Source organism: Collinsella sp. AF25-2LB (genome assembly GCF_003458415.1).
Taxonomy (GTDB): Bacteria; Actinomycetota; Coriobacteriia; order Coriobacteriales; family Coriobacteriaceae; genus Collinsella.
Genome location: NZ_QRUF01000017.1, coordinates 1 through 43,038, shown reverse-complemented (window position 1 = coordinate 43,038; position 43,038 = coordinate 1). Strand labels below are relative to the sequence as shown.

Below are 43,038 nucleotides of genomic sequence, written 5' to 3'. Positions count from 1 at the left end.
GCATTCCCCGCCTCTTACACCACATCTCTGCGCGCTACCCTCCTTAGAGGACCGTGTTCAAAAAATGGCAAATATGAGTACTGCTACTTGTTTAGTAACAGCGATTTTAATCATTTCAGGGATCATTCAACGCCCCAAGCGCCCGCAGACGGCGTTATTCCTCCCCATATGTTCAATAAAAGAGACGCCTAATGGTATTAAATCTCATCAGGGACCTCATTTTTGAAAAAAATAAATGCAACCATAATGGCAACAGTACTCATATTTGCCCTTTTTTGCACACAGCCCTCCAGAATAGTCGTTAGGGACGACTCAAAATGGCAATTCTGGCACTTAGACACTCTTTTCTTGAATGACTAGTTGTTAAAGAACACTCAGCGACTACTCCAATTCGCGACACACTGTGTCGCGAATTGAGCTGTTCTCACCACCGAAGACCGGTGAAAGCTCCTGACCAGAATCTCGATAGTTTGTTAAAGTGCCCCCTCTGCAGGTTCAATGAGCGCTCATGTTCCAGACTGGAAAGCGAAGAAATATCGAAGCCATCGATGCTCATTTCCTATCGAAAAAACTAGTCAATACACGCTAATTAGCTTGATAAACTGCTTGTATTTTTGTCTACAAAACTGTATACAAAAAGAGATTCCGAGAACCAGCGCTCGACATTATGTCAATCGATAGGGGGCGCTATGGACGCTAAGCAGCTCGAAAAGATGATGGGGTTTGCCCCCCGGAGAGTTGGAGAAAGCCGCGGAGGCATACGAAAAAGATAAGTGGCCGAAGGGTCGCACCATCAAGCTGGGAAGACCGCCGATCTCTGATGAGCCAAGCATTGTTTTATCGGCACGTGTGGGTGAGTCGGTTCTTGATGCGTTTGACGCAAAAGCAAAGCGCCATGGGCAGACACGCACAGAGCGACTCAGGGAGCTCATCACGATCGATGCAATGATTGCCTAGTTATCCACCGAGCCCAAAGACGTACGCCAGCATCCAAAGTCGACATTTTTCGACATCTTTGGATGCTGGCGTACGGTATTTTGCAACATAGTCATTCGGGACGTTCTTTTAAATGACTAGTCGTTAAAGTGCGTCCCCAACGACTAACTAGCCGTGGAAGCGTGCTATGGGCGCAAGTGGCTGTTCGCGAAAGACGCGCTCGACGGCGGCGCGGTATTCGTCGACCTTTTTGGTCTTGCGTACGAGCTTGTGAACGGTAGCGGGGTCGGCGAAGGCGCATTTGGCGTAGAACCACCACTCCTTCATGCGAAAGACCGCATTGCCGCCAATCTCTTCTGCATAGGCCGCAAACAGCGTGTCGTGGAAGCGCTGCAGCTCAGCAGCCGTTGCAGCAGGGCCACCCTTGACCATGCGAGCGAGCGCGGGATTCGCAAGCAAGCCACGCCCCAGCATTACATGGCGCGTGCCGGGATAGGCCTCCACCAGCGCGTCCATATCCTCAAGATCGAAAATGTCACCGTTATAGGCCACGGGGAACGGCGCGCGTTCCAGCGTCTCGCCGTAAAACTCCTTGCGCGGCGATCCCGTATAGCGGTCCTTTTGCACGCGCGGGTGCACGATCAGCTCTGCCAACGGCATGCGGCAATACAGATCGAGCACACGCTCGTATTCGTCGTCGCTCTCAAGCCCCAGCCTGGTCTTGACCGATACCGGCAACGGTGACCGCTCGCACACATCGCTCAAGAACACCTCGAGCTCGTCGAGGTTGCGCAGAAAGCCCGATCCTTTACCCTTGGCAACAACCGTACCCGAGGGGCAGCCAAGGTTGAGATTGACCTCGCGGTAGCCCATGTCGGCGAGCACCTGTGCCGCCCATACAAACTCGTCCGCGTTCTTAGACATCAGCTGAGGCACTACGTTGAGCCCCTGGTTATTGGCAGGATCGATCTCCTTAAACGCCTTGCCGCCAAAGCGGTTTCCCACCCGCGGCGGCGGCAAAAACGGCGTATAGTAGCAGTCGAGCGCACCAAAGCACTCCGCATGCACGCGGCGGAACACATGCCCAGTAATCCCCTCCATAGGGGCCAACGATAGAATCATCAACATCTACTCTCAGATCAATGCGGTAAAGGGACTGCCCCCTTGTCACATGCATTATGCCTTGTGCTTCAGATGATTCACAAGGCAGAGGTAGCTACTTGACGATAATCACCCTTCCATCCGTCGCCTCACGCAACGAAGGTGAATGCTTTTCCGCGAAGTGAACGAGTAAAATCGGACCCCCGAAGCATCGACACTTTTGGAAGACCAATTCCTGCGGTTTTATCACTCAAATCCTGCGGTTTTTGCATCCAAAAGTGCGAATGCTTCAGAGGTCCAGAATAGGTCGTTCACTTCTCGGGAAACCATTCACCTTCGATTTGCTGGCGCTCACAAACAGCGAGAGGCTGTCCCGCGACAGCCCCCTTGCGCGTCATTCGCCCCATGACAGCGGCTCCATGCTCCAAAAACGACGTTCATGATCACGACGACCGCCAACAGCACGCTGTTGACCGCTATGTCTGAACAACAGACACCCTCCACTCATCTATACTCAAGAGCATGTGCGCATCGCCCAAAAACGATGAGAGTCGAGGCCCCATGCAGCAGCTCACCGAACAAGAAAAGAAACGCATCCAGCGGTACTGCACATACCCCAAGATCGCAGCGACCGCACTCGTCATGTCGTTCGTGGCATGCCTGTTGATGTTGCCGCTCCAAATGATCAACGATATCGCGTTCCACCAAAAGGAATTCCAACCCGCGGGCATATGTACCGCCATCGCACTCACCGCAATCGAACTCGCCATCTTTTGCTATTGCGCTCTTGCGCCGCGCTTTGGAATGCAGGGCAAACAGTGGAAGGAGCTGCAGAGCAGGCTTGCGGTAGCCCAGACTAACAAGGACCGTTCCGCGGAGGTCGCCGGCGTGCTTTCCGCGCAAGCTGCCGGCCGCATGCTCAAGAACAGCGATAACGATCTCGCGCGCGACCTGGGCGGTGCCGCCGAGGTCGCCGGCGCCGTAGGGGCAGTCGCCACGGCGGCAGACGTGCTAGCCGAAACCTCGAGCAATGCCGAGGCCATGGCAAACGCATACGGCGTGACGATTCCAAGCGTCAAGAAGCAGGTCATAGCTCTCGCAGTGGTGCCCGTCATTGTGCTGCTTGGCGTCTACATCCCGCAGTTTATCCAGGGAAATAACGAGCTTCAGGCAAGAAAGGCTGCAGCCGCCGAGCAGCTCGCCATCGCGCAAGATGCCTTGGAGCCCGTGTGCGAACGCGTCGCAGCAGACGACCCATACGTGTCATATCACGACTACGGCTACCGCATAATCGGCTATCTACGCGATAATGACCTCGGCGCTCAAGCAGCCTATGTCTACCTTTCTTTTGATGCAGACAGCATGCTCACGGACGTCGATTACACCAGTCAGATCGACCCCGAGGAAAGCCTTGCAGACAACCTCGCCCGCGCCGAGCAGGATATCGCGACGCTCTGCGCCCCGCTCAACGGGTTGGACATTTCCGTTGCCACACCGGGCCTCCTCACGCCATGCAGCCTGTCGGATGAATTTAAACAGGCATTTTTAGCCGGATCCCTATATGAAGAAATCAGCATCAAGACGGAGGACGAATCTATCAAGTCGTACTACACCTTTGACACCGAGCCCAAGGAAGAGTTCGACGAATACACCCATCCGGAAATTAGACTCATGCTCTCTGCAAAGAAGAACTAAAAGCTTACGCTCTAATTGCCGCTCGCAAACATCATCTATATCTCGAGGTCTAATACTTTTCCGAGAAGTGAACGGCTGTATTTGGACCCCCGAAGCATCGACATTTTTAGACGTCAAAACCGCAGGATTTGACTGGCAAAACCGCAGGAAATTGCATCTCAAAAGTGTCGACGCTTCGGGGGTCCATTTTGACTCGTTCACTTCTCGGAAAAGTATTAGACCCCGATTTACATGCCACTCAATGTGACAAAGTGGCTGCCCCTTTGTCACATTCGATGAAAAAGGGCACCGATGTTAGTCGATGCCCCAAAGCGGCTGTAGGTTAAGCCCTACAGCGTATGTCTAAGACGAATCGAACTATTCGTCCCAGGAGAGGTTCTTACCAGTCTTTTTTGCCAGCAGCAAGAACAGGCCGATAATAACGTTGCATGCGATGCAGAAGATGAAGACGCCCTGGAAGGAGCCGACAAGCTCATAGACCTTCATCATAACGGGCATGCCAAAGGCGCCGACGATATAGCCCACGGAGCAGATCAGCGCGAAGATGCGACCGAAATCGCGGGAGCCAAAGACGTCCATAACCAAAACGGTCAGGGCAGTGCCAGCGATGACGTACATTACGTCGTTCACGCCTGCTGCGAGGATGCTGAGCGTCGAGTTGCCGCTGCTCATCATGAGCATGACAAAGGAGAGGATGGAGACAGCGAGCCAGCCCAGAATAGCCTTCGTGCTGCCAAACTTATCGCAAGTGGTGCCGACGATCGGATTGAGGAACAGATCGAAGAGCGATGCAGCGGATACCATGAAGCCGCCCACCATGGGGCTAAAACCAACCTCGGAAGCATACGTCGGGAAGAGCTGGTTCATGCAGCAAGTGAGCTGAACGAGGCAGAGGAAGCCGATGCAGAAGAAGAAGGCAGGCGACTTAATGGCGCGCGCATAGCTAACGCCACGCGTGCTATCCTCGGTCGTCTCCTCGGTCTCGGCGTCCGGCTCGCCCTCGACGTAGCCATAGGGCAGCATGCCCTTGTCCTGAGGCTTATAGCGGATAATCAGGACGGAAGCGGGGAGAATGAGCACGGCGGAGACGCCAGCGAGCACCAGATAACCAGTCCTCCAGCCAGCGGCCTCGATGACAGAGGTGATGACGGGGCTCATGATGAGCATGTAAATCGAGTTCACTGCCCAGGCGAGACCAATTGCCAGGCCACCAGATTTTTTGAACCACTGGTCAATAACGTCGGACATGGCGACGCCGGTGGTGAAGGCGAAGCAAATGCCAATCAGGGCGCCAGCGGCGATGAACATCCAAACTTCGGTGTAGAAGGCCATGCCTGCGCCGGCGGCGAGCAGAATAAGCTCGACGACGGGGAGCCAAACCTTGCCAACAACCTTGGGGATAAGTTTTCCGACAAACGGAAGCGCCGCCGCAAGACCGATGAGCGTCGCGGTGAAGTAATACGAGAAGATTGAATAGTCAAACCCGAACTCCTCGCACACGGGCGCGACGAAGGAGCCGGCGATTACGCTATAGGATCCGGTCGTACCAGCAGACATGAGGCCAAGCGCGATTACGAGAACCCATGCGTAGACCTTGCTGCTCTTTAACTTTGCATTTTCCATTGATACAGCTCCTAGAGACCCAGAAGGGCACACATAACGGCCTTGATGGTGTGCTGACGGTTCTCTGCCTCACGGAAGATGACCGAAGCGTTGGCCTCAAAGCACTCGTCGGCAATCTCGAAGCCCTCGGTGATGATCTCGCGATGAAGGTCGTTCTTGCACTGGTCGAGGAGCATTTTGCCAACACGGTGATCTGCGTTATGGACAGAGGGAAGCTCATGCATGCAGAAGATGTCGGGATTGTTGGTGCGCTTGCACAGCTCGCTGGTGACGCGATAGGGGTACAAAGACTCGGCATCGCCCAGCCAGGAGTTGTAGTCGTCGGGATCCAGAACCTCTTCGCCGCACTCGGGGTTGATGTAGCGCCACTCCTCGGTAACGATAACGTCAACGCCATCCAGGGCATCGAGGTCAGAGGTGATGGTAAAGGTCCTATTGGGAGCGTACTTGGCGTAGCAGGCCTCCACCTCTTCGATCATTTCCTTGCACATCTGATGACGGAGGTCGTCGGGGCCGATGGCAAGGAAGTCCATGTCGAGCATAGCGCACAGACGGCCATACCACACCGGGGCGCCGGCGCAGTTGCCAACGAAAGCCATCTTCTTGCCGCGGCTCGTACGCAGACCGCCCCATTGCTCTTCCATCGTAAGAGCGTCAGCGAGCATCTGAGTCGGGTGATCGCCGAGAGTAAGGGCATTGATGACCGGGATGTCAACCAGGTCGGCGACGTCATAGAGGAACTGCTCGTCCTTCTGTGCGCGGTAGACGATGAGATCGTACATGCCGTTAAAGACGCGCATGGCATCCTTGACGGTCTCGCAGTCACCCATGTGGGAGTTGGTCAGATAAGTGAAGCCCATGCCCAAATCATTGCAGGAGGTCTCGAATGCGCAACGAGTACGGGTCGAACCCCACTCAAAGTTGGCGAGGACGTTTTTACCGGGGAAGTAGCGCTGGTCGACACCAGACTTCTTCTGAGCCTTAAGGTTCCAGGCAAGATCAATGAGATAGCGGAAATCCTCGGAGGAGAGATCATGGATGTTGATGTAGTCGCGACCGCGGAGGCTGTTGTTCATGCCTATTTCCTTTCCATTTAGTAATAGATGAATGTCGAATGTGTCCCCGAGGGAAACACGGATATCCCTCGGGGAGCAGTAAGTGTGGCGCCTAAATCAGACAGTGCAGGCTCAAAGGCTCGCTAGCAGCTGGCTGCCACGTCCTTGGTCCAGCAGTGCACGCCGCCGCCGGACAGGTTAAGCGCGAGAGAGTCAATCATGATGACTTTGCGATCGGGGAAGCAGCTCTCAAGAACGGCTTTGGCCTGCTCGTCCTTCTCCTTCACGACTTCGTTCATGCCCTCGTGGTAATAACGCTGACCAAGAACGACGCCATTGCAGATGAGGAAGTTGCAGTAGCTCGCTGCTGCGTAGAAGTGAACGGGACCCTCGGGCCAGGGAGTGCCATCCATAAACTTGCCGCCCATTTCGTCGATGAAGCCCTTATAGAGCTCGTAATCCTCATCGCCAGGGGCGATAACGACTTCAATCGGCTCGGCGGTGGGCATACGAACGATCTCGAAGGGCTTGCCCTCCCAGTCCGTTTCGTTGCTCAGGATCTCGTAGGCCGCCTCAATGCGGCGACGAGACTCTGCGCCAGCCTTGCTCGAAGCTGCCTCTTCATCGGACACCTCGGCAAGAAGAATCTTGTTCGGAGTGATAAAGCGACACATCTCATCAATGTGAGCCGCAAAGCTCATGCCAAAGACGGGAGTTCCGTCTTCCTTCTCGTCGAGGATGCCCAGTCGATAGTCGTCGTCCTCGAGCATAGGCTGCGGAAGCCAGATAACCTTGTTGAGGTTGTAGATGCGCTTATACTCGGCCTCAACTTCCTCTTTCGTGAACTCGGGGTTACGCTTGCGGCATTCCGTGTCCTCGATGGCGATCAGAGTGCCGTGACCGTCAAACTCGCGGTCGCCGCCCTCCGAAACCATTTCGGAATTGACGATATCGAAGCAACCGAGCGCAACCGCCATGTGAACGGCTGCCTTACGTGCGGACTGGCACTCCGGGGAGTTCTTGTCCCACACGCCGTAATAAGTCCAAGCAGGGTTGACCATATAAGAATGGCCCTTGTCGTCGACCATGATGCTGGGACCGTTGTCGCGGACATAGAAGTTGGAGTCTTCGAACTGCGTGATCTCGATGCGATCGAGATCAACCCCCTCCTCCTTCAGGCGCGAGCAAGCCTCCTCATAGGAGCCGGGGGTGCCGCAATTGAGGTTGACCGTAACGTCGCCATACTCGAGCAGAGCCTTGATCACGTCAACGCAGGGCTGGCGGTTATCGTAACCCTCTGCACGGATGTAATCGGGAAGCCATGTCACATAGACGTTGGAGCGCTTCTCGAACTCGCCCGGCATACGATAGTTCTCGTACATGGTTGGTCCTTCCGTCGGGTTTCCCGCGATGCTGTCCGGCCGCGACAATAGCGGGGTTTCACCTGCTATAGTACTACTATACCTACCGTTCGGTAGATAGTTTTGAATAATTTCCGCTCGCCTACTGATACATACCGTTCACCGTATATAGTGGTCATGTTTGGACACGAATTGATGTTCCGTTGCCATCCTTAATAATGTTGGTAGTGCGGAAATGATTTGCAATGGAGAAATGCAGCGTGAGCACAAGAAAAAAAATATTGGACGCAATGTACGATCTTGTGGCAGAAGTCGGTTATGACAAAGCGTCTATCGGAAAGATTTGCGACTTTGTCGGTATATCCAAGCCGTCGGTGTACTACTACTTTCCCTCTAAAGAGGAGATTTTCACTACGCTCTTGGACAGCATGTTTCCGACCATCGACTATCAGCGCGACTACTCGCTAATAGTCGATAGGGACGGGTTCAAGGCCGCGCTTATCGAGCTCGGCAATTCAGTTATAGGTGGTTATCGAAGCGATGAAAAGCGCCGGCGCGTGCTGGCCGAGGTTAGCGTTCAAGCAAATCGAATTCCTGCAGTTCAGGAACGTCAAGCGACGGCGACCAAACGAACCATGGATGCGCTTAAAGACATCCTTCTTCATGGTGCAGAGATTGGCGCGTTTTCCGATAGTGCCGACGTGATGCTCTACGTACAAATTCTTTATACCGTTCTGGAGGGAGCGAGCAATACGGTCGCTCAAGGTGAGGATATTGATGAAAAAGCGGTTTGGGCGGGAATAGTCGAGCTTATGTTCAAATAGGCCAGCCAAGCTGAAGCGCATGTTGGCACCCATGGTGCCTGCGGGCAACCTTTAAAACGAAAACAGGGGTTGACTCCAGTCTGGCTTGGAGTCGACCCCTGTTGCATGGCAATCTATGCCGATGCAATCGGCGCTTATTACTTTTCAGCAGCCTTACTGAGAAAGCCGGAAACGATAGCAAACGCAGCAATCATAAGGTTGCAGGCAATGCAGAAGATAAATACTCCCTGGAATGACCCTGCCATGCCGTAAACCTTCATCATGACCGGCATTCCAAAAGCACCGACGACATAGCCCGCTGAGCAAACGATTGAATAGATCCTTCCAAAATCGCGTGATCCAAAGAGCGAGAGGAGAAGCATCGGCATTGCGGTTCCAACAATGGCGAACATGACATCGTTTACGCCAGCTGCAATGATGGAAACGGTCTCATTGCTTCCGCCAATGATGAGAAGTAGGAATGAAAAAATGCTGACACCTGTCCACGCGACCGTTGCTTTAATAGCGCCGAGTTTGTCACATGTTTTGCCTACGAAGGGATTTAGGAAGATGTCGGAGAACGAAGCTGCCGAGACCATTAAGCTTCCTACGATGGGATTGAAACCGACCTCGCTTGCATAGGTTGGAAACAACTGGTTCATGCAGCAGGTGAGCTGCGCCACGCAAAGCAGGAGGACACAGAGAATAAAAGACGGCGTTTTCGTGGCATCACGGAGTGCCATGCCCGAGAGGGTATCTTCCCGCTCATCGACGCTGTGGCTCTCATGGGTTTCAGAGGTGGTCTCTCCGTACGGAAGCATGTTGCGATCAGAGGGTTTAAGGCGAATGATAAATGCACTCGCAGGTAAAATCATAGCTGCAGAAACGGCCGCAAGTACGATGTATCCCGTACGCCAGCCTTGTTGCTCGATGACCAGCGTAATGACAGGGCTCAACAACAGCGTACAGAGAGAATTAACGCCCCAAGCAAGGCCGATGGCAAGACCGGACGATTTACTGAACCATTGGTCAATAACATCGGACATGCAGACGCCCGTTGTGAACGAAAAGCAGATGCCGATCACCGCAGCGGAGACGATGAACATCCAGACTTCGGTGTAGAACGCCATTGCGGCGCCGGCGGCAATAAGGACAAGTTCAACGCAAATATGCCACGGTTTGCCTATTACTTTTGGAATGAAACGACTCAAAAGTGGAAGTCCAAGTGCAAGGCCAAGAAGAATCGCAGTGAAATAGAAAGAGAAAGAGGTGTACTCAAAGCCCAGGTCTTCACATACTGGAGCAACGAATGAGCCGGCAATAATGCTATATGTGCCAGTCGTTCCGGCGGACATTAAGCCGAGCGCAATAACGACAATCCAAGCAAATACGCTGCTCTCGCGAGGACGGTCTTTTTCGGCTGGTGCGGTGAGAGCCATGGTCACTCCATTTCTATCGGCATTACATCCTATATGCCTACCGATAGGTATATAAACCAGGGGACTCTCCGTCAAGCATTAAGCGGAGAAAGGGAGTTCTTAACGTGCCGAACGGTAATTGGGCCCTTGCAAAATCGAGGTCTAATACTTTTCCAAGAAGTGAACGACCGTTTTTGGACCCCCGAACCATCGACATTTTTAGACGACAAACCCGCAGGATTTGGCTGGCAAAACCGCAAGAAATTGCATCTCGAAAGTGCCGATACTTCGGGGGTCCGTTTTCACTCGTTCACTTCTCGGGAAAAGTATTAGACCTCGATTTACAAGCCACTCAATGTGACAAAGGGACTGTCCCTTTGTCACATTATTCGGAGCGCAGGGCTTCCACGGGGTCCTTTTTGGATGCGCTGCGGGCTGGCAGCAGGCCAGCGACAACCGTCAGCAGCACCGAAATCGCGATGAGCACCAGCGCATCCTGCACGGGCAGGCTCATCAAATTGGGGACCTGTTTGGCAGCAAGCGCCCAGGCATTAACCGGGAAGCTCACGAGCACCACAACGACAATGGCAAAGATGCCGGCAATGAGGCCCTCGATAAAGGTCTCGGCGTTGAACACGTTTGCCACGTTGCGCTTCGACGCACCGATTGCGCGCAGGATGCCGATCTCCTTCTTGCGCTCCAGTACGCTGATGTAGGTGATGATGCCGATCATGATGGAGCTCACGACCAGGCTGATGCTCACGAACGCGATGAGCACCAAGCTGATGGTATTCACGATATCGGTCACCGAGCCCATGATGATGCCCATGTAGTCGGTGTACGAGATTGCCTGCTCGTCGTGGCCGGCGGCTTTGACCTGTTTGTTGTACGCATCGATATGGTCGAGTACGCGTTCCTTGGCCTCAAAGTCACGCGGGAAAATCTTAACCGAGATGGGGTCGGCCTCATCCGCATAGCCCAACGTGGTCAGATTGTTGTCGTAGGTGAGCTTCGACGCCTTCGCATAGCTCATCATGAGCGAGCTCAGGTCCTCGGCGTCCATGTTGAAATGGATAGCACGAGCAAAGGCACTCGCATCCACCTGCATGGCGCTCGCTAGGTTGGCAAAGCTCGACGACATCTGCGTGGCCATCTGGCCCATAAGTCCTGCTGCACCCGCCTTGAGCTGGGACGATACCGTCGTCGCAATCTGGTCGCTGATTGTCTTGGTCACCTGATCCATAGCCTGCTGCAGATACGGAGCCAGTTGCTTTTGCACATAGTCGGTCATCGCCTGCTGCAGGCGCTCGACCAGGGCATCGCCGCCGAGCGCTTTGAGCTGGGCTAGGATTTGCTGGGCCGCGGTATCACTCTCAAGATACGTCGAGAACGCGGCGGCGAGCTTCGACGCGTCCTTAAGATCCTCGGGCGACAACGCCTTAAACTGCTCCGACTGCAAAAATCCCTCAAACAGCTGGTTGGCAAGCGTTCCCACCTGCTGCATTTGCTCGGGTGTGAGTTCCAGGCCGTCAAAGATGCCCGAGAAATCTGGTGCCGGCGCTTTGGCCATAATGTCGCTGAAATCGATGTCCTTCCCAACGCCCGAAAGGTCAATGTCCAGCCCGGATAAGTCGATACCAGAAAGGTCCATACCGCCGGCAACACCCGAGAGCGCAGACGCATCGAACGAGAACGCGCTCTTCAGCGCTGCCTCGTCCACACTGAACATGCTGCCTAGATCAACTCCTTGTTTGGCCTCGCCCTGCAGTTCATCGAAAGACTTGCCCGTAAAGACATCCGTCTCGGGGTGGGCGAGCTGCTCCTGCACAATCTGCGAATCGGCGGCGCGCTCCATAAGCTGGCGAGTCAGCGCATGCGTGTAGGCAATGCCCGGGGACAACGCGCTCGCATTGGCTGTCTCGTTAGGTCGCACCACGCCCACAATGTGCACGTCGATACCGTCGGCAACCTTGGCTGCCATAAAGTCGGCGTCGCCAGACATGTCAGTCCACATGCCAGTCTCTTCGTTTTTGCGATAGGCATCGGCCGGCGACAACACCTTAAACGTGGTAGACAGCGCATCGTCGTAGGTAAAGTCGGCGCCGGTCTCGGGCGCTTCGACCCCACCGTCAGCCGCCATGGCGCTGTTAACCAGATCGTTGAGCTCATCGATATCCAGCGCACCGATGCTGTAGAGCGTGTAATCGCCCACCGTGCCGCGGCTCGAAAGCACCATTACGGCTTCGTTGGCAGACGTGGGCCAATGACCGGCGACAACATCGTACTGGCTGTCGAGCAGACTCTGGTCGTCAATCATCTCGTTAAAGACCGAGGTTCCCATGGATTCCATGCTCACCGTAGCCGCCGAGCTCGCGCCTCCGCTCATGGCCTCGGTCATGGCGTTGGGCACCAGCCGGACAGGCTTCTCATCGCCCTTGCCGGCACGATAGACAACCGGCGATATACCGTAGCCGTACTGAATGGCGTTGACCTCTTTGTCGATACCATCGCCGCCGTCGTCAAGCCATGCCTTAAAGCTCGTCATATCGTTGGACTTAACGCTTGCAAACATATCCTTTACAGCCGTGACCACGGGAATCTTATCGGTTCCCTGAGCCTTGCCGCCGGCACTGTCGTCGGACGAGTCCTCGCTCTTGGACATATCGTCATCCGCGGCCCCCTGCCCGCCCATCATGGACGACAGGTCGTAATCCTGCTTGGAGATCGTAAGCGGGTAACTCGAGAGCGTATCCTCCTCGACCTTTTTGATGTAATTGTTCACGCCATTGGAGAGCGCCAGGATTGCCGCAATACCGATAATTCCAATCGAACCTGCAAAGGCCGTCATGGCCGTACGGCCCTTTTTGGTCATAAGGTTTCGGGCAGAAAGCCCCAACGCCGTCACAAAGCTCATCGAGGTTTTGCGCGTAGGCTTGGCCTCACGGCGCGTGGCCTTGGCAACATCAAAAGGGTCGGAATCGTCGGTGATCTTGCCGTCCGCCAGGTTGACGATGCGCGTAGCGTACTGGTACGCCAGCTCGGGATTGTGCGTGACCATGATAACCAGGCGGTCGCGTGCCACGTCCTTGAGCAGATCCATGACCTGCACGGACGTTGTGGAATCCAAGGCACCGGTCGGCTCGTCTGCCAGCACGATCTCGGGGTCGTTGATCAGGGCACGGGCAATCGCCACGCGCTGCATCTGTCCACCCGAAAGCTGGCTCGGGCGCTTGTTAACGTGCTCGCCCAGGCCAACCGCCTCGAGCGCCTCGCGCGCACGCTGGCGGCGCTCGGCATGCCCCACACCCGTGAGCGTGAGCGCCAGCTCCACGTTTTCCAAAATGGTCTGATGCGGAATGAGGTTATAGCTTTGGAACACAAAGCCGATGCGGTTGTTGCGGTAGGCATCCCAATCGCGATCGTGAAAGTCCTTGGTCGAGATGCCGTCGATGAGCAGGTCGCCGGAATCGAAATGATCGAGTCCACCGATTACGTTGAGCATTGTGGTTTTGCCCGAGCCCGAGGGACCCAGAATGGCCACGAACTCGTTATCGCGAAAAGCCAGGCTCACGTTATCGAGCGCCACCTGCGTAAACGACTGTGTGACGTACCTTTTGCAAATACCTTTGAGCTCCAACATGGACGGCAACCTCTCCCACGCGGACGCACTTGCCCGCTCTCCCCCGCCGTTCGTATTCGACGCGTTTGTCCTACTCTATCCCCATTTTTTGCCGGAGCCAGTGAGGAATGTAACGAAGCACGCCAAAAAACGAACGGGACGACGCCCAAAAGAAGAGGTCCCGAGCGGGACCTCTGTATGGTGGAGATTATCTTGAAAGGCAGCGGACTACTCCGCACAGCGGCGCGCGATCCTCGCCATGCTTTACGCGTTTTCTGCTGCTCGCTATTCGCAATCGCCTGGTCGATAAGCTTGTCGAGCGCTGCGCGCTGCTCAGCGGAGCTGATGGCTCCCACGATTGGATCCCCTACGATGTTGCCATTCTGATCGATGACATACGTTGTCGGGAACGAGAACAAATTTGACGTAAACTTACCGGCCTCGCTATCCGACTTGAACCAGATGTTCTTATATGTCACGCCCTTCTTGCTCAGCACGTCCTTGGCATCTGCGATCTCGCCCTTGTTGCCATCGAGCGTAAAGGAATTGACGCCCACGACCTGGCCGCCCTTCTCGGCAAGCTCCTGATTCAGCTTCTCAAGATCGCCCAGCTCGCCCACGCACGGCTTGCAAGTAGTGAACCAGAAGTTCATGACGGTGACCTTGTTCTTAGAGAACAGCTCGTCGCTGTTCACGTCGTTGCCATCCAGGTCCTTGCCCGTAAAGCTGGGGAACTTCGTCGCCTCGCTCGAAGCATTGGCACCAGCCGTCATGCCAGCGGTCGAAGCGTCGACGCTCTCGCCTGAGCTCGGCGTGCTTCCACAGCCGGGGAACTCCTTCTCCAGGCTCTCGAGCTTGTCCTCGATCTCCTTGATCTGCTGTGCACCGGCCTTGAGCGTCTTGAGCTCATCCGCCGTGAACTCATCCTTGGCGCCGTCGATGGTCTTGAGCAGGAAATCGCCGTAATTGCTGCCGTCCTCAATCATTGCCGAGTCTTTATTTGCCGCATTGAATACCTTTTCCCACAGCGCGTTATCACTCGAAAAGATCTCGTTCTCCTTCTGCATGAGCTTCGCATACAGCTCGGCGGCCTCGTCGGCATTGGCCGGCTTCTGCGCAGTGAGTTCTGCGATCTTAGGATCGGAGCTCGCAGATTCGCTCGCATTGCCACTGGGCGCCGAACACGCCACAAGGCACAAGGCCAATACTGGCACCATAAACAGGGCCGCAATCTTAGAAAGCTTCATGGTCATTCCTCCGTTTTGTCGAAGCTTGTTTACTTTTTATCGGCGGTCAAGGGGAGCTTTTCCGCCGACACATCCAGGCCATAGCGATAGCTGATGGCGTCGACGGGACAGACCCCGATGCACTTTCCGCACCGGATACATTCGGCATGATTGGGCGCGCGGACCACATCAACGTCCATCTGACAAACCTTTGAGCACTTGCCGCACGAGACACATTTGCATGCGTCAACCCGAATCCCCAGTAGGGACACCCTATTCATGAGCGCATAGAATGCGCCGAGTGGACAAATCCATTTGCAGAAGGGGCGGTAGAACAAAACGCTCAGCACTACCACGGCAATGAGAACGGCAAGTTTCCAAGTAAAGAGCTGTCCCAACGCAGATCGAATGCCGGCATTGGCAATGGCCAGAGGAATGGCGCCCTCGAGCACACCCTGCGGACAGATGTACTTACAAAAGAACGGGTCGCCCATGCCCACGTCGTTAACCACCAAGACGGGCAGCAGCACCACGGCAAACAACAGCACGACGTACTTGATGTACGTGAGCGGCTTGAGCTTTTTCGTGGAGAACTTTTTGCCGGGAATCTTATGAAGCAGCTCCTGAAGCCAGCCAAACGGGCACAGAAAGCCGCATACAAAGCGTCCCAGCAGCACGCCGAGCAAAATGAGCGTACCGGTAACGTAGTAGGAGAAGTTGAACTTAGATGAACCTACCACCGACTGGAACGACCCAATGGGGCACGCACCCGATGCCGCGGGACACGAATAGCAATTAAGTCCAGGTACGCAGACCGTTTTTCCCGCGCCCTGATAGATGCCGCCTTTGGCAAAGTTTGGCAGGTGAATGTTGGTAATAAGTGTTGCCGCCGCCTGAATGAATCCGCGAAATCGGGCCAAAACATGCGACGCAGTGTTTTCTCTTTTATCCAATTCCGATACACTCCAAGCACAGCCTAATCGCCTTGGCCAGCACGGCATCCGCCTCGCCACGCATAACGCCAAAGCACACCATGGCAATTCCGACGATCAACAAAGCGACCTGTACCACGGGTTTTACCGCTTTGAACAACCTGACCACTCCTTTCGTTACGCGACCATTGGACCATATCGGCTATAAAATCCGTGTTAAGCGCGATTTGAAATGTGCAAGGAGACTGTTATGCGTATTTTGATCGTCGAGGACGAGCAGGCGCTGTGTGACGCAATCGCGCGCAGCTTGCGAAACTTGGCGTACAGCGTCGACTGCTGTCACGACGGACAGGAGGCGCTCGACCTACTGGACGTTGAGGCCTTCGACCTCGTGGTACTCGACCTCAACCTTCCCCGTATCGACGGCATGACCGTACTCAGGGAACTTAGGAAAACTGACTGCGAGACCAAGGTACTGATTCTGTCCGCACGTGGCGGAGTATCCGATAAAGTCGCCGGACTCGATGCCGGCGCCAACGATTACCTCACCAAGCCGTTTCATCTGGACGAGCTTGCGGCAAGGATTCGCAGCCTTACCCTCAGACGCTTTACACAAAGCGGCATAGTTTTAACCTGCGGAAAGCTCCGCTTTGACACCAAGGCGCGCATCGCTTCTGTGGACAGCGAGGCTTTATCTCTTACGCGCAAGGAAACGGGAATCTTGGAATACCTGATGCTTAATCAGGGGCGTCCGATAAGTCAAGAGGAGCTTATCGAGCACGTTTGGGATAGCAGCGTGAACAGCTTTAGCAACGCAACCCGCGTTCACATCTCGTCGCTCCGAAAAAAGTTGCGCAGCGCTTTGGGATACGACCCGATTCGCAATCGGATTGGAGAGGGCTACGTTATGGAGGATAGCGAATGAAAAGGCTTTCGCTGCAATGGCGCATAACGATCATGACGGCGCTGCTGACGTGTGCGGCGTGCGTGCTGACGAACTGCCTGGTCGGCTATACGGGCATGCGCTATATGGATGCCATCGGCAGTGACATCTCGGCCTTTAACGCTGCCGGCGCGGATTCGCCCCAGGTGTTCGACCCAACGAAAGCGACCCCCGATGACAAGGTCACGATCGTCGTAAACGACGCACAGGAATCTTTTGGCACGACAGCTTGGTACATCACGGCTGGAGTCACACTCCTTGGCGGCGTGCTGGCATACTTTGTGAGCGGCCGTGCACTCAAACCGCTACGGGCTTTTGCAGCCCAGGTTGAGCGCGTGCAGCCTGACAACCTAAGCGAAATCAGACTCAGTGAAGATGTGCCCACCGAGCTACAACGATGCAGCGCCTCTTTCAACGACATGATCGCCCGTCTTGGCGAAGGGTTCTCTGCACAGCGTCAGTTTACCGGCAACGCCGCACACGAGCTGCGCACCCCGCTCGCCCTTATGCAAGCACAGATTGAACTATTCATCTCCGAGCACTCCGGTTTGCAACCCGAAACAGCCGAGCTGCTCGGCCTGCTACAAGAACAAACCGAGCGCATGTCTCGAATGGCCAAGGTATTGCTCGAGATGAGTGAGCTCCGCAGCGTCCCTTGCGAGGACGATGTGGAACTTGGTCCTTTATCCGAAGAGGCCCTCACCGACCTTGCGCCACTTGCCGAAAATAAGGGCATAGCCCTCAATTGTGCTGGAGACGCTTTAGTAATCGGGAGCGACACGCTCCTCTATCGGCTGGTGTTTAACCTGGTCGAAAATGCCATCCGTTACAGCCGCACCGGCTCGACTGTCAACGTCTCCATCTGCGACAACGACAGCCATGTGTTCCTGCGAGTCGAGGACCAGGGCCCGGGAATACCCAAGCAGTACCGTGAGAGCATCTTCCAGCCGTTCTTTCGTCTAGACACATCCCGCAGCAGGGCATATGGCGGCGCAGGACTCGGACTAGCGCTCGTTTGGGAGATTGCAGCGCTTCACGGTGGCACGGTAGAGGTCGAAACAAGTTCCGAGAACGGGACCGTGATGCTCGTGACCCTCTCAAAGGGGGCCACCACGTGATCCGACTGTCCAGGAATCCCACTCGACATTGTGAAACGCGTCCCAAAACTTGGACATGAGAAATGGGAGACAGTTCGCATCTATGCCGAGGACGAAGTCCTGGCGGGGATTCAGGATGCGCAGAGGAAGCTTACGGCAGAAAACCCCGACAGAGTCGTGACCGTCGGCGGCAACTGTATGGTGTCGCTTGCCCTCTTCGATTACCTGCACGGGAAATACGAGAACGTTGGAATCGTCTGGATCTATGCGCATCCGGATGTATCCACGCTGAATGATGGCTACCCCAACGCTCACGCCATGGTACTTGGCAGCCTTTTGGAACAGGGTGCACCGCAACTCGTTTCGCGGATGCGGCATCCGGTGTTTAAGCCGAGCGATCTCCTGCATGTCGGGCTACAGCAGCTCCACGACTATCAGGAGGTTTGCTTAAACAAGCATAGGTGTTGCGGTTTTAGCCGATGTCCTCATGGAGGAAAACGACATGCTGGGTCTGTCTGATTAAAGTCCAACAGTTTCCATGAGGCATCTAGCGCGGTAAAAGCTAAAGACACGGGAGGCCCCAAACTGTCAACCATCTTTACGGATGCAAGGGAAACGGGCAAGACAGCCCCCCTCTCGCTCCTATCCGAAACGGCGCTTGAACACGGCTGGATTGCAGCGAATGTCTCCGCCATGCTCGGCATGCTCGAAGATATCATCGAGCACACAAAGGAGGCCGCAGGCCGTTACCTCTCGCAGCCCCATACACGCGTGAGCGGAGTTCAAGTTGGGCAGCGGGGCGGTTTAGCGCGCCAATATAATCAAATCGTGCACTTCCATAGCCTCTCGTCTACGTGGTGTACCGTCGTCTCCCCTTTTATCAGAGTTGGGCGATTTTCAGGCACCCGAGCTGAACTCAAATTGAACTCAACGATGCCTTATCGGTCGAGGGCGTCCTAGCGAGAATATACAGAGGCGCACATTTCGCAGGGAACCTCCCATTCGTTATCATATCGGGATGCTGTCAAGGCAGCGTCAATGCGTTCGACCTACACCTTCTCGCTTTTCGAGGCCTCGTCTGCAAGACCATCGGAATCGATACGGAATCGATCGGCATACCATTCATCCGAAGCAATCACCTTATGGAGCATCTGGAGATGCAGGTCGACATAGTGGCAGAACGCCTTGCCGCATTCCACGAGAGGCGCATTGTTTCTCTCGTTGGGCTCGGCTCCAAAATTAAACTCGACCTCATAGCCCTCCCCAGGCACACCCATGCTCGGCAGAATATCAATGGAGAAGTGGACGAATCCAGACGTCACCTTGTATACATCTTTTACCTTTGGATCGAACTTCTCGAGTAAGTCTTGAAGTCTTCCATCGGACATCTTCTCACCCGAGAAATCTTTCAGCTTGTTCACAGGCACACCTTGAAACACCTGCTTGAGAAAGTCATCCTGGTCTTCGGCGGCGAATAATGCGAATGTCCGCAGGCAGACTCCAACCTGTGCGCGGAGAAGCTGGGCGACGCAAACAAGATTCCTCGACTCGAGCATGGAGATGAATCCGTCTATCAGTCTCATCGCATACTCAGAGGAGGATGCCAGATATAGATCCCATTGGGTAAAGTCGCCGTTCATGAAGGGAATCACTGCATTGCGCTTGGCGACTCTCAAGGCACTCAGGCTTTGTTCTATTTTCTCAGCTTCTTGTTTGAACTGTTCGCTATCCAAAATGCCCCCAAATGCCGGCTTCTCAACAAATCAAAAAGGCAAAAGAGACAGAGATTAGGTTCCTGCTCCACTGAACCCGCGTTTCCAGTCGAGACACTCCTCCTCGAAGATCTCCCCAGAGTCCCGTCTCTCGCGCCCCTCACGGAACTGTCCATATCAGTGTAGCCAATCCAAGCACAGCCCCACCGCACGGCCCAGTCGCTTCCGGTCCTGCGTGACCCCGTGAAGGCGGAAGGGCGTGGTTGTCGTCATCGCGTTCCTTTCTCCTCGTACCTTTTTGGGCATGCGTCACGGGCCCCCGCGCGGCGCTGAGAGCGAATCGGCGCAGGCTTGGGGCCAGTTGCGTAGAGGTTGAGGTTCGGGTTTCGCCGGCTTACGCAGCTTGGCGGGCAGAGCGCCCGGGCTCGCTGCGCCTAGGGCGCGGCGGGATCCGCGACGCCGGAGGTGTCGATCTCGCCCAGATTGGCGAGCTGGCTGATGAACGGGATACTCTCGTGTTCGTCCACCTCGACGCCGCCGAGCACGATGGTGCTGTCGCGCGTGTCGATGTGGGTTGTGAACACGGCCGGGTCGAAGCCCGAAGCGATAAAGCCAATGCCCGCGAGGACAACACCCGCGGCAACGAGCCCGCCCGCCACGGCGAGGTAGATCTTCTTCGCGCTGGTCATGGTACTCACTCCTTTCTACGCTGCGAGGTGCGCGGCAGCGCCGCCTTTCTCGCCCCTGTTCTTCCAGAAGGGCGAGGCGGCCTTCCTCGCCCAGAGCGCCGAGAGGCGCGCAATTTGTTTTGAGGCGGCCCAAGCGCCAGCACCAACGAAGAGAGCCACGCCGACGAGGCCGAGCCCCACGCCCGCCGAGGCGAGGGCGTACGGGAAGTGACCGATGGTGACGCCGCTTACGGCAAGCAGGAGCCCAACTATGCCCGCGCCCCCGAGTGCCGCCGCGACGATCCACACGCAGAGCGCCAGCACCCAGATGCAGATATAGACCGTGACGGCCACGGCGGCGAAGGCGGCGAGCAGCGGCACCCACACCGGGGAGCCCACGATGGCCAGCACCCACAGCAGCGCGGTGCTGCGCCGGCGCGTCCTCGCGATTGCGCGCGGCACGGCGGGCAGGTCGTCGAGCGTGGCCTCCGCCACCTCGCCGGGCGTGCCCATGGCGGCCACGGCCTCCTCCTCGCTCATACCGTCCTCCATGCGGTCGGCGATGGCCTCCGCGTAGAAAGCCTTGGTCTCCTCCACCTGCTCGGCCGGAAGGCAGGAGAGCAGCTCGCCCAGCCGGCCCAGGAACTCATCGCGCGTCATGGTGCGCCTCCTCAACGTATGCGTAAATCTCCCGTACGGACGGCCACTCGGCCAGGAACTCCTCGATGCGCGCTCGCCCGTCGTCCGTGATGCGGTAGTACCGGCGCAGCCGCCCGTTGTGCTCGGCGGAGCGCGCCGTGATGCATCCGGCCTTCTCCAGGCGCTTGAGCAGCGGGTAGAGCGTCGACTCCGTGAGCCCCATGCTCGCCGGTACGTCCTTCACAATCTGGTAGCCGTAGGACTCCTCGCCGGAGACGGCCGCGAGCACGCAGGCCTCCAGGAAGCCGCGCTTCATCTGTGCCTCCATCCGCACACCTCCTCTCGTCATATGCTATGCTATACACACTATACGATGCAAGGTATTAGACGTCAACTCTCATCGCGAAGATTCTCCGGCCCCTGCGCGCTGCGAACGTGATATCGCGGGGCGGTTGGCATTATGCATGAAACGTCAAGTAACGCTCTTTTGATCCACTTCCACTCGGCCCCATATGCCCTGTACAACACCCCCCTTCAACCTTGGGTTCAAGGGAGCCGCTAGGCTGGGCGTGCCGGACGGTAAGGTCCTGGACGCGATGGTGGACTTCTCCGATGCCATAGGGGTCATGGGTCTACGCCGATGGAGGCCCACGCACGCGGCAGGGCTCGCCCGTCACCGCTGGTCGCCGGACGGTCCCCACGCCCCGCTCGCCAACGCGCAGGCGACAGCAGCAGTCCAGCGCTAGCTGGAGACGCCGGAATGCCCAGAAGATGCGTTTCCCATCACTGCGACAGAGCTTTTTGCAGGGGTGGCAATTTTTCCTAATATCGAGGTCAGCTTGGCTTCGGTAGCCACCTTGAGAGCATCGCCAATAGACTCTTCCTTTATGCGTTCGACATAATCGTAGGCAATGCCCAACAATTCCAGTCCCGAGCAACAGGAGTACAATTGTCGCTATAGTTGCCAGCTGTTGGGAGATGGAAGATGGACTGCGATGGCTACCCGCGCATTCCCATGCCGTTGATGTGCACTGCCTTTGTGCCGGGCCAGATTGACGCTGCGGTTGCAGGCATTTCCGACCCCGATTCACGCACCATCGCCACGGCAGAAGCGCTGTACTTTCGCGGACAGGCCACGCTCGCCGCCGAGACAGCACGCCCCTATCTTGACGCCACCGACCCCGCACTGCGCTATTCCGCATGCTTTATCTGCGGATATGCCAGTCTGTCGCTCAACCGTATCGCCGACGCCCGCCGGTGCCTTGCTGGCATCCTCGATACGCCGGCCGACGAGGAATCGTCCGCCATCCACGCCATGCATATCCTGTTCGCCTCCGCCGCGAGCGTCCTGTTGCACTTGCCTTCCCCGTATTCTGCCGAAGAGTTTTATCCGCTTGCGGCACATCTGCCCGAAGGCCTGCGCCTGTTCGCCAGCTACGTGATGGCGCATGCCCTGTACCTGCGCGGCGAATATGGCCGCAGTCTAGGTATGGCGGAAAACGCCCTGATCATGAAACAGGGAAGCTATCCGATCTCGGAACTGTTCCTGCACCTGTCGGCTTCCATGGCCTGCATGAGTCTCAAAGACGTCGACGCCGCAAAGGCACACTTCGGAGCCGCTTGGGACATTGCGCGTCCCGACGGCCTTATCGAGCTCATTGGCGAGCACCACGGCCTTTTGCAGGGGCTTATCGAGGCATGCTTAAAATCGCAATACCCCGACGATTTCGCTCGCATCATCGAGATCACGTATCGATTCAGCTACGGCTGGCGGCGCATCCACAACCCCGATTCGGGCGAGGACGTGGCCGACGATCTAACGACCACGGAGTTCACCATGGCCATGCTCGCCTGCCGTGGGTGGACCAACGCCGAAATCGCACGCCATATGGGCGTGTCGCCGGGCACCGTTAAAAACCGCCTATCCGGCGTATACGCAAAGCTTGGCATCGGCACACGCGCCGAGCTGGTCGCGCATATGTTGCGTTAGCGACCGGGCTGGCAAGCGCATCGAACGCGTTCTGGAACCCGGCGCTTCGCTCGATCAATTTGGACATTTTGGCCATCGAACGGCACTACCGCCACGAAGCGCCTTCTCGCAAAATTGGATTATTTCCACCGATATTTGCGGGATGGGAGCCCAAGATGCTTGATCGCCGTTCGTTACTTGTTGCCGGAGCGTCCTCGCTAGCGAGCATTATGTTGCCTCGCATGCCGGGAAGCGAAAATGCCTTCCTGCTGCCGTTCGCGCCCACCGCGGCCTATGCCGACGAAGAAGGTCCCTTTAAGGTGCTCGTTCTCTCGCGCACCATGTTTGGTGTGGTCGTGGTCGACGTCGCCAACAAGAATGCGCCCATCGCAGGTGCCCAGGTCACGCTCACATCACGCTATGCCGCAGGCAAGCAGCTCACCGCCACGACCGACGACGAAGGCACGGCCATCTTTGAGGTCGCGCCGCTTTCGGAAGGCTACGTGGACGAGGCAACGCTCCTTGACGCGTACGACTTTAACGGCGGCATCTCCATTAGTATGGCGGGCTACCGTGATGTCGAGATTCCCCTTGCGCGCATTCAGGGCGGCACCGCCATAACCGCGCCCACGCGTCCGCTTTCCGACGGCGAGCCGTACTTCCGCCAGCTCACATTCGACGAATGGGACATCCAGTACGCTGAAGCCACGTTTATGGCATTGCCGAAAGACGACACGGCAAACGAGCAGCCCGATACGCACGCCTTTACCGTTCAGGCACATCTGCCACAGGGCGGACAGGCAACGCTGCGCATCAACAAAGTGACGTCTGCCGCGGGCAGCTCACCCGAAACCGTCACGCAGATCGGTCAGATCAAGGCCAGCGCATCGGGCGCGGATAATCTGGCGACGTTCACACTCGAAGACATGTTTCTCGACGCGGCATCGGGCCTTCTGGAAGAAGGGTGCAAACTGCGCTTTGTCCTCGACTATCAGGGCAAAACCTACACGCTTTCATCCCCTATGGCCGTTGTCACCGCGCCGGCCGCAAAGGCGGAATCGGGCTCGACCACCATCATTCCCACCACCATGGACCAAGAGATCACTCCGTTTGATTTCCCCGCGGCGTTTCCCGGCATCGGCGGCAATAAGTTCACGTGCTGGATACCCACATTTCCGATCCTCTTTGATTTCTCGTTTGCTGGATACGTGCTGTTTGGCGGAGGATACAAACCAGCCAGCTATATGAACGATTCGGGCAATCCAGATCCAGAGTACTGGAAGAAATCACCGCGCGAGTCGGGTGCCAAGCAGGCAAACCACTACCTCGACGAGATGGAGGGGAAGTGGAATCAGTACAAGAGCATGAGTGCCGGTTCGGGCACCGACCCAAGAAACACCAAGCTCCTTCGCCACCATTGCACGCTGCTGTTCACGATGGATATCGCCACACAGCTGTACGGCTCGCTCGCCTACGATTGGGTGGGCAAAACCTGGAGTGACAACAACGGCCCCGCATACGGCAATATTAAGGCCCTCTTCCAGGTAAGAACCGACCTCAACTGGACCGAACAGTTTACCCTAGGACCGGTGCCGTTTTTCCTAAACGTCAACCCCTGGGTGCTGGCAAAACTGGCGCTCGCCGTGGGCGCCCACACACACGGTAGCGGCGCAGCGTTTTTCAAAAACATATCGCTCGACTATTCCAACACCTCGGGCTCATTCACCATCCAGATCGGGCTTGCCGTCACCTTTGGCGCCGGCGTTGCAGGCGTCGCCTCGTCTGCCGTGCGCGGCGCCGCGTCCCTCACGTTGTTCATTGGGTACGAGAAGGCGGATGGACACCAGCTTCCGCGACTGCGCGTAGGTGCAGACGTCGATGTCGATGTGATACTCCAGTTCGTAATGTTCAAGTGGACCACCAAGGCTTGGTCGGGGTCGTGGCCCACGCTCCTCGATTCGTGGAATATGTCGGTGAACAATGGCAACCAGTATGTGCTCCAGCGCTCTGAGCTCGCATTGGGTGGAGATACGCCTTACACATTGGATGCCCGCTTCGGCACGGCCGGCGACATCAAGGCGGGCGGCGTGCCGCAATTTATCGCATCGGCCACCATCGTCACCAACGCCGAGCTGCTCGCACGCGCCGAGGTTAAGGCCACTGCCGTAAACGCCGCGCCTGTCGTGCGCGATTGGGACCGGGCGGTCACGCGCATTGAGCTCGAGGCAGACGCGGAGAGCGACGACACGGGACAGATCGAGCATTTCGTCCATGCACTGGTAGAGAACGACGAAAACGCCGCGCCGATGTATGAGTACGCCTACATCGGTCAGGCAACGAACGCCGTTGCGGACCCCAACGCCAATTCTGCCGGCGTGTCAGAGGACGAGCGTGGCGGCATAAAACCCTCGAGCGACAACGTGCTGTTTGCTGGCGTGCTCAGCGAAGCTCACATGAAGCTGGCAATGATTGCCGGCGTAGAATGCCTGTTCCGTATCGCCTCGGTGCGCTACGGCGACAATGGCCGCTCGCGCCTGGTGGTGCACACAAAGGCAAACGGCACGTGGTCCGCTCCCACGCCCGTGGACTTCCCCCTTGGGTTTGGCGAGGGCGACGTGGGGCGCGACGGCATATTCGATTACGACTTCGACGTGGTGGAATATACAGACGGGAGGGAAAACCAGGACGCCTACGTGCTGCTGGTCTCGGGCGAGCGCCCCGCCGGCGACAACACCCTTTTCGATACGGCGAGCACATCCGGCATACTGTCCGTTGTGCGCCTGCACATAAGCAACGACGGAGTTCGCGTGATATCGCACACGTCGTGGCGCAGCATCTCGCGCGGCCGCCTTCAGGAGGATGGCTACCATTGCCTGCAGTGCCCGCGCATCACGGTAGGCAAGACGCTGGTCGACGGACGCCTGTCGGGTGCCTACCTCCACCGCCGCGGAACCACCGCAGAAAAGGCGCTCGGCAGCGAGGCCGAGGTTGCGCTGGAATGCTTTACCCTGTGGTCGGACGTTTCGGGCGACAGCCTGACGTTCCGCCAAGTTCTCCGCTTTCCGCAAGCACCGTCGAGTATCGAGCTGGGCGAACCCGAGAATATCAACGGCAAAATGGTAGTGCCCGTTGCGTACGAGACCGCAGACGGTTGCGGCTGCGCATCGTACGCCGTGATTGGCCAGTCCATTGCGGGCTGGGGCGTTATGCCACCAGACGCCACGGTACCCCATGCGGTGCCGTGGCCACAACATTCGGGCTTTTTGGCAACCGTCAACGAGCAACTGCAGCATATTACTTGGACGCGAGGCGCATCGGCATTTGCAACGCAGCCCGTGGGTGCCGCAGGCTGTGGCCCGGCATCGTTTAGCGTGAGCAACAACGGCAGGTGCGTGCTCTATGTAGAGAACACCGATGGCAAGGTGGGACAAACCTACGACGAAGAAGGCAACCCGGTAGCAGTGATGGGCAAGCACTTCCGCATCTTCGCCAGCACCTTGGCAGGTGATCTGTTCACGGAGCCGTTCGTGATGTGCGAGCTGGACCATCCCGTCGATCAGATAACGACATTTTTGACGTCGGGAGGCATGCTCTCCGCGCTCGCCACGCACATTGTGAGTGCCGAGCAGAGCGAGGCAGAGCTGCACGGCATCGAAGTGCCTTTGGTGGCATGTGCCACTCCGACGGGCGCGGTCGCTACCTCGGGCGCGGTGGTGCCCGGAGCAGCAGGCGAATCCTTCATGGTCACGGTTCGAAACGACGGCAACACCTTGCTGACCGCCGGCACGATCGATCTGTACCGAGAGGGCTCCAGCCAGCCGTTCTCCAGCGCATCCATCGGATTCGGAGCGAACGCGCGCATGGCTTCGATCTACGATCCAGAGCTTGCCGAGGACGCTTCGGCCAACGACATGGCACACGTGAAGTACGCGCTCGAGGCGCTGGGCGCACGTTTTGCGACGCACCCGCTGGTTGCCGACAATGGAAACGCCGTGCTGGCACCAGGCTGCACGGCACAGTTCCGCATGAGCTTCGCCATCCCCGAGTGTTGGAGCGACGAAGTGGGCAAACGCGTAACGCTGTATGCGAAAGCGCGTGATCTGGTGGCGCTCGATCCCGTAACGCTCGAGGAAATTCGACCAGGCGCAAACTCGGCGCTGAGTGCCGTACTGCACGAGCTTCATGTGCCCGACGCGGCATGCGAACGCTCAGAAGTTCAGGTCGGCGTATGCGATAGCGCGGATGCGACAGGACTTCACGACGCCCCGATGACGGCAGACGGCGATGGTGACTCGAGTGGCGGCGGTACCGACAAGGGCGGCGGCTCCGGCGGAAGTAACTCCGGCAGTGGCAAGGACCACGGCAATAACAAGCGCTCCGGAAAAGCGGGCGCGCTTGCGGGCACGGGCGATGTCAACGCTCCCCTTACGGCAGCCGCTGCAGCACTCGCCGCGGCAGGCGCCGGCCTCGTCGCCTACAGCGCCCGCCGCACGGCGCTCGAAACCGACACCGCAAATGGGGTCAATTCGGATAGGCCTCGCTAGCTCCTAGTTACTTTTGTGAGAGACGCCGACTCGGCTCATCGGACATCAAAATGGGCTGGTTCTGGATACCCAGAGCCGGCCCATTGCGCATTAGATGTCGCCAGCGGAGTCGAGTTCTGCCTCGAGCTTGGCACGGCGTCTTTTCGCCGTGAAAAACGTTGCACACAGGACAGCAAACGTGGCCGCGAAAATCGTCGTACCGCAGAACACGCCCGTGGCCAGGTTCGCCAACCAAAAGACGTTTTCGAGCGGCACGATCTGCGCCTCAGCGATACAGCGCATTGCGGCAATAACAAGCGCGAACGCGGCGCCGCTAAGACCGCTGACAAGCAGGAAATATCCAACAGGAAGATGCTCGGTTTGCCCAAAACGATTGGTATCGACATAGCCCTTCCGCGTTTGCAGTCCTGCGCAAATCAACATCACGAGAATGAGCCACAAATACATGGCTGCCTCGAACGGCGTTGCAAAGCCATGCGGCATTTCACTGGCGTCGCTGTGAACCCACGCAACCTGTCGAGCTATAAACTGGTAGAAAAAGATCATCAACATGCCAAACGAAAGCAGCACGAAACCAATCTTGTAGATCTTCGCGCTCTCAGCCTCCAGGCGCTCATCCTTTGGACCGGCATATTCACGCCACTTTTGCACGAGTTTTAAATCTTCAAATTTCATAGCGAACTCCTAAAGAGCGTCAGGGTCGACGTTGCTCTCGTCTTCCCAAAACAAGTCGTTCAACGTAACGCGTAGCGCTTTACAGATTGCCACGCACAAATTGAGCGTGGGGTTGTAGCCGCCCGCCTCGATAAGGCCGATGGTTTGGCGCGTAACGCCCACGGCTTGGGCTAAGTCAGCTTGCGAAAGGCCAGCCGCCGCGCGTGCCGCCTTCATGCGTAGGTTCTTTTTGCCCGGCATGGAGTTCCTTTCGTAAATGTGGACAGATATCCGTTGCAACATGATAGAAATATATTGCATCCTTCACAAGATGTCAACTATATCTGTCATTATGGAAACCATGTTCGCCATCCCCATGTGGACATAACAATCTCGATTCGCTATTCAAACTTACTCGGACAGAACCGACTCGGTTTTGTCCGAGTAAACGTGATTGATAGTCGATCGCTGTGCCCGCTCGTGCAATCAGCATCATTCGATTTTGTTTAGTAAAACTAGGTCCCTATTAAATAAAATTCGTTTGTATCCAAATTTGTTTAACAATGCCGCGTTACCACTAAACACTATACCCGTTAATCCGAACGATTGTTCGATGGATTTCGTGTTGGGTGGAATCGTCTGTGGGCTGGGCTATGCTACCTTGACTAACTATATGACTTAAACGCAGCAAAGGAGCACCGAGAGAGCGAGTATGGCAAAAAACACCGCAAACTATGGTAACGACAGTATCCGCCAGCTCAAGGACGAGGAGCGCGTACGCCTGCGCCCCGCCGTCATCTTTGGCTCGGACGGACTCGACGGTTGCGCGCATGCCGCCTTCGAGATCCTGTCCAACGCCGTTGACGAGGCGCGCCAGGGCTACGGCAAGCTCATCACCCTCACCGCCTTTCGCGATGGCTCTATTCAGGTAGAGGACAATGGCCGTGGCTGCCCGCTCGACTGGAACCCTTCCGAGAAGCGCTTTAACTGGGAGCTCGTCTTCTGCGAGCTCTACGCCGGCGGCAAGTACAACAACAACCAGGGCGGCGACTACGACTTCTCGCTCGGCACCAACGGCCTGGGCTCGTGCGCGACCCAGTACGCTTCCGAGTACATGGACGTCACCGTCTGGCGCGACGGCAACAAGTACTCCCTGCACTTTAAGAAAGGCAAGGTCGTCGGCGCCAAGAAGAAGGCACTCGAGATTGAGCCCAGCGACGAGAACCGCACCGGCACCACCATCAAGTGGCGCCCCGATCTTGAGGTCTTTACCTCGATTAGCATTCCCCACGACTGGTATCGCGAGACCATGCGCCGTCAGGCCGTGGTCAACGCCAGCGTGACCTTCCGCCTGCGCATCGAGGGCGACGATGGCGAGTTTTCCGAAGAGGATTTTTGCTATCCCAAGGGCATCGAGGACTACGTGCTCGAGAAGGTCGGTACCGACTACCTTACCGAGCCCTTCTTTATCGAGGCCGACCGTCGCGGTCGCGATCGCGAGGACCTGCCCGATTACAACGTAAAAATCACTGCTTGCATGTGCTTCTCGCGCACTTTCATGATGCAGGAGTACTACCACAATTCCTCCTGGCTCGAGAACGGCGGTTCGCCCGAGAAGGCGGCCCGCAGTGCTCTGACCAGCGCCATCGACGCCTACATCAAGCAACAGGGCAAGTACAACAAAAACGAGAGCGGCATCAAATGGCAGGACGTCCAGGACTGCCTGGTACTGGTGACCAACTGCTTCTCCACCCAGACGTCCTACGAAAACCAGACCAAGAAGGCTATCAATAACCGCTTTATCCAGCAGGCCATGACCGCCTTCTTTAAGGAGCGTCTCTCGACCTATTTGATCGAGAACAAAGACGCCGCCAACAAGATTGTGGAGCAGGTGCTCATCAACAAGCGCTCGCGTGAGAACGCCGAGAAGACCCGCCAGAGCATCAAAACCAACCTGCAGCAGAAGACCGACATGGCCAACCGCGTGCAGAAGTTCATCGACTGCCGTTCCAAGGACAAAAACCGTCGCGAGATCTACATCGTAGAGGGCGACTCGGCAGCTGGCGCCATCCGAACGTCGCGCGACGCCGAGTTCCAGGGCGTTATGCCCGTCCGCGGCAAGATCCTCAACTGCCTAAAGGAGGACTACCCGCGCATCTTTAAGTCCGACATCATCATGGACCTTATGCGCGTGCTGGGCTGCGGCGTGGAGATCAAGGACAAGCGCATCAAGAACCTCGGTGCCTTTGACCTGGACAACCTCAACTGGAACAAAGTCATCATCTGTACGGACGCCGACGTCGACGGCTATCACATCCGCACGCTCGTGCTCACCATGCTCTACCGCCTGGTGCCCACGCTTATCGACGAAGGTTATGTGTATATCGCCGAATCGCCGCTCTACGAGATCAACTGCAAAGAGAAGACCTACTTTGCCTACACCGAGCTCGAGAAAAACGGCATCCTCAAGGAAATCGGCGACCAGAAGTGCTCTATCAACCGCTCCAAGGGTCTTGGTGAGAACGACCCGGACATGATGTGGCTCACCACTATGAATCCCGAGACGCGCCGCCTGATCAAGGTGGAGCCCGAGGACGTCACCAAGATGGAAACCATGTTCAACCTTTTGCTGGGCAACGACGAGGCGGGCCGCAAGCGCCATATCTCCGAGCACGGCAAGGAATACCTGGACCAGCTGGACCTGCAGTAGCAGCAAATCGATAACGACGGCCTATAAGAAGTTCAAGAGGAAATCGTGGCAAAGAAGAAGACGAAGAACCAGCCAAAGAAAAAGCAGGTCAACGCCGAGAACGTCATCGGCCTGCACTCCGAGGTCACCGACCAGCCGATTACGCAGACGCTCGAGGTCAACTACATGCCCTACGCTATGAGCGTCAACGTCTCGCGTGCATTCCCCGAGATCGACGGCTTTAAGCCCTCGCACCGCAAGCTGCTCTACACTATGTACAAGATGGGTCTGCTCAAGGGCGAGCGCCAAAAGAGCGCCAACATCGTGGGTCAGACCATGAAGCTCAACCCGCACGGCGATGCCGCGATCTACGAAACGATGGTGCGCCTGGCGACGGGCAACGAAGCGCTGCTTGCCCCCTTCGTGGAGTCGAAGGGCAACTTTGGCAAGTACTATTCGGGCGACCTGAGCTACGCCGCCTCGCGTTACACCGAGGCCAAGCTCTCCCCCATCAGCGCCGAGATCTTCAAGGACATCGACAAGGACCCGGTCGACTTCGTCGACAGCTACGACGGCGCCATGAAGGAGCCGCGCCTGCTGCCCACCACGTTCCCCAACATCCTTGTCTCGGCCAATAAGGGCATCGGCGTCGCCATGGCTTCTGACATCTGCGGTTTCAACCTCAACGAGGTCTGTACCGCAACGATGCACTACCTGCAGGATCCCGACTGCGACCTGCTCGAGTACATGCCCATGCCCGACTTCTCGACCGGCGGCGAGATCATCTACCGCCGCGAGGAGATGGAGAAGATTATCGAGACCGGCCTGGGCAGTTTCCAGATTCGCTCCCGCTGGCGCTGGATTCCCGAAGAGCGCATCATCGAGGTGTACGAGATCCCCTACACCACCAAGACCGATGTCATCATCGAGCGCATCGTCAAGCTCTCCAAGGAGGGCAAGGTCAAGGAGATCGCTGACATCCGCGATGAGACCGACCTCTCGGGCCTGCGCATCGCCATCGACCTTAAGCGCGGTGTCGACCCTGACAAGCTTATGGCCAAGCTCTATCGCTCGACCACGCTGCAGGATTCGTTCTCGTGCAACTTCAACGTACTGGTCGACGGCTATCCCCGTGTTATGGGCGTGCGCCAGATTCTGCACGAGTGGGTCAAGTGGCGTATTGAGTCCACGCGTCGCCGCATTAACTTTGACCTGGGCAAAAAGTCCGAGCGTCTGCACCTGCTGCACGGCCTTGAGGCAATTCTGCTCGACATCGACAAGGCCATCGCCATCATCCGCGGCACTAAGCTCGAGGCAGAGGTTGTACCCAACCTTATGAAGGGTTTCGACATCGACGAGACCCAGGCCGAGTTTGTCGCCGAGCTCAAGCTCCGCAACATCAACGAGGAATACATCCTCAACCGCACCAAGGACATTGCCAAGCTCGAGGGCGAGATCGCCGAACTCGAGGAGATCCTCTCGAGCGAGGACAACATCAAGAAGGTCATCAGCGACGAGCTGGCCGCGGTCAACAAGAAGTACGTGATGCCGCGCCGCACGGGCAGGATCGAGCCCCATGAGGTTATCGAGATAAGCTTGGAGCCCAAAGTCGAGGAGTACCCGGTTACGATCATGCTCTCGCGCGATGGCTACCTAAAGAAGATGACGGACCGCGTGCTCAAGAAGGCGACCACGCTCAAATACAAGGACGGCGACAAACCCTTTATCGAGTTCCCGTCCTCCAACACGCACGAGCTGCTGGTCTTTACCAACAAGAGCCAGGTGTACAAGTGCAAGGTTGCGGCGTTTGAGGACACCAAGTCGGCCCAGCTGGGCTCGTACCTGCCCACCGATCTTGAGATGGAACCCGACGAGAACGTCATCTGGGTCATCGACCCCGAGGACTACAAGGCCGACGCTCTGTTTGTCTTTGAGAACGGCCGCGTGGTGCGTGTCGCGCTTGCCGGATACGTTACCAAGACCAACCGCAAGCGCCTCAAGAACGCCATCTATGGTGGCAGCAAGCTGCTGTATGCCCAGGTGCTCAAGGAAGATCGCGACATCGCGCTGGTCTCGAGCGACTATCGTTTGATGAACTTCAACACGTCGCTGCTTAAGACCAAGACGACCACCAACACGCAGGGCGTCCAGGCCTTTACGGCCAAGAAGGGCCGCTCGGTCACCACCGTCGGCACGACCGAGGAAATTCTTGGCGCCGGCGTCTCGGCCGAGAAGTTCACCGCGCAGAGCCTCCCCTCAGCCGGTGCCCTCATGAAGGAAAACGACATGCCGAGCCTGTTTGACTAGGACGACGGCAGTCGAACTGGTCCAAGCCACAAACCAACGGGGCCCGGAACGCAGCAACATCGCGCTCCGGGCCCCGCTCGTTGCAATGCATATCATATGCCCCACACGGGAATCGCTTGGACATCCTTGGTAATAAGGTATGGATCCGGGGTTTGGCAGACAACGTGTCCAAACCCAATTTCATAGCCGGTCAGGCCCTCGAGACAGGAAAAATTCTTCACCGCATCTTTGCCCACCGTGGCCGACATCTTCACCTCGACGGGATGGAGAATATGGCCCTCTTGGATGAGCAAATCAATTTCGCGCTTCTTTTGGTCTAGATAGAACCATACGTCGCGAAAGCTCTTCCCCGCGTTCATAAAGCTTTTCAAAATTTCCGAGACAACGAACGTCTCAAATATATGCCCCGCCGCAGCCCCGTTGCGCAATTGCTCCGGCGTTATCCACCTCGTTAGATGACAAACAAGACCTGTATCCATAAAGAATATCTTAGGGGTCTTGGTCAGACGCTTATCGACATTAGGCCAAAAGGGCTCGACAATCCGAACGTTGTTCGACGCTTGCAAAACCGAGAGCCAAGCCTTCACCGTCTTACGGTCGACGTCAACAGTGTTTCCAATATCGGTGGCATTTAACAGTTGCCCCGTTCTCGCATCTCGTACAAACGTTAATTGGTCAAAATCGGGAGCGCTACTCCCGATTTTCACTCACAGTCTTCTGCCTGATTCTGGACCCAGCAGAGTCTCGGAGATAGCCAAGGCTTACTCGCCAAGACGCTTGCCTCCCATGGCAATGAGTCTCTTCAATGATGACGATACGGAATCTTCCCGCACCGTCTTGAGTCATTAGCAAAACTTGCAAAATTTAGCAAAAGTTGCAAAAATTAGCAAAACTTGCAAAGGAGCCACCATGGAGTACAGCAAGAACCCCTTTACCCCAACATTTGGAAGCGTCCCTCCCTTTCTAGCGGGTCGCGAGCATATCCTTCGTGACATCAACCGTGGCTTTATCAATGGCCCGGGAGATCCCAACCTGTCGACCATTTTTACTGGCGCAAGGGGAACGGGCAAGACGGCGCTTCTCTCGCTCCTTTCAGAAACGGCGCTTGAACACGACTGGATCGCAGCAAATGTCTCCGCCATGCCAGGCATGCTCGAAGATATTATCGAGCGAACCAAAGAAGCCGCAGATAGCTACCTCTCACAGCCTCACGCGCGCATAAACGGCGTTCAAATTGGTCCAGTGGGCATCGATTGGACATATGCTCAAGAGGCCCAGGGCAACTGGCGCACGCGCATGAATGGCATCTTCAAGCAACTCGAAAAACATGACATCGGACTTCTCATCACCATCGATGAAGTCACCGTCGATCTCGAAGAAATGCTTCAATTTGCCTCTGTTTACCAGCACTTTGTACGCGAAGGTAAAAAAGTTGCCCTACTCATGGCAGGACTGCCCTACAAAGTATCGGCGCTACTGCGCAACGATTCCGTCTCGTTCCTCAGACGCTCCCAGTATCATCAGCTGGGACGAATCACTGATGTTGAGATTGCGAATGCATTTCGTAAAACCATTGAAGCAGGAGGACGCTCAATCACGCCGGAAGCGCTCGAGGACGCCGTGAAGGCCGTCGACGGATTTCCCTACATGATGCAGCTCGTCGGATATCGCACTTGGGATGTTTCGGAAAACTCGCCCCAAATCAGTACATCCGATGTCCGGCAGGGTTCTCTGCTTGCCCGTATGGAGCTACGCGATCGTATTCTCGAAACGACCTATCGAGAGCTTTCTGACAAAGACATTGAGTTTTTGCTCGCGATGCTGCCCGATTCTGGCCCCAGCAGGGTCTCAGAAATTGCCAAGCGTATGGGCGTCGCCAGCAACTATGCAAGTCAATACAAACGCCGCCTCCTCGAGGACGGCGTTATCGGGGAACGTGGACGTGGCCTCGTCGGCTTCGACATCCCCGCGTTCAGGGAGTTCCTGAGCGAGAAGGCCTCCTAGCGCGCCAAGATTGTCCGCAAGGACTTCAACGCATGGCAATCAGCAATCCTCTTGGTAAGGGCAGCAAGCATTTCCGCTAGTGTTGATTGCCATGTGCTCTTCTTGCCCTTAGGCGAGCTTGCGAGCGAGCTCTCGCACCTCTTTCAACTTGGGCGAGGATGCCATGCTGTCGCGCTCGGTCATGCCGCTAATGGTGACAATGCCCTGGTCCTCCCACTTGCAGTACGCGCAGGTTGACTTGTACATAGCGATCGCCGCATCATAGACGCCCTCGCTGTGGCTATCGAGTAAAAGGGCCGTCTTGGTGAACGGGAAGCCCGTAGCACCGAAGGCGTACAGGCGGTCGATGGTGGCTTTCTCCTGCGCGGTGATATCGAACCAGTAGATGGGCGAAGCGAAGACAACCATGTCGGCGTCTTTCAGTGACTCGATCACGTCGGCCATGTCGTCCTTCTGCACGCAGACGCCCTCATGGGCGAAGCAGTACTGGCATCCCAAGCAGCCGGCGATCTTCTTGCTGGCAACGCGGACGACCTCGACCGTATTGCCGCCCTCACGCGCGGTCTCGGCAAACGCCTCGACCATGGTATCGGTATTAGCGCCCTTACGCGGGCTGCCGCTCAATACAACGATATTCACAAGAATCTCCCTTCTTCATGCCGCAGGCGCGCGGCACACATTTTGTTGTAACCAAAACGGATGGAGCTATTCAGACGTCTGTAGATCGCATCTCTCGCTCGCGCTCTCCAAAGAAGGTGCAAGCAGAAGCATCACGGACATTAATCAGCGCCGATATGGATCACGACATGAAACCGTAAGGGTTGGCCAGAGGTTGCCAGATTCAGTAGCTCGCAGCAATAGAGCGAATGACGACTTCGGCGATATAATCCGTGTCATCTTGATTGTTCCCGCGCGGAAGGTACAGCTCATGTCCAAGCTCAACATCGACCAGCGATCGATTCGCGATCTTCTCACCGATAAGCGATCAGACTTCCTCATCCCCGACTACCAGAGGCCCTACGCCTGGGGCGAGGATGAATGCGCAACGCTGTGGGATGACCTGTTCTCGTTCGCTTTTCCAGGCGATGACTACGAGCGTTTCGACAGCGAGAACGACGAATACTTTCTAGGGCCCATCGTCACCTTTAAGAACATCTCTGGCCAACTTGAGATCATTGACGGCCAGCAGCGCCTCACCACCATCATGCTGCTGCTCCGCGCGTTCTACGACAAGTTCACCAACATGAAGGATAAGCAGTCTGTGAAGATGCGCGAGGCAATCGCCCGTTGTGTATGGAAAACCGACGAGTTCGACGAGCCCGACATGGAGCGCCTCAAGATCAACTCCGAGGTTGCATCGGACAACGACAAGAATGAATTCCTCGAGATTTTACGAGAGGGCAATGTAGGCGATGGCTGGAAGAGCGCCTATGCCCGCAACTTCGCTTTCTTCCAGAGGAAAATTGAGCAACTGGTGAGCGAGTGGCCCACCTACACCGTCTACATGGCCACACGCGTCATCAACAATGTGATACTGTTGCCCATTGAAGCGGAGTCGCAGGACACCGCGCTACGCATCTTCTCGACTCTAAACGACCGAGGGTTGCCTCTCTCGGATGCCGACATCTTCAAGAGCCAGTTCTACAAGCATTATTCCGACACGGGGCGCAAGGACGAGTTCATCCGTCGCTGGAAAGGACTCGAGGAGGGAGCGAACGCTATCTTCCGGCCCATGCGCGGTACACCAGCCGATGAGCTATTTACGCGCTACATGTACTACCGCCGCGCGAAGAAAGGCATCCGCGACACGACCACCGCATCGTTGCGCGACTTCTTCGGTGCCGATGGTTACGCCATGCTCAAGGAGGACGCCACGCTCGACGATCTCGAGGCGCTGCTCGGCTTCTGGAAACGCGTCGACGCGCAGGAAGGGTTCAGCGAGCGCGTGCTCCGCAGGCTCTTCGTGCTGAACTACGCCCCCAACGGCATGTGGACCTATCTGCTAAGCGTCTGGTTCCTTGCAAACAGCGACAGCAAAGGTGTCCTCGATGACGAGGCACTCTACGGCTTTCTAAACAAGATCACGGCATTCATTTTCGCCTACGCCATTGAGCGACCCGGCGTGAACGCGCTGCGTTCGCCAGTGTATCCCGAGATGATCAACATCGTGGAGCACCGCCCGGTGGAGTTTCCTAACCACCACTTCAATCGCGCAAATATTGCTGAGCGATTCCGAACCTACGTGTTCACCAACGGCAGGCCTGTAACAAAGTCCATGCTCACTTGGTGGGCGTACGCAGACCCAGATCAACCACTCATGGACCTAGACACCACGCTCGAAATTGAGCACATCTATGCCAAGAAGCGCAACGAGATAGACCCGCTCGTCGATCAATCCAGCCTGGAGGCGCTGGGTAACAAGGCGCTGCTCGAGAAGCGTGTAAACATCCGCGCGGCCGACTACAGATTCTGCGATAAACGCAAGTACTATGAGGGATACACCGACGGCAATGGCAAGCGCAAAGCCGGAACAAAGATCGCGGAACTCAAACGCCTGACACAAGTCATGGAAGACTTCACCGAAATAGACATCGCGACTCGCACGGCACGGATCATCGATGCCTTCGTGGACTACCTGGGCGACAACGGACTTTTGAGCTAAGGAGCGAACACGTTCGAAAGACTAACCAAGCACGCTGGCAAGCTGGAGGACAGAAACATGAATGTCGAGCTTGGGGGCGGGACGCTCGGACTCGAGGATTTCGTCGACGATTTCTATGAACTGGACGGGTTCGCGGACACCAGCTACTTCGAGACGCTTGAACGCCATGGCATCGATACCTCGGAAGGCATAGACAGCTGCGACATCGACCATGGGGACATTGACCTGATACGTGCATGCATCACGTGGTGCGTTCGTGGCGACCGCTTCTGCGACGGACTCCTTGCCGCGCAAGCCAGGAGCGGGTTTCTGGACCGCTGCCTCTCCCGGCTGAAGGAGCTCGACGAGGGCTGAACGGCGGCCACGAAGACGTCTGGCGCTGCGACAGCACAGCGATGCGACAATGCCATGCCGTCGCACTCCGTCATGCCACCAAATCAAAAGCGGAGCCATCGCTCAATCTTGAGATGCATTGACCAAAGGCTCACGTTTCTGCCGAGAAGTCGAGAGCGCGGGGCACACTGTGGCGCTTTATCCTCAGCTCATAGCTGCACTGCTTACTTAAAATGAACCCGTGGTCAAGATGAACTACGGGGATCGTGACGAGCCGATACCGCCCGCATGCCTCCTTCGGAATAGGCGCTGAGCAGCTCCTGGGCGTGGGCGAACTCGGGCCCTCGCCTCCAACCGAGCAGGCGGTTGACCGCGAGATTTCCCTGGACGTTGTGGACGAAGAGCAGATAGGCGTCTTCGTGCGAAAGCCCGGTCTTCTCCATGATCGAGGGAACCATCTGCTCGGCGCCGCGCTCGACGACGCGCTGTGCCACCCGGGCGTACGCGTCGCCATCCGAGTAGAGCAGATAATAGTCATCGTTTGCCGGCGGACGCTGGCAGAGGGCATCCACCTCCGATCCCTCGAGCGGGGGCACCGCCGCCAAGGCCTCGTCGATAAGTGCGTCGAGCAGCGCGAACTTGTCCTCGTAGTGCAGATAAAACGTGCCGCGGTTGATATCGGCGCGGCGGCAGATATCCGCTACCGTCATCTTCGCGAAGCCGACCTCGGCCAGCAGCGAAAAGAACGCCTCCCGTATGACCGAGAGCGTATAGCGTCGGCGACGATCGATCTTCCCCGATTCCATGGCCCCTCCAATTGCAACGCTCGACAATGCCCAGCAATCGTTCGTTTATCGACAGCGCATCGAAGCTGTTCATTGCTCTTAAGCAAATCGACATGGATACTTTTTATAGACACCTGTTTATAATAGCTGAAAGAAGGTATCCGTGACTCTGTACGAGCAGCTCGTTATCGAGCTCACCAACCGATCGTTTTCCCTTCAGGCCGCCTACCGCAGCAGCGGCACGCCCTATGAGCTGAGTGACCGCGAGCCCGAGCCCTACGACCAGCAAATCAGGGACTTCGCCCGCATGATCGAGGAAACCGATTGCGTGCTGGTGGGCGGGGCCTCCGGGCTCTCCGCGGCGGGCGGCGGCGACTTCTACTACGAGGACAACGCGACCTATCGCAGGCATTTCGGCAAATTCGCCGGGCGCTACGGTTTCAAGGGCGCTTTTGAGGGGTCGTCCTACCGCTGGCCCACCGCCGAGGCGCGCTGGGGATACCTCGCCACCTTCCTCGACACCACGCTCAACGCCCCGCTGCGCGAGCCCTACAAGGACCTTGATGCCATTCTCGCCGAGAAGGATTTCTTCGTACTCACTACCAACCAGGACACGCAGTTTGTGAAGATCTACCCTTGGGAGAAGGTGGCAGAGATCCAAGGCGACCACCGCTTCTTTCAGTGCTCCCGCTGTTGCACCGACGAGGTGTGGGATGCGGTCGAGCCGGTCTCCAACATGGTAGAGGCCATGGGAGACGGCCTAGAGGTTCCGACAGAGCTCGTGCCACGCTGCCCGCACTGCGGGGGCGAGGCGTTCCCCTGGGTTCGCGGCTACGGTAACTTCCTGCAGGGCAAGCTCTACGAGGAGCAGTACCGCAAGGTGTCCGACTGGCTCGACGCGCACGCGCGGCAGAGGATCCTCTTCCTCGAGCTGGGTGTGGGCCGCATGACGCCCGCGTTTATCCAGGAGCCGTTCTGGGCCCTCACGGCGCAGTTGCCGCAGGCCAGCTACATCGCCGTAAACAACAAGACACAGTTTCTCCCCCGCGCGATCGAGGATCGGGGGCTCGCCGTTCGCGCCGACATCGCCGACGTGCTCGCCGACGTGCGCAAGACGCTGGGGAGGTAGCGCATGGAGACGGCGAAAGCAGCTAGCATAGGCAGGGCACTTTCCGAGGCGGATCTTGTCATCATCGGCGCCAGCAACGGGCTCGACATGGCAGAAGGACTCAATCTTTTCTGCGCCGACACCCATTTCCGGGAGGCGTACGGCGATCTCGCCCAGACCGACGGCATCGGCTGCATACTGCAGGGGCTTGCCTCCCCGGATGCCAGCGTGCGACGCCGATGGGCCGAGCGGTTTCATCAAAAGGAATATCTCGAATATGAGCCCAGCCCGCTCATGAACGGGCTGCGGCGTCTTACAGAGCACGCTGACACCTTCGTGATCACGTGCAATATCGACGGGCACTTCGTACGCGCAGGGTTCAACGAGAACCGCGTGCTCGAGACGGAGGGGAGCATACGCACGTCGATCGACGAGCGGCGTCTCGCCCATCCAGACGCCCTCGCCACGGCCCAGCTCGAGGAGCTCGCGCGTCTTGTGCAAGCCCATCGCAACGGCAGGGTCGCCATCCTCGAACTTGGCGTGGGACTGCGCAACGGCATCATAAAGCACATGCTCGCCCAGATCGCGAACGTCTGCGAGCACGCCACCTACATCGTGTTCAACTACAGCCAGGCTATGGCGCCCGATGCATCGTGCGAGACGATTCTCGTTGACGGCGATATGACCCCGACTTTCGAGGAGATTGCCCAATGCCGTCTCTAGAGAGGGAAGCGTATAGGCTTCGAAGCCTTATCGACGATGCCGACGCCATCATCGTCGGCATCGGCTCGGGCATGTCAAGCGCCGCCGGGTTCAACCATTACAACCGCGCAGGCATGGCGCGCGCCGGAATGACGGACTGGCAGCAAGCCTTTGGCTTCAAGAGTCTTTTTGACGGCTTTTACCACCTCTACCCCAGCCTCGAGCAGCAATGGGCCTACTACGCGCGATATATCGATTTCATGCTGCGCGAGCCGACCTCGCAGCCCTATCTCGACCTACGGTCCCTCATCGGCCATAAGGATTACTTCATCCTGAGCACCAATGTGGACACCCAGGTCGAGAAGACGTTTCCCACCGAGAGGATCTGCAACTACCAGGGAAGCTTCGCACACCTTCAATGCAAACAGCCATGCTGCGACGAGCTCTTCGACGCGAGTCCCTACGTCGAGCGTATGCTCGCGGGCATGACGGGGTTCGAGATCCGCAGCGAGGATGTCCCTCGATGCCCGCACTGCGGCTGGCAGCTCGCGCCGTGGGTGCGCGACGACACGTTTCTGCAGGGTGCGGCATGGCGCGAGAGCCTCGAGCGATACGAGCGCTTCGTGCGCGAGCGCGGCGATGGCCGCGTGCTGCTGCTGGAGCTCGGCGTGGGCGAGATGACCCCTGGCATTATCACGCTCCCGTTCTGGAGCATGACCGCAAAGCTGCCGGATGCGCACCTGTTGAGCGTCAACATCTCGGGCGACTCGGCTCCGCTGCAGCTTGGAAGCAAGGCAGAGGCGATCCAGGCCGACCTGGGCGCCCTGCTCTCGGCGGCGCGGGCAGGAGACGGTGCTTAAGCCTTCTTGTTAGTCGCTTTGAGGTATTCCTCGTCGTCCACGGGCTCCAGCCACTCGTTGGAGGTCTCCTCGCCCGGAACCTCCAGCGCGAGATGCGAGAACCAGCCGTCGGGCGCGGCTCCGTGCCAATGCTTCACCCCCGGGGCGATGTTGACCACATCACCGGGGTGCAGTTCCTGTGCCGGCTTTCCCCATTCCTGGTAAAACCCTCGCCCAGCCACAGCATGCCGGCAGCGAGGTCAATGCGCATTCGCTCATGCTACAATCCAACCACCAGAGATGAAAACACAGTCCCCGTCGGGTAGTCGTGGGCGTGCGGGAGCCCGCATCAGTAACCTGCCTCCTTGGTTGTCCCTTCTCTGCATGGTTATCTACATAAAGGATGAGCCAACCATGCAGATCAGCGTGTCGTCCACCCTGACCGTATATCACGACGGCCAATTTTGGGTCGGGCTGGCGGAGCACGTCGAGGACGGCAGATACGGCGTCGCCCGCATCGTCTTCGGCGCAGAACCGTCCGATGAGGAGATTCAGAAATTCGTTACAAGCAAATGGGAGAAGTTCTCATTCTTCGGTGGCGAACCGGCTGAGGAAAGCAAGCCCGCGAAGAACCCCAAGCGGCGCGCTCGCGAGGCGGCGAAAGCCCTCAAGCAGCCAGCGATGAGCACCAAGGCGCAGCAGGCTCTCGCGGCACAGCGGGAAGCGATGAAGCGGGATTCGGCTCAAGCAAGAAGCCAGCGTCGCGCGGACGAGGCAGAGGCGCGCTTCGAGCAGCGCAAGCAGAAGCATCGAGGGCATTGATCGCCATTTGCAGCAAGGCAAACCATATACAGCAGCGGCGTCAGTTCCACTTGAAGCCGACGCCGCGTAGACGCTGATGGTGACGGCCATGCACGGGCACGGGCGCGCCACCGCACTTCACAGCTTGTTTCTTAAGTATTTGGGACGCACGCGCGGCGTTCAAAAATGCGGAGCGACTCCGCATGGCTCGAGACTGAGCCGAGGTGCCCTACTTCTCGCCCTCCAGCAGCCCCACGATGCGGTCGATGTCGACGGCAAAGCGAGGCCTTCCCTCGCGCTCGTAGCAGTCGAGGTATGCCTGGCACTCGGAGACAATGCGCTTGGTGTTGCCATCGATGATGCGCTGGAGCGTCTCGTAGAAGGCCGAGCCTTCGGTCCTGAAGCGGCGCTGCCCCTACAGGTGAGCGATACTCTACGCCTTGCGGCACCCCGTCGCCCACGGAGGTTAAACGTGCACGTAAGCCGTACTCTGAAAGCCGCGGCTTCCGGCAAGTAGTTTTACCACGAAAACTTGCCTTAGATGCGCGTAGCTCTCAAAATAACACTCGCCGAGCCGTTACTTAACCGCCGACCTCGCTTGATGCAGAGGGCATTGGGACAACGATAATGCGGATGAGTGTCGAGGATTCAAGTGGGCCTCGTGCCGTCCTTTCTGCGTTCATGCGCCCGTCTTCATTGCCTGAACTAAATTCCCCAAATAGAGCGTTATGGAGCACATCGCGGCGTTGTATGAAGAAGCCCCGGATAGCAAATTGAACTGCCTCCCATTTCTTGGACACAAGAAATGGGAGG

At 57.1% G+C, this 43,038-nt stretch carries 37 protein-coding genes; 17 read left to right on the top strand and 20 right to left on the bottom strand.

Annotated features, from left to right (window positions below; all coding sequences use genetic code 11):
• The first annotated feature begins 849 nt into the window (after positions 1 to 849).
• Positions 850 to 957 (top strand): hypothetical protein, encoded by a 108-nt coding sequence (locus tag DWY51_RS09765; protein WP_369831642.1) that lies wholly within the window; start codon positions 850 to 852, stop codon positions 955 to 957.
• A 147-nt stretch (positions 958 to 1,104) separates the two neighbouring features.
• Here DWY51_RS09765 and DWY51_RS08040 read toward each other — a convergent pair whose 3' ends face one another.
• Positions 1,105 to 2,058 carry a tRNA-dihydrouridine synthase gene (locus tag DWY51_RS08040; protein ID WP_117770483.1) on the bottom strand — a complete coding sequence of 318 codons (954 nt, stop codon included), beginning with the start codon at positions 2,056 to 2,058 and terminating at the stop codon, positions 1,105 to 1,107.
• A gap of 540 nt (positions 2,059 to 2,598) precedes the next feature.
• On the opposite strand from DWY51_RS08040, the gene DWY51_RS08035 reads away from it, so the two are divergent.
• The gene (locus DWY51_RS08035; RefSeq protein WP_117770479.1) at positions 2,599 to 3,732 is read left to right on the top strand and encodes a hypothetical protein; all 1,134 of its coding nucleotides are present in this window, start codon (positions 2,599 to 2,601) and stop codon (positions 3,730 to 3,732) included.
• Positions 3,733 to 4,089: 357 nt separating this feature from the next.
• Here DWY51_RS08035 and DWY51_RS08030 read toward each other — a convergent pair whose 3' ends face one another.
• The 3 genes from DWY51_RS08030 to DWY51_RS08020 all read right to left on the bottom strand — a co-directional run bounded on the left by DWY51_RS08030 (position 4,090) and on the right by DWY51_RS08020 (position 7,792).
• Positions 4,090 to 5,355, bottom strand: a complete 1,266-nt coding sequence (locus DWY51_RS08030) for an MFS transporter (protein WP_117770478.1) — start codon at positions 5,353 to 5,355, stop codon at positions 4,090 to 4,092.
• An 11-nt stretch (positions 5,356 to 5,366) separates the two neighbouring features.
• Positions 5,367 to 6,431, bottom strand: a complete 1,065-nt coding sequence (locus DWY51_RS08025) for an ornithine carbamoyltransferase (RefSeq protein ID WP_006234575.1) — start codon at positions 6,429 to 6,431, stop codon at positions 5,367 to 5,369.
• Positions 6,432 to 6,553: 122 nt separating this feature from the next.
• On the bottom strand, positions 6,554 to 7,792 hold the full coding sequence (locus tag DWY51_RS08020; RefSeq protein WP_117770477.1) for an agmatine/peptidylarginine deiminase: 1,239 nt from the start codon (positions 7,790 to 7,792) through the stop codon (positions 6,554 to 6,556).
• A gap of 269 nt (positions 7,793 to 8,061) precedes the next feature.
• Between DWY51_RS08020 and DWY51_RS08015 the strand changes: the two genes are divergently transcribed.
• Positions 8,062 to 8,595 carry a TetR/AcrR family transcriptional regulator gene (locus DWY51_RS08015; protein ID WP_233504667.1) on the top strand — a complete coding sequence of 178 codons (534 nt, stop codon included), beginning with the start codon at positions 8,062 to 8,064 and terminating at the stop codon, positions 8,593 to 8,595.
• A 137-nt stretch (positions 8,596 to 8,732) separates the two neighbouring features.
• Here DWY51_RS08015 and DWY51_RS08010 read toward each other — a convergent pair whose 3' ends face one another.
• From DWY51_RS08010 to DWY51_RS09685, 5 genes are all read right to left on the bottom strand, one after another.
• On the bottom strand, positions 8,733 to 10,013 hold the full coding sequence (locus DWY51_RS08010; protein ID WP_117770475.1) for an MFS transporter: 1,281 nt from the start codon (positions 10,011 to 10,013) through the stop codon (positions 8,733 to 8,735).
• 364 nt (positions 10,014 to 10,377) lie between these two features.
• Complete coding sequence (locus DWY51_RS08005; RefSeq protein ID WP_117770474.1) at positions 10,378 to 13,632, bottom strand: ABC transporter ATP-binding protein/permease; 3,255 nt, start codon at positions 13,630 to 13,632, stop codon at positions 10,378 to 10,380.
• The gene (locus DWY51_RS08000) at positions 13,560 to 14,858 is read right to left on the bottom strand and encodes a TlpA disulfide reductase family protein (RefSeq protein ID WP_233504666.1); all 1,299 of its coding nucleotides are present in this window, start codon (positions 14,856 to 14,858) and stop codon (positions 13,560 to 13,562) included. Before DWY51_RS08000 ends, DWY51_RS08005 begins: the two co-directional genes overlap by 73 nt.
• Positions 14,859 to 14,887: 29 nt before the next feature.
• On the bottom strand, positions 14,888 to 15,790 hold the full coding sequence (locus DWY51_RS07995) for a 4Fe-4S binding protein (protein ID WP_117770473.1): 903 nt from the start codon (positions 15,788 to 15,790) through the stop codon (positions 14,888 to 14,890).
• Positions 15,783 to 15,929 carry a CD1871A family CXXC motif-containing protein gene (locus DWY51_RS09685; RefSeq protein ID WP_040219972.1) on the bottom strand — a complete coding sequence of 49 codons (147 nt, stop codon included), beginning with the start codon at positions 15,927 to 15,929 and terminating at the stop codon, positions 15,783 to 15,785. The genes DWY51_RS07995 and DWY51_RS09685 overlap by 8 nt, the downstream gene beginning before the upstream one ends.
• Before the next feature lie 90 nt (positions 15,930 to 16,019).
• Here DWY51_RS09685 and DWY51_RS07985 point away from each other — a divergent pair, with 90 nt between their 5' ends.
• Genes DWY51_RS07985 through DWY51_RS07975 form a run of 3 tightly spaced genes read left to right on the top strand, consistent with a single transcriptional unit; the run spans position 16,020 to position 18,328 of the window.
• Complete coding sequence (locus DWY51_RS07985; protein WP_304485488.1) at positions 16,020 to 16,694, top strand: response regulator transcription factor; 675 nt, start codon at positions 16,020 to 16,022, stop codon at positions 16,692 to 16,694.
• The gene (locus DWY51_RS07980) at positions 16,691 to 17,830 is read left to right on the top strand and encodes an ATP-binding protein (RefSeq protein WP_117770471.1); all 1,140 of its coding nucleotides are present in this window, start codon (positions 16,691 to 16,693) and stop codon (positions 17,828 to 17,830) included. Before DWY51_RS07985 ends, DWY51_RS07980 begins: the two co-directional genes overlap by 4 nt.
• A 30-nt stretch (positions 17,831 to 17,860) precedes the next feature.
• On the top strand, positions 17,861 to 18,328 hold the full coding sequence (locus tag DWY51_RS07975; protein ID WP_199411400.1) for an arginase family protein: 468 nt from the start codon (positions 17,861 to 17,863) through the stop codon (positions 18,326 to 18,328).
• A gap of 530 nt (positions 18,329 to 18,858) precedes the next feature.
• Here DWY51_RS07975 and DWY51_RS07965 read toward each other — a convergent pair.
• The 4 genes from DWY51_RS07965 to DWY51_RS07950 form a co-directional block, all read right to left on the bottom strand.
• Positions 18,859 to 19,542: a hypothetical protein gene (locus DWY51_RS07965; protein WP_117770469.1), complete on the bottom strand. Its 684-nt coding sequence runs from the start codon at positions 19,540 to 19,542 to the stop codon at positions 18,859 to 18,861.
• A gap of 413 nt (positions 19,543 to 19,955) precedes the next feature.
• Entirely contained in the window at positions 19,956 to 20,210 is a 255-nt protein-coding gene (locus tag DWY51_RS07960) for a hypothetical protein (protein ID WP_117770468.1), read from the bottom strand.
• A gap of 15 nt (positions 20,211 to 20,225) precedes the next feature.
• Positions 20,226 to 20,849, bottom strand: coding sequence for a DUF1700 domain-containing protein (locus tag DWY51_RS07955; protein WP_117770467.1), 624 nt, complete (start codon positions 20,847 to 20,849; stop codon positions 20,226 to 20,228).
• Entirely contained in the window at positions 20,836 to 21,156 is a 321-nt protein-coding gene (locus DWY51_RS07950; protein ID WP_022093836.1) for a PadR family transcriptional regulator, read from the bottom strand. Before DWY51_RS07950 ends, DWY51_RS07955 begins: the two co-directional genes overlap by 14 nt.
• A gap of 657 nt (positions 21,157 to 21,813) precedes the next feature.
• On the opposite strand from DWY51_RS07950, the gene DWY51_RS07945 reads away from it, so the two are divergent.
• On the top strand, positions 21,814 to 22,818 hold the full coding sequence (locus DWY51_RS07945) for a helix-turn-helix transcriptional regulator (RefSeq protein ID WP_199411399.1): 1,005 nt from the start codon (positions 21,814 to 21,816) through the stop codon (positions 22,816 to 22,818).
• A 155-nt stretch (positions 22,819 to 22,973) separates the two neighbouring features.
• Entirely contained in the window at positions 22,974 to 27,341 is a 4,368-nt protein-coding gene (locus DWY51_RS07940) for a carboxypeptidase-like regulatory domain-containing protein (protein WP_117770466.1), read from the top strand.
• 90 nt (positions 27,342 to 27,431) lie between these two features.
• Here the strand turns inward: DWY51_RS07940 and DWY51_RS07935 are convergent, their stop codons facing one another.
• Positions 27,432 to 28,016 carry a hypothetical protein gene (locus tag DWY51_RS07935; RefSeq protein ID WP_117770465.1) on the bottom strand — a complete coding sequence of 195 codons (585 nt, stop codon included), beginning with the start codon at positions 28,014 to 28,016 and terminating at the stop codon, positions 27,432 to 27,434.
• Positions 28,017 to 28,025: 9 nt separating this feature from the next.
• Entirely contained in the window at positions 28,026 to 28,256 is a 231-nt protein-coding gene (locus tag DWY51_RS07930) for a helix-turn-helix transcriptional regulator (protein ID WP_117736515.1), read from the bottom strand.
• Positions 28,257 to 28,707: 451 nt separating this feature from the next.
• Between DWY51_RS07930 and DWY51_RS07925 the strand changes: the two genes are divergently transcribed.
• Entirely contained in the window at positions 28,708 to 30,705 is a 1,998-nt protein-coding gene (locus DWY51_RS07925) for a type IIA DNA topoisomerase subunit B (RefSeq protein ID WP_117770464.1), read from the top strand.
• A gap of 45 nt (positions 30,706 to 30,750) precedes the next feature.
• Positions 30,751 to 32,991, top strand: coding sequence for a DNA gyrase subunit A (locus DWY51_RS07920; protein WP_117770463.1), 2,241 nt, complete (start codon positions 30,751 to 30,753; stop codon positions 32,989 to 32,991).
• Positions 32,992 to 33,083: 92 nt separating this feature from the next.
• On the opposite strand, the gene DWY51_RS07915 is transcribed toward DWY51_RS07920, so the two are convergent.
• Complete coding sequence (locus DWY51_RS07915) at positions 33,084 to 33,698, bottom strand: DUF4143 domain-containing protein (protein ID WP_233504664.1); 615 nt, start codon at positions 33,696 to 33,698, stop codon at positions 33,084 to 33,086.
• A gap of 202 nt (positions 33,699 to 33,900) precedes the next feature.
• Here DWY51_RS07915 and DWY51_RS07910 point away from each other — a divergent pair, with 202 nt between their 5' ends.
• Entirely contained in the window at positions 33,901 to 34,995 is a 1,095-nt protein-coding gene (locus tag DWY51_RS07910) for an ATP-binding protein (protein WP_117770462.1), read from the top strand.
• A gap of 108 nt (positions 34,996 to 35,103) precedes the next feature.
• Here the strand turns inward: DWY51_RS07910 and DWY51_RS07905 are convergent, their stop codons facing one another.
• Complete coding sequence (locus DWY51_RS07905; RefSeq protein WP_117770461.1) at positions 35,104 to 35,634, bottom strand: flavodoxin family protein; 531 nt, start codon at positions 35,632 to 35,634, stop codon at positions 35,104 to 35,106.
• A gap of 289 nt (positions 35,635 to 35,923) precedes the next feature.
• On the opposite strand from DWY51_RS07905, the gene DWY51_RS07900 reads away from it, so the two are divergent.
• Positions 35,924 to 37,657 carry a DUF262 domain-containing protein gene (locus DWY51_RS07900; protein ID WP_117770460.1) on the top strand — a complete coding sequence of 578 codons (1,734 nt, stop codon included), beginning with the start codon at positions 35,924 to 35,926 and terminating at the stop codon, positions 37,655 to 37,657.
• 57 nt (positions 37,658 to 37,714) lie between these two features.
• The gene (locus tag DWY51_RS07895) at positions 37,715 to 38,011 is read left to right on the top strand and encodes a DUF6508 domain-containing protein (protein ID WP_117770459.1); all 297 of its coding nucleotides are present in this window, start codon (positions 37,715 to 37,717) and stop codon (positions 38,009 to 38,011) included.
• A 224-nt stretch (positions 38,012 to 38,235) separates the two neighbouring features.
• Here DWY51_RS07895 and DWY51_RS07890 read toward each other — a convergent pair whose 3' ends face one another.
• Positions 38,236 to 38,796, bottom strand: coding sequence for a TetR/AcrR family transcriptional regulator (locus DWY51_RS07890; protein ID WP_117770458.1), 561 nt, complete (start codon positions 38,794 to 38,796; stop codon positions 38,236 to 38,238).
• Between the two features lie 142 nt (positions 38,797 to 38,938).
• Here DWY51_RS07890 and DWY51_RS07885 point away from each other — a divergent pair, with 142 nt between their 5' ends.
• The 3 genes from DWY51_RS07885 to DWY51_RS07875 are packed head-to-tail and all read left to right on the top strand — an operon-like array spanning position 38,939 to position 41,445.
• Positions 38,939 to 39,904 carry an NAD-dependent protein deacetylase gene (locus tag DWY51_RS07885; RefSeq protein ID WP_117770457.1) on the top strand — a complete coding sequence of 322 codons (966 nt, stop codon included), beginning with the start codon at positions 38,939 to 38,941 and terminating at the stop codon, positions 39,902 to 39,904.
• Positions 39,905 to 39,907: 3 nt separating this feature from the next.
• The gene (locus DWY51_RS07880) at positions 39,908 to 40,606 is read left to right on the top strand and encodes a hypothetical protein (RefSeq protein WP_117770456.1); all 699 of its coding nucleotides are present in this window, start codon (positions 39,908 to 39,910) and stop codon (positions 40,604 to 40,606) included.
• Positions 40,594 to 41,445 (top strand): NAD-dependent protein deacetylase, SIR2 family, encoded by an 852-nt coding sequence (locus tag DWY51_RS07875; protein WP_117770455.1) that lies wholly within the window; start codon positions 40,594 to 40,596, stop codon positions 41,443 to 41,445. The genes DWY51_RS07880 and DWY51_RS07875 overlap by 13 nt, the downstream gene beginning before the upstream one ends.
• Here the strand turns inward: DWY51_RS07875 and DWY51_RS07870 are convergent.
• Positions 41,442 to 41,666, bottom strand: coding sequence for a cupin domain-containing protein (locus tag DWY51_RS07870; protein ID WP_233504663.1), 225 nt, complete (start codon positions 41,664 to 41,666; stop codon positions 41,442 to 41,444). The two genes, DWY51_RS07875 and DWY51_RS07870, sit on opposite strands and share 4 nt — an antisense overlap.
• Before the next feature lie 172 nt (positions 41,667 to 41,838).
• On the opposite strand from DWY51_RS07870, the gene DWY51_RS07860 reads away from it, so the two are divergent.
• A complete protein-coding gene (locus DWY51_RS07860; RefSeq protein ID WP_117770453.1) occupies positions 41,839 to 42,246 on the top strand; it encodes a YjdF family protein in 408 nt (135 codons plus the stop codon).
• A gap of 560 nt (positions 42,247 to 42,806) precedes the next feature.
• Here DWY51_RS07860 and DWY51_RS09680 read toward each other — a convergent pair.
• On the bottom strand, positions 42,807 to 43,038 hold a 232-nt coding region (locus DWY51_RS09680; protein WP_233504662.1), incomplete at its 5' end, for a hypothetical protein.

Excerpts from the sequence above, each read along its gene's own strand:
- DWY51_RS08040 (WP_117770483.1), bottom strand. The coding sequence starts at position 2,058 with ATGATTCTATCGTTGGCCCCTATGGAGGGGATTACTGGGCATGTGTTC.
- DWY51_RS08035 (WP_117770479.1), top strand. The coding sequence starts at position 2,599 with ATGCAGCAGCTCACCGAACAAGAAAAGAAACGCATCCAGCGGTACTGC.
- DWY51_RS08030 (WP_117770478.1), bottom strand. The coding sequence starts at position 5,355 with ATGGAAAATGCAAAGTTAAAGAGCAGCAAGGTCTACGCATGGGTTCTC.
- DWY51_RS08025 (WP_006234575.1), bottom strand. The coding sequence starts at position 6,431 with ATGAACAACAGCCTCCGCGGTCGCGACTACATCAACATCCATGATCTC.
- DWY51_RS08020 (WP_117770477.1), bottom strand. The coding sequence starts at position 7,792 with ATGTACGAGAACTATCGTATGCCGGGCGAGTTCGAGAAGCGCTCCAAC.
- DWY51_RS08015 (WP_233504667.1), top strand. The coding sequence starts at position 8,062 with ATGTACGATCTTGTGGCAGAAGTCGGTTATGACAAAGCGTCTATCGGA.
- DWY51_RS08010 (WP_117770475.1), bottom strand. The coding sequence starts at position 10,013 with ATGGCTCTCACCGCACCAGCCGAAAAAGACCGTCCTCGCGAGAGCAGC.
- DWY51_RS08005 (WP_117770474.1), bottom strand. The coding sequence starts at position 13,632 with ATGTTGGAGCTCAAAGGTATTTGCAAAAGGTACGTCACACAGTCGTTT.
- DWY51_RS08000 (WP_233504666.1), bottom strand. The coding sequence starts at position 14,858 with ATGAAGCTTTCTAAGATTGCGGCCCTGTTTATGGTGCCAGTATTGGCC.
- DWY51_RS07985 (WP_304485488.1), top strand. The coding sequence starts at position 16,020 with ATGCGTATTTTGATCGTCGAGGACGAGCAGGCGCTGTGTGACGCAATC.
- DWY51_RS07980 (WP_117770471.1), top strand. The coding sequence starts at position 16,691 with ATGAAAAGGCTTTCGCTGCAATGGCGCATAACGATCATGACGGCGCTG.
- DWY51_RS07960 (WP_117770468.1), bottom strand. The coding sequence starts at position 20,210 with ATGACCAGCGCGAAGAAGATCTACCTCGCCGTGGCGGGCGGGCTCGTT.
- DWY51_RS07955 (WP_117770467.1), bottom strand. The coding sequence starts at position 20,849 with ATGACGCGCGATGAGTTCCTGGGCCGGCTGGGCGAGCTGCTCTCCTGC.
- DWY51_RS07950 (WP_022093836.1), bottom strand. The coding sequence starts at position 21,156 with ATGGAGGCACAGATGAAGCGCGGCTTCCTGGAGGCCTGCGTGCTCGCG.
- DWY51_RS07945 (WP_199411399.1), top strand. The coding sequence starts at position 21,814 with ATGGACTGCGATGGCTACCCGCGCATTCCCATGCCGTTGATGTGCACT.
- DWY51_RS07940 (WP_117770466.1), top strand. The coding sequence starts at position 22,974 with ATGCTTGATCGCCGTTCGTTACTTGTTGCCGGAGCGTCCTCGCTAGCG.
- DWY51_RS07935 (WP_117770465.1), bottom strand. The coding sequence starts at position 28,016 with ATGAAATTTGAAGATTTAAAACTCGTGCAAAAGTGGCGTGAATATGCC.
- DWY51_RS07930 (WP_117736515.1), bottom strand. The coding sequence starts at position 28,256 with ATGCCGGGCAAAAAGAACCTACGCATGAAGGCGGCACGCGCGGCGGCT.
- DWY51_RS07925 (WP_117770464.1), top strand. The coding sequence starts at position 28,708 with ATGGCAAAAAACACCGCAAACTATGGTAACGACAGTATCCGCCAGCTC.
- DWY51_RS07910 (WP_117770462.1), top strand. The coding sequence starts at position 33,901 with ATGGAGTACAGCAAGAACCCCTTTACCCCAACATTTGGAAGCGTCCCT.
- DWY51_RS07900 (WP_117770460.1), top strand. The coding sequence starts at position 35,924 with ATGTCCAAGCTCAACATCGACCAGCGATCGATTCGCGATCTTCTCACC.
- DWY51_RS07895 (WP_117770459.1), top strand. The coding sequence starts at position 37,715 with ATGAATGTCGAGCTTGGGGGCGGGACGCTCGGACTCGAGGATTTCGTC.
- DWY51_RS07890 (WP_117770458.1), bottom strand. The coding sequence starts at position 38,796 with ATGGAATCGGGGAAGATCGATCGTCGCCGACGCTATACGCTCTCGGTC.
- DWY51_RS07880 (WP_117770456.1), top strand. The coding sequence starts at position 39,908 with ATGGAGACGGCGAAAGCAGCTAGCATAGGCAGGGCACTTTCCGAGGCG.
- DWY51_RS07875 (WP_117770455.1), top strand. The coding sequence starts at position 40,594 with ATGCCGTCTCTAGAGAGGGAAGCGTATAGGCTTCGAAGCCTTATCGAC.
- DWY51_RS07860 (WP_117770453.1), top strand. The coding sequence starts at position 41,839 with ATGCAGATCAGCGTGTCGTCCACCCTGACCGTATATCACGACGGCCAA.